The organism is Parviterribacter multiflagellatus, from assembly GCF_056863265.1.
The window spans coordinates 283,981-340,133 of the sequence record NZ_JBXPIZ010000001.1; the positions used below are offsets into that span (position 1 = coordinate 283,981).

Below are 56,153 nucleotides of genomic sequence, written 5' to 3' on the forward strand. Positions count from 1 at the left end.
CTACCTGGAGATCCTCGCGTCGCTGCAGGCCGCAGGGCGCTGCCGCGCGCTGCCGCAGGCTGCCACCCTGCACGACGAGGGCGAGGACTCCGGGCGCCTGCGCCGGCGGCCGGACGGCGGCTGGCAGCTCAACCCGGCGTGGGTGCGGTTCCGCCTGCTCGAGGCGTACTACGAGGGCATCACCGAGGGCAAGGTCCAGGCCGGGCTCGGGCTCGAGCCGGTCGAGCGGTGCAGCAGCCTGGCGCTGCTGGAGGAGGTCGCCCTCGTCGACCTCCGCGCGACGGCGCAGCAGGCAGCGGACCGGGCGGAGGCGATGCGCGACCGGCGCACGGTCGCCGGCGCCGTCCCCGACTCCGGCAGGAGCCGGGCCGACCTGCAGGAGCTCATCGACTCGGACGACCGCCGTGACATGGACAAGGGCCAGCGCCGGCAGGTCTCGCCGCACGAGGCGATCGACACGGGCGAGCGCCTGCGGATCCTCGATCGCGATAACAAGGGGCGCCTCTTCTTCCGCCACCGGATCATGCAGGCCTACCTGGCGGGCCGGCGGCTCGCTCGCTGTGACAAGGACCATCTCCCGACCCAGACGTGGGTCACGACGGTCTGCGAGGAGCTCCTGCATCGCCACAACCCAGAGCGGCTGACCGTGCATATGACGCTCCAGTACGCCGCCCTGCACGCCAGCGACCGCGTGCGCCGCCGGCGGGAGGACGCGGAGACCGACGGAGCGGGGGACGCGGACGTCCGCGCGGTCGCGGGGCTGGTCGCGCTGGTCGCGGTCCGCCAGCTCTGCTCCGCGGCGGCAGACCAGCTTCAGGCCGATCCGGACAGCGCGCGCGGGAACCACTCCGCGGACACGACCGATCCCAGGCAGGCCGGCGACCCCGAGCGGCGTCGCGACCCTGACGGCGCGTTGACGGATCTCACGGCCGCCCTGACGATCGTCCACGCGCTCTGGGAGTCCCGGGACGGCGACGCCGGTGCGACGACGAGCGAGCCTGGCGCCAACCAGATCCTCGAAGCGATCAAGTACGCGGACGGGGCGACGCGGTGGACCAAGCTCAACGCGATCGCCGCGATCGCCGAGCTGCGCGCGCCCAACCGCTGGGACCGGCTGTGGGACTACGCGCGCGACGGCGACTACCGGGTGCGGCGCGCGGCGGCGGAGGAGCTGCAGCGCGACGCCTTCTCGGCCTACCGGAGGCTGCAGAACCTCGTCGAGGGCGTGCTCACCCACGCGGCCGCGCGCAGCGCGCTGAACCTGCCGATCGCCACGCCCGGCAAGAGGCGCGCCGGCGCCGCCGAGGACCGCGCGCCGCTGCGGCCCGTCGACGACGTCGTGGACCTGGGGCCGATCGAGGAGTGGACCGACGAGCACGTCCGCGCGCTCAACGCGCTCGGGTGGGTCCTGCCGGCGATCGTGAGCGGGCTCCGCGAGGACCCGTCGGGCGAGCGCGGTGCGACGACCCCGCGCCACGCGGACGCGGTCCACGACGCGCGCCACGCGCTCGCGGCGCTGGTCACGCTGGCGTTCCAGGGCGGTCAGGGCGACCTCGAGGCATCCGTCGCGCAGGGCTTCAAGGACGACGCGATGCGCCACGCCCAGGACCCCGACCGGCGCGTCGGCGGGCCGGGGTGGGTCGCCAGCAACCGCCGCCTCGTCGCCGAGGTCTGCCTCGAGCACGCCGAGGGCTGGTACGCCCGCATGCTGCTGTACCAGGCGCTCGGGCTCTACGCCATCGCCGGTGCGAACCCGCGGGACACGCACGCGACGTTCACCCGAATGCTCGACGCCGCCCACGAGACGCACCCGTTCGTCGTCCGCGCGGCCCGGCTCGCCCGGCGGGCGGTCGAGCGCAAGCAGGTGGGCAGCTCTCGGTGGGACGGGCAGATCTGGAAGGACGAGGGCATCGCCGTCGCCAAGCGGAGCACGGTCCTGGACGACGTCACCGGGCAGCTCGTGGCCGACGTCACGCTGCTCCTGAACCTCAACGAGCGCAGCCCGGAGGACCGGCAGGTCCAGTTCGGCCACATGCACGACCTGCCGTGGTGCCTGACCCGGAGCCAGGACCGCGAGGAGATCCTCGGTGCGGGATGCCCAGCCTCGTGTGGCTGGGGGCTGTGCCCGTACTCGCGTCCGCCGGTCGACGAGCCCAACGCCCACCGGGGCATCAGCCGGGCGTTCTGCCGCCAGCAGCAGGAGCTGGCGCATCGCAGCCGCCGGGCGCCGTGGCAGCGCCACATCCGCCGGCGCCGGCTCGACCGGTTCTGGCGCGGCATGGAGCGCCGGGCGCGCATGTAGGCGAGGGCCGGCCCGCGCGTCAGTCCCGCTCGCGCCGCCGACGCCGCTCGAGCGCGCGCAGGACCGCGTCAGGTGCCCGGCGGCGCCGCAGCTCCTCCGCGGCGTCGTCGTCACCGAGGACGTCCGCGAGGAGGTCGGCGACCGCGTCGGCGGGGAGCGTGTCGTCCGTCGCGTCCGGCGCGGGCACGCCCGTCCGCGCGGCCTTGGCGCGGTAGAGGCGCGCGTCGGCGGTCGCGATGATCTCGTCCTTCGTCGTGCCGTCGGCCGGGAACGACGCGGCGCCGTAGGACGCGGCGGTGCGGGCGTCGACCGCGTCGACCGCCTCGGCCACGCGCGCGCCGAGCGCCTCCAGCGCGGCCGGGGACGTGTCGGGGGTGAGGATCGCGAACTCGTCGCCACCGACCCGGCAGACGCGGTCGCCGCTGCGGCACGCCGAGTGCAGCGCCGCCGCGACCGCGCGCAGCAGGCGATCCCCGGCCGCGTGGCCCGCCGTGTCGTTGACGCCCTTGAAGCCGTCGAGGTCGAGCACCACGACCCCCGGCCGCGCGGCCCCGCCCGCCGCCAGCGCCGTGTCCAGCTCGGCGTGGAACGCGCGGCGGTTGAGCAGCCCGGTCAGCGGGTCGCTGGTCGCCAGCTCCTGCTGCGCCTCGTACAGCCGCGCGTTGTTGACCGCGATCGCCGCCTGCGCGGCGTAGCCGGCCAGCACCGCGAGGTCGCGCGGGAGGAAGACGTGCCGCCCCGGCGCCCGCGCGACCAGGAGGCCCAGCGGCTCCCCGCGCACGAGCAGCGGCGCCGTGCACAGCGAGCCCGCGTCGCCCGCGCTGTCGATCAGCTGCGGCTCCACCAGCAGGTCCGGCCGCGACGCGACCCACCGCTCCAGCCGCCCCTGCGTCTCCGCGTCGATCGTGTGCGACGCGGACTGCAGCCGCAGCCCGTCGCCGCCGTCGAGCAGCAGCGCGAAGTCGCTGCCGCCGACCGCGGCCCGCGCGTTGGCCGTCACCTTCGCCAGCACCTCGTCCAGCCGCAGCTCCCCGACGACGTCCTGCAGCGAGTCGGTCAACCGCTCGGTCGCGTCGGTCAGATCGGCCAGCTCGGTCTCCAGGTAGCGCTGGCGGCGCATCGTCGAGGACCACGCCTGGCGGCCGACGAGCACGGCGCCCGCGCCGAGCACGACCGCCCCGACCGGCAGCGCGACCGGCGGCACCAAAAGCGCCGCGACCCCGGTCGCAGCGCCCGCCGACACCGTCCACCCGAGCGCGTCGCGCACGAGCGCGGGCCGCCGCTCCCAGCGCGCGACGAACCGGCACTCCGCGGCGCCGTCCGCGACGCACGCCGCGTGCTCGACCTCCGCCGGCGGCAACCCGAACAGCTCCGGCACCGACGACAGGAGTCCGCGGACGTAGTCGCACTCGAGCGTGCTCGCCCGCCCGTGCTCGTCGCGGAACCCGATCTCCACCTCGTCCGCCTCGGACGCGATCACCCACATCGCGTGCGAGCGGCAGAAGCGCCCGTTCGCCCGTGCGACGTTCTTGTAGACCGCCCGCGGCGAGCCCAGCGCCTTGAGCGCGAGCTTCAGCCCCGGGCCGACCTCGACCTCGAGGATCATCCGCCCGATGTCGACCATCGCGCCCGGGTCGCCGAGCACGTCGGTCGCGGCGCGGAAGAGGTCGATCTTCGTCTCGTACGAGAACCAGGCGTCCTCGTCGAGCAGCTCCTCGCGGCGGTCGCTCAGCCCCGCCCGCTCCAGCATCGTGTCGACCGCGCGCCGGCCCGCGTGCCGCTCCACGTGGAGCAGGACGAGGCGGGTCGTCATCCCACTGGCTTCGGCGGCGGAGGGCATCAGGTCGGTAACGGCGTTCGCGGCCCGGAGGTTGAGCCCTGCACGCGCGGACTTGCCGATCCGGCCACACTGGTACGCACCATGAAGCAGCTCGCCTACATCACGCAGGGCCACGCCGAGTACGACCCGCGCCTGCGTGAGCTCCTCGACAGCACGGGGATCGACCCGCACGAGTTCATCGGCCTCGACTACTTCAGCCTCGTGCCGTTCTTCGTGCTCGCGGGCGCCACGGTGTCCTCGGACGCGCACGCCCACGGCAACGACGTCCACGTCACGGGGGCGCGCGTGTCGGTCCCGGAGGAGCTGGAGGAGGCGTTCCTCCACACGCTCCCGCTCATCCTCGCCGAGGCCTACGGCCCCGAGGAGGACGAGGAGTCGTCGAACGGCGCGTAGCGCGGCGCGGCTAGGCCGCCCGCAGGAGCGCGCCCGCGTCGTGCTCGGCGATCTCCGGCTCCGCGCCGTCGCCGTCGAGCACGCACAGCGCCGCCACGTGGCCGGGCGCGGGGTGGAGGTCGAGCAGCGCCGCACGCTCCTCCAGCCCCGGCCGGCCCGCGAAGCCCAGCAGCCGCGCGGGCTCGCGCGGCCCGGTCACCGCGACCGCCGCCGGGTCGACCTTCAGGCCGTCGCGCGTCGCCTTCAGCACGGCCTGCTTGCGCGTCCAGTAGCGCGCGAGCCCGGCCGGGCGGGAGGCGTGGGGGAGCGCGGCGAGCGCCTGCGTCTCGGCCTCCGACAGCACCGGCGGCCCGGCCAGCTCGACGACGCCGGCGCTCCCGTCGAGCTCCTCGACGTCCACGCCGACCGGCGTCTCGCTCACGGCCACCGCGACGATCGCGCCGGTGCGGGCGACCGACAGCTCCGGGCCGCCCGCGACGCGCGGCGGCCCGTGCTGCTCGCCGCACGACGGGCAGGTCCGGTCGATCTCCACGTCGGCGGGCGCGACCCCGCCGAGGCGCGCGGCGAGGACGAGCCGCGTCACCGCGCAGCCCGCGACGAACCGCAGACGGTCGTCGTCGCGGCGGTAGGTCTCCAGGCGTGCTCGTTCGGGGGTGGAGAGCAGCGCCTGGTGCTCGGCGCGGACGTCGCCCGTCCACGCCCACCACACCTGGCAGGACACGCGGTGCAGCGTACGGTACGACGGCGTTTCTCGTACGCCTGACCGAGATAAGTGGGACACCGCCTGCCAGGCACCCGGGGCGGTGGTGAGGTAGCGTCGCGCCCCTTGATCGACGGCCGCCAGGTCCTCTCGCTTCTCTCCCAGCGCGGCCGCCGGCTCTCCGGCACGGCGCTCCTGCACGCCATCCGCGCCGCGCTCATCGTCGTGCTCTTCGTGGCGAACGTGATCGGCGCGCTCGTCGTGTTCGCGCTGCTCGCGCTCGTCCTCCCCGGCACCGACCTGGAGGACGCCAGCACGATCCGGCTGCTCAACGGCGTGCTCGCGGCGATCTACCTCCTGCTCGCGCTGATCGCCGGCCTGCTCGTCGGGCTGGCCTACGCGCGGCCGATCACCGCGTGGCTGCGGGCCGAGCGCGACCCGACCGACGAGGAGCAGCTGCGCGTCCTGCGCGGGCCGCTCGTCGTGCTGGGGATGGAGGCGGCGCTGTGGGCGGTCGCCGCGGCGCTGTTCGGCGGGCTCAACGTCATCTTCGACGGGGAGCTGGCCCTGCGCGTCGCGATCGCGGTGCTGCTCGGCGGCGTCACGACCGCCGCCGTGTCGTACCTGCTCGCCGAGTACGTGCTGCGCCCGGTCGCGGCGCGCGCGCTGGCGATCGGGCCGCCGGAGAAGTCGGCCGTCCCCGGCGTGAGCGTCAAGCTCGCGCTGTCGTGGTCGCTCGGCACCGCCGTCCCCGTCGTCGGGCTCGTGCTCATCGGGATCGAGGCGCTGGCCGACCAGGACGCGTCGGCCGACGAGCTGGCGCTGACGATGCTCGTGCTGGGCTCGGTCGCGCTGATCGTCGGGCTGCTCGCCAACGCGGTCGCGATCCGCGCGGTGTCCGGCCCGGTGCGGTCGGTGCGCGACGCGCTGAAGGAGGTCGAGCGCGGCGACCTGGACGTCGAGGTGCGCGTGGACGACGGCTCGGAGCTGGGTCGCATGCAGGCCGGCGTCAACCGGATGGTGCGCGGGCTCCGCGAGCGCGAGGAGCTGCGCGACCTGTTCGGCCGCCACGTCGGCGAGGACGTCGCGCGCGCGGCGCTCGACCGCGGCGTCGAGCTGGGCGGCGAGCAGCGCGACGTCGCGGTGCTGTTCGTGGACGTGATCGGCTCGACCGAGCTGGCATCGCGGCGGCCGCCGGAGGAGGTCGTCGAGCTGCTCAACGCGTTCTTCGGCGTCGTCGTCGCGGTGGTCGACGAGCACGGCGGCTGGATCAACAAGTTCGAGGGCGACGCGGCGCTGGCGATCTTCGGCGCGCCGGCCCCGCTGGAGGACCGCGACACGTGCGCGCTGGCGGCCGCCCGCGTGATGGGGGAGCGGCTGCGCGACGAGGTGCAGGGGCTCGAGGCCGGCGTCGGCGTCTCGGTCGGCGCGGCGGTCGCGGGCAACATCGGTGCCACCGCGCGGTTCGAGTACACGGTGATCGGCGATCCGGTCAACGAGGCGGCCCGGCTCACCGAGGTCGCGAAGGAGAAGCCGGCGCGCGTCGTGGCGGCCGCGCGGCTCCTCGACGGCGCGTCCGACGACGAGCGTGCGCGGTGGGTCGTGGACGGGAGCGTCGAGCTGCGCGGGCGGCCCGAGCCGACGGACATCGCGGTGCCCGCGCGCGGGTAGGCGCGGCTAGCGCCGAAGCTGCTTGATCTTCACACCCTCCGCGCTGCACGCGATCAGCTCGGCGAGGCGGCGGGCGCGGGTTTCCTCGCGCTTGGCGGAGACGACGAGGTGGATCGCGGTGCGCTGGTAGGACGGCGCCTGCGCGGTGAACCAGGCGTACGCGTCGGCGTGCGCCTCGAACTCCGCCTGCTGCTCCGCTGTGAGCGCCGCCGGCGCGTCGCGCTCGTGCGAGTAGACGCCGCTGCGGTCCTCCTTGCGCGCCGCGAACGCCGCCTCGCCGGCCGGGTGCATCCGGCCCTCCGCGCGCAGCGCCTCGACGCGCGCGACGTTGCGCTTGCTCCAGATCGAGCCCTTGCGCCGCGGCGTGATGCGGATCTGGCGCCGCTCGTCGTCGATCTTCCGCCCCTGCCCGTCGATCCACCCGAAGCACAGCACCTCGTCGACCAGCTGCTCCCACGTGAGCGTCGGCCTGCCGGTGTGCTTCTTGTACATGCCGACGATCAGCTCGTCGCGGGTCGCGTGGTGCTCGGCGAGCCACGCGCGCAGCTCCTCCGGGGTGGTGAAGAACGTGGGCTCCATCGGGCGGGCAGTGTGCCGCACGTCGCATAGCCGCGCCACCCGCCGGGGAGGTTCCGCGGCACGATGACGCCCGACGACCTGCACAGCGCGATCCAGCGCTTCGTGGACGAGACCGTGCTCCCCAGCGTCGCGGAGTGGGACCGCGCGGACGACCTGCCCGCGTGGGCGCTGGGGCGGCTCGTGGAGCTCGGCCTGTCCGGCGCGATGGTGCCCGCCGAGTACGGCGGCCGCGCGTACGGTGTGAGCGACCTGGTGCCGGCGTGGCGGACGCTGTCGCAGGGGTGGATCTCGCTGACCGGCGCGGTGAACCCGACGGGCCTGGCCACCGCACTGCTGGTGCGTCACGGCACCGAGCAGCAGCGGCAGCGCTGGCTGCCGGGGATCGCGGCGGGGCAGGTGCTCGCGTCGTTCTCGATCACCGAGCCGCAGGCGGGGAGCGACCTCGGGCGGCTCGAGACGTCCGGGCGGCGGCTCGACGGGGCGCCCGCTGGGGTCGTGCTCGACGGCGAGAAGCGGTGGGTCGCCGGCGGGGCGTCGTCGGACGTGGTGTTCCTGATGGCGGGCGTCGAGGGCTCGGACAGGCCGTCGTGCGTGGTGCTGCCGGCGGAGGGTCGCGGCTCGTCCTCGTGGGAGGTCGCCGAGCTCGACAAGGTCGGCTACCGCGGCGTCGAGAGCGCGGCGTACGTCTTCGACGGGTTCGTGTCCGAGGGCGCGGAGATCCTCGGCGGCGACGACTGCATCGGCAGCGGCGCGCGGCAGATGCTCGACGCGCTCGACGTCGGGCGGGTGAACGTGGCGTGCCGCGCGCTCGGCATCCTCGACCGCTGCCTGGCGTGCGCGATCGACGAGTCGACCGGGCGCGAGATCGGCGCCGGCGTGCTCGGCGACCACACCCACGCGCAGCTGCGGGTGGGGGAGCTGATCGTGCGCCGCGACGCGGCGGCCGCGCTGGTCGAGCGCGCGGCGGCCGCGGTGGACGCGCGGTCGTCGGACGCCAGGGAGTTGTCCACCGCGGCGAAGGTCTTCTGCTCGGACGCGGCCGTCGCGGCGGTCGACGCCGCGGCGCGCCTGGCCGCCAGCCGCTCCTACGCGGCCGGCGACGAGCTCGCCCGGCTGCGCCGCGACGCGCCCCAGACGCAGATCGGGGAAGGGGCGAACGACGCGCTGCTGATGGCGCTCGCCCGCCCGGCCCTGGCGCGGTAGGCGCGCTACGTGCAGGTCGCGGTCGGCTCCCCGGACATCCGGTGGCGCTTGGCGGCGACGGCGGCGCCGAACATCTGCACGCCGGCGATCGTGGCCTGGTCCTCCCGCAGCGCGAGCACGCGGTAGGTCTCCTCGTGGGTGGTCTCCGTACCGGTCATCGGGTCCATCATCGTCCCGCTGACGGTGACCGAGAACCGGGGGAACGCGGTGGCGGTCTTCTCCATGGCGCGGGAGCCTCGCGGGTGGCGGCGGCCACGCCCATCACCAGCCGGTCGGACGTTCGGCGGGTGCGGTTGGCCACGATGTCCTAGTCGGCGACCTCGATCAGGCGCGGCGAGTCGGTCAGCGGGAGCTGGATCGTGACCTGGTCGGTCCCGCGCGCGACGATCGCCGCCGGCGTGGTCTCGCCGGTGAGCGGGTCGTATGCGCTGACGCTCGCCGTGCGCGCGTCGACGCCGCCGAACGTGAGGCGGAAGTCGGCCGGGGCGAGCTCGGTCGCGACGTTGCGGGTCATGACGTAGGCCGGGATCACGAAGCGGTGGTCGCTCGCCTGGAAGGGGAACGCGGCCACGACGTCGCGGTCGAACAGCGGCGGCGTGCTCGCCGTGCCGCCGCCCGGGTGCTGGACGCGCGTGCCGCGGTCGGCGATCGCCTCGAGCGTCAGCGTCCGCTTGGTCGCCGGCGTCCCGGTGCCGGTGCGCTCCACCAGCCGGGAGAGCGCGCCCATCGTCAGGCCCGCGTCGGCGGGGTTGCCGGTCGTGAAGAACCGCGGGTCGATCAGCCCGAACTGGTCGCCGCGCGCCGCGTAGAAGTCGACGACGCTGACGCCCTTCGACACGAAGCTGACGAGCGTGCGGAGCGCGGACTTGGCCTGCATCCGGCGCGTCTGCTCGGCGCTCTGGCCGATGTAGCCGGGATCCATGTTCGTCTCGGTGACCCAGATCTCGGGGTTCGCGGCGCGGCCGTGCGGCGTGCCGTAGACGTCGGTCGTGAGCGGCGAGACGTCGCGGATCAGGTGCTCGGTCTGGATCGCGTTGAGGTAGTACTCGGGGAAGTAGCTCGTGTAGCTCGGGGTGAGGTCGGTCAGCGCGCCGAGCGCGTCGAGCGCCAGGCACGGGAGGCTCGCGCCGCCCGCGCCGCCGAACTCGTAGCGCGGGCCGGCGTACGGGTGCTTGGAGAGGGCGGTCAGGCCTTGCGGGCTGGTGCTGCCGGCGGGGAAGGGGGTCTGGCTCGCGAAGCCGTTCGTGATGCCGACGCCGGTGAGCTCGGCCTTGGCCCGCACGTGCTCCACCGTCCGGCGCAGGATCGCGTCGGTCACGTCGCCGGTGCCCGCGAGGTGCTGCGGGACGGGGTCGTAGTAGGCGGCGGGGGAGAGGAAGCTCGAGCCGAACGAGAGCTCGTTCCAGATCTCGATGTCGAACTCGTCGCCGATCGCCTGCCGGAGCGTCGTCGTCACCGCGTCGACGTACGCGAGCCAGCCGGTGAGCGTGCGCTCGAACGCGGCGGTGCTCGGCGCGCCGAACGGCTCGTAGCGGAGCGTGACGGCGTCGTGGGCGCCTGAGGCGAGGGCGCGGGGGAGCGGCTTGGAGAGCGTCGCGACGCCGGTGTCCGAGACGCTCGTCACCAGCACCTCGGGCGCCATGCCGCCGCCGACGAAGCCGGTGAGGCCGGGGTCGACGCTCTGGCCCGGCGCCAGCACCACCGTCCGCGCGCCGGCGGGCGCGGGGGCGGCGAGGGTGAGCGTGTGCTTGCGCAGCGGCCCGGGCGCGCCCTCGTTGGCGTTGAGGAGCACGAGCGGCCGGAGCCCGCGCTGGTGGAGCTCCTTGGCCGCCGTGGCGAGCCCGTTCGCGTCGCGGAGCCTGGTCGGGTCCGCGAAGTCCATCGCGTCCCAGCCGACCTCCGCCCGCGCGCGGGTGAACCCGGCCTGCGCGAGGAGGTCCGCCGTCGGCGTCCACTCGTGTGGCGCGACGTTGAGGTTGATGCCGAGCGCGCCGGAGAGGGCGGACGCGGGGCGCGTGTCGAGGTACGCGCGCCACGGCTGCAGCCAGTGGGAGCGCTGGCAGAACCCGAGCGCGGTCTGCTGCCGGGGGTCGATGGGGTCGGCGAGGGTGTGCCAGCCCGCCGCGGCGTCGTCGCCGGTCGTGGCCGTGTCGCCGCTCGCGCCCGCGTCACCGCCCGTGCCCGCGGCCGCGCTCGTGTCACCACCGCCGCTCGTGGTCGCGCCCGCGCTGCCGCCGCTCGCCGCCGTGCCGCCGCTGCTCGCCGCCGCCGGCCCGGCCGGCCTCGCCGCGCCCGTGCTCTTGCGCCCCGCCAGCGCACGCACGCCGAACGGCCGCGCCGCGTTGCCCGCCGCGTCGCGCACCCCGCGGCCCGCCAGCGCGACCGCGACCGGCGCGCCTCCCGCGGCCCGCAGCATCACGCGGCTCCCGCGCACCGTCACCGATGTGCGGAGCGTCGCGGAGGAACCGCGCAGCGACAGCCCCGAGATCGTGCCGCGCAGGGGCTCGGACCACGTCAGCGTGACCGTCCGCCCGCGCACGGCGGCCCGCACCAGCACGGGCGCGGCGCCGTCGCGCGGCCGCACCCGCAGCCCGCCGGCACGCACGACCGGACGGCGCGCGGTGTCGACCTTCCCCTCGCGCACGTCGACGACCTGCGACCCCACGCGGACGGCGTCGACGCGCCCGTCGCCGTCGCGGTCGAGCGTCACCCCGAGCGGCGCCGCGTCCGCCGGCGCGCTGAGGCCGGCGCAGAGCACCAGAAGGCAGTACATCGGGGGCCAACGGAACCACATCTTCCCGGTGATCGGCACTGACGGCGGATCACGAAGGGGATGCCCGGGAGCGCGCGGGACGAGCGGCGGAAGTTGCCGAAAGTTCCCGCGCCGTGGCGCGTTGGGACCTCCGAGATGAGATCCCTCCGGCAGCGCCACGACCCGCCCGACGGGGCGGACCCCGCGCCCGTCGATCGCGACGCACGGATGCGACGGACGGCCGAGCCCCTGGCGGCCGGCGAGCAGCACACCGCCCCGCGCTGGGCGCCCGCGCCGCCGATGCCCGCCCCCGGCGGCGGCTCCGGCAGCGGCGACCTCGGGGCGCTCGCGGGCATCCTCCGCCGCCGGCTGTGGATCGTCGTCCTCGCCGTCGTGGCCACCGCGGGTGCCGCGTTCGCCGTCGCGAGCCTGCAGGAGGACGAGTACGAGTCGACGTCCACGCTCCTGTTCCGCCCGCTGATGCTCGACGTGCAGCTCAGCGGCGTGCCGCTCCAGGTCCCCGGCGACGCCGACCGCGACGCGGAGACGAACCGCCGCGTCGTCTCGCTGCGCGCCATCCGCGAGCGCGCCGCCGCCCGGCTCGGCGGGCGGATCGACGCGAGCACGCTGGAGAAGCGCCTGACGATCGCCGCCGAGGGCGAGTCGAACCTCGTCACGATCACCGCGACCGGCACCACCGCGCGGCGCGCGAAGCGGATCGCGGACGTGATGGCGGCGGAGACCGTCGCGTTCCGGCGCGAGCTCGTGCAGCGCGAGCTGGCGAAGGCCGAGGGGGAGCTCGCGCGCGAGTTCCGCCGCTCGAGCTCGCCGGCCCGCCGGCGCCAGATCTCCCGCCAGCGCCAGCAGCTGCGGACGCTCCGCGCGGTCCAGACTGGCGACGTCCAGCGCGTCGAGACCGGCGAGCTGCCGACCGAGCCGTCCGCGCCCAAGCCGCTGCGCGGGGCGGTGCTCGGCGGGTTCGTGGGGCTCCTCATCGGGCTCGGGCTGGCGATCGCGGTGGAGCAGCTCGACCGCCGTCTCCGGCGCCCCGCCCAGCTCGTCGAGGCCGCCGGCCTGCCGCTCCTGGCGAGCGTCCCCCGCTCGGCCCGGCTGCGCAAGGGTGACGGCTGGAAGGCAGGTTTGCCGGAGGCCGAGGCGGAGGCGTTCCGGATGCTGCGCGCGAACCTGCGCCACTCGGGCGGCTTCGCCGGCGGGCTGCGGTCGGTGATGGTCACGAGCGCGGGCCCGGACGCGGGCAAGACGACCGTCGCGCTGCACCTCGCGGCGGCGGCCGCCGCGGCGGGGCAACGGGTGCTGCTGATCGAGGCGGACCTGCGCCGGCCGAAGCTCGCGAAGCTGCTGGGCTCCGCGGCGACCGGCAAGGACACGGGCCTCGTCGCCGCGCTGCAGGGGGCGGGGCTCGACGCGGCCGTGCAGGTCAAGGCGCACGGCGGCGCGACGTTCGACGCGCTGACGGCGGGGACGAGCGGGAGCGCGGGCGGCGGCGAGCTGCTCGACTCGCCCGCGATGGAGGAGCTGCTCGGCCGGGCCGCCGCCTCGTACGACCTGGTCATCGTCGACGGTCCGCCGCCCGCGCTGGTCGCGGACGCGATCGGGCTGCTCGTGCAGGTCGACGGGGTCGTGCTCGTCGGGCGGCTCGGCAAGGACGCGCGCGCCCAGGTGGTCGCGCTGCGGCGGGAGCTCGACCAGCTCGAGGCCCGCGCGGTCGGCGTCGTCGCGACGTTCGCCCGCAAGGGCGGCGGGGGATACGCGACCGCGGCCTGACGGCGCCGCCGCTCGCCGCCCCGCCCGTCGCTCGCGCCATGGCCGCCGGCCTCACCACCCGTCCCGCGCTCCCGCCCGTCGGGAGCGAGATCAGGACGACCGCCGCCACTGCCGCCCTCGCTCTGGGGGCGGCAGCGGTGATCGTCCTGCGGCCGGACCTCCTGCGCGTCCTCTGCGCAGTGATCGTCACGGGAGTGCTGCTCGCGCTGGTGCTGAGCCGGCCACGCGCCGGCATCGCGGCGACGCTCGCGTTCCTCGTGGTCCTCGCGCTCTTCCGGCGGCTGCTGATCGCGGACGCGGGTTGGGGCGGGCCGGATCCCCTCGTGCTGGTTGGACCAGTTGTCGCGACTGGTTTGACCACTCGGCTGTTCGTGCTGGAGCGGCGGCCGCTGCCGGCAGACCGGCTCTCCCAGCTGGTCCTCCTCGTCCTGGCGCTGACCGTGCTGCAGGTGGCGAACCCGTTCGGCGGCGGGCCGCTGGCCGGGCTCGCCGGCCTGCTGGGGATCGGCGTGCCGCTGCTGTGGTTCTTCGCGGGGCGGGAGCTGGCCGACGCGCGGCTGGTCGGCGGCGTGCTGGCGCTGGTCGTCGGGCTCGGCGCCGTCGTCGCGACGTACGGGCTGTGGCAGACCGAGATGGGCTTCCCGGCGTGGGACCAGGCGTGGCTGCTGGCGACGGGCTACGACGCGCTCAACGTCGGCGACGACGTGCGGGCGTTCGGGACGTTCTCGTCGTCGGCCGAGTACGCGCTCTTCCTCGGCAGCGCGCTGGCGGTCGCGGCCGGCCTCGCGCTGCGCCGGCACCCGCTCGCGCTCCTCACGGTCCCGATCCTCGCCGCCGCGCTCTTCCTCGCGTCCGCGCGCGGCGCGCTGGTGACGACGGTCGTCGGCGTCGTGGTGCTCGCCGCGCTCGCCACCGGCCGCGCCCGCACCGCGCTCGTGGTCACCGTCGCCGCGCTGGCGCTTGGCGTCGCCGCGCTCTCGGCGCTCGGCCCGGCGCTGACGTCGAGCGCGAACAACAGCGGCAGCGACCTCGTCAGCCACCAGGTCGGCGGCGTCACCGACCCGCTCGACCCCGCCGACTCGACGCTCCTCATCCACGTCGGGATGGTCGTCGAGGGCATCGAGCGCGGGATCGCGCAGCCGCTGGGCTCCGGCCCCGGCTCGGTGAACCAGTTCGGCGGCGCGTTCGGCGCGGAGGCCGCGGCGACCGAGGTCGACCTGTCGAACGCGTTCGTCGCGCTCGGCCTCGTCGGCGGGCTCGCCTACCTGGCGCTCGTCGTCGCACTGATGCGGAGTGCCATCACACTGGCACTCTCGGGCCACCGCCTGATGCTGCCGATCCTCGGCGTCCTGCTCGTCGGCCTCGGCCAGTGGCTCATCGGCGGGCACTACGCGCTCGCCCCGATCACCTGGCTCCTGCTCGGCTACGTCGCGCGCGAGGCGCACGCGGCCCGTCACCCCGGTTCCCTCCACGAGGAGCGTCCATGAGCGCACTGCGCGAGGCCGCGAAGGCCGTCCTGCCCCTGCCGGTCCGCGAGCGGGTGATCGCGCGCCGCGCCGACCGCCGCCGTGTGCGGGAGCACCTCGACCTCTACGGGCCCGCCCGGCCGATCGACCTCGCGCCCGTCGCGCGCCTGCGCAGCGCGCCGCTCGACGAGCTCGCCGACCCGCAGCGGCTGGAGGCGCTCCTCCCCGAGCTCGGGCTCAACGACGAGCACCTCGACCAGTTCCCCGCCGCCCTGTACCCGCACTGCGGCACCGGCCTGCGCCACTGGCAGTACCCGAGCCAGTTCGCGCCCTACCTGGCGGAGCTGGCCAAGCACGACGTCCGCACGTACCTGGAGATCGGCACGCGCCACGGCGGCACCTTCGTCCTGACCGTGGAGTACCTGCAACGGTTCTGCGCAGTCCGGCGCGCGGTCGGGATCGACATCCAGCCGGCGGCGGGGCTGGAGGCGTACGCGCGCGAGCACGCGCACGTGGAGGCGATCACGGTGTCGTCGCGCGAGCCACGGTTCGCGTCGCTCGTCCGCCGCGGTGCGCCCTGGGACCTCGTGCTGATCGACGGCGACCACGGCGAGGAGGCGGTCCGCGCGGACTACCGGCTCGTCCGCGACCACGCGAACATGCTCGTCTTCCACGACATCGTGAGCTCCGCGGTGCCGGGCGTCGGGATCGTGTGGCGCGAGGCGCAGGAGGAGCTCGCGGACGGTTGGACGTTCCACGAGTTCACCGCGCAGTACGACGAGGTCCAGCGCCGCCTCGGCGAGCCGTTCCTCGGCCTCGGCCTGGCGATCCGTCACGAAGCGGTCACACCCTGACCTGATTCGTCCTTAGGGTCCGCGCCATGGACTTCAAGCTCGAGTTGATCGCCGTCCCCGTCTCCGACGTCGACCGCGCCAAGGACTTCTACGTCCAGGCCGGCTTCAACGCCGACCACGACCACGTCGTCTCCGACGAGGTGCGCTTCGTGCAGTGCACGCCGCCCGGCTCGGCGTGCTCGATCGCGTTCGGCAAGGGCCTCTCGCCGATGGAGCCCGGCTCCCTACAGGGTCTCCAGGTCGTCGTCGCCGACATCGAGGCGGCGCGCGAGGAGCTCGTCGGGCGAGGGGTCGAGGTGAGCGAGATCCAGGACTTCCCGTGGGGCCGCTTCGTCCACTTCTCCGACCCCGACGGCAACGGCTGGTCGGTCCAGCAGCTCCCCGCCTGGTCGGCGTGAGGTCGCGCTAGGCGGCGGCGAGGATCGGCACGATCTCGGAGAGCTCCGAGACCACGTGGGTCGCGCCCGCGGCGCGGAGGGTGGACGCGTCGCGGGAGCGGGCCAGGCCGATGCGGACCGGCACGCCGTGGTCGGCCGCGAGCCGCATGTCGGTGGGGGAGTCGCCGACGGTGGCGGCGTGGCCGGTCCAGCGGTCGGCGGCGATCCGCTCGTCCATCGCGTCGAAGTGGTCCGGGCCCTTGCGGCAGCCGGCGTTCGAGCCGAGGACGAGCGAGAAGGCGTCCCAGCCCGACTCGGACAGGACGCGGTGGGCGCGCTCCTCGGGGGAGCCGGTGGAGAGGATCAGGTCGGCGCCCTGCTCGCGGAGCGCGCGCAGCGTCGCGCCGGCGTCCTCGTACGGGAGCGTCGGGAGCTCGTCGTTGAGCTCCTCGAGCCGCGCGAGGAACGCGACCGAGGCCTCCGCCGCGTCGTCGCGCGTGTAGCCGAGCGCCTCGAAGATGTTCAGCGCCGGCTGGCCCGGGCGCGTGTCGCAGACCGCGTTGACGACCTCCGGCGAGACGCCGCGGGCGGCCGCCACGTCGCAGAACGCCTGGCGCACCGCGTCCGAGTGGACCAGCGTGTCGTCGAGATCGAAGATGACGTAGCGGACGGCCATGGTCTTCCTGACCAAGGGGTCGGTCGTCCTCTGTGGGCCCTGAACACCGGTTGGACGCGCGGACGGGTGTTGGGGTGCCAACCCCGCGCGGCCTGGCGCCCGTGGCCTCGTCGCTCCGTTCCGAGCGGGGTCTCCGCGGCGCGGCTCAGGCGGGAGTCCAGCGCTGGAGCGGCCACTCCAGCGCCTCCGGCCAGGCGTGCAGCGCGGGCTCGTGCCGGCGGACGAGCTCCTGCGTCAGCGCCTCGACGGTGTCGAACGCCGCGGGCTCGACCGGCTCCTCCAGCCGCACCGTCGCGATCCGCCCGCGCGGGTGCATCGTCATCGGGACGATCGGCGCGCCGGTCTTCAGCGCGATCTTCGTGATGCCGCCGCTGACGAGCACGCGCCGGCCGAGGACCTCGACCTCGGTCGTGCCCGGCAGGTCGATCGCGACCGCGACGTTCTCGCCCCGTTCGAGCAGCGTGACGATCCGCCCGAACGACCCGGCGGCGCTGAAGCAGCGGCCGCCGTCGTACAGGCACGTGAGGTGCTGGCGGTCGCGGTGGCCGTGGTAGCCGGGCGTCGGCTCCTCGAAGTAGAAGGGGCCGATCGGCGCGTTGATGCGCGGGAGCCCCTGGCGCGCGAACGAGCCGGTGATCCCGACGTACGGGCCGTGGTGGAGGAAGTGGAGGAGCGCGCCCCGCTTCTCGTCGCGCAACTGCGCAAGGACTGCGCGGCCCTCGATCTCCAGGCGCCGCGTCTCCCACGGCCGCCAGAGCAGCTCAGAGCGCTTCGCCGTCTCGTACACGTGGCGCTTGGCGAGCGCCTCGACCTCGCCCGCGCGGTCGCTGCGGCCGACGACGAGCTCCATCGCCTCGATCGCCGCGGCGCGGCCGCCTGCGCTCCGCCGCCAGAAGACCTCGGACCGCGCCCGCGTCGCCGCCAGCGCGAGGTGCAGGGGAACTGCGCGATGCGCGCGCGTGTCGGCGTAGAGTCGCGCCGCACGCCCGATCGGGGGCAGCGGCGGCAGCTCGTCGAGCGCCGGCGGCTCCTGGTCCGGCTCGATGACCTCGGTGCGCTCCAACGTCGCCATGCTCAGCCTCCCCCTCGCGTCCTGAATGCCGGAGCCGATTCTGCGCACTTCCTCCGCAGCGCGCGGCAGTTCGGCCGGCGACGCGCGGGGCCGCGGACCGACCGTGTGCGCGGTCGTGGTCACGCACGACCGGCGGGAGCTGCTCGCGGGCTGCATCGAGCGCCTGCAGGCCCAGACCCGCCCGCCCGACCGCGTGATCGTGTTCGACAACGCCTCGTCCGACGGGACGACGGAGTGGTTGGACCAGTTGGGCGACCTGGTTCGACCGGTGCGCTCGGACGAGAACCTCGGCGGCGCGGGCGGGTTCGCCGCGGGGCTGGCGGCGGCGCACGCGGAGGGGTTCGACTGGATCTGGCTCATGGACGACGACACGTGGCCCGAGCCCGAGGCGCTCGCCGCGCTCCTCGCCGCCGCCGAGCGCGCGCCGCAGACGCCCGACCTCCTCGCGAGCGTCGTCCGCTGGAAGGACGGGACGCTGCACCCGATGAACGAGCCGTGGTTCGCGTGGCGGCGCCGGGCCGAGCTGGTCGACGGCGTTGCGCGCGGGCTGGTTCAGCTGCGCCACGCGACGTTCGTCTCGCTCCTCGTCCACCGGCGCGCCGTCGACGCGCACGGCGGCCCGCTCGCGCACTACTTCGTCTCGACCGAGGACTTCGAGTGGACGGGGCGCATCCTCCGCCGTGGGGTCGGCTACCTCGTGCCCGACAGCGTCGCCCTCCACAACACCGTGGAGGCGCACTCGCCCGGGATGGGCCCGCGCGACCGCTTCCACTGGTTCGTGCGCAACTCGTTGCTGATGCTGCGCGGTCCTGCGCTGTCCTGGGTCGAACGCGTGCAGTACGTGCGGATGGCGCTGCGGTTCGTCCGCGGCTTCCTCGCGCGGCACGGGTGGGAGCGCGAGGCGTGGCGCGTGGTCGCGCGCGGCGTGTGGGCCGGCCTGCGGGACCCGGTGCGATGAGCGGCGGCGTCGTCTCGGTGTGGAGCGCGGCGGAGCTGGCCGACGCGGTCGCGAGCGGCGCGGACGCCGCGTGGGTGATCGCGCCCGGCCTGGAGCCGGCGGACGGGGCCCTCGACGCGCTGCGGGCGGCGGTCGACGGGGGAGCGGGGCTCGCGGTGGGGCTGGTGGTCGCGAACGGGACGGCGACGACGGCCGGGCCGGCGGGGGAGAGCGGGCCGGCGGCGGGGACTGCGCCTGGCGGCCGGCCGGTCGAGGCGCTCCTCCCCGGCGCACCGGAGGGCGACCCCGAGCGCATCATCGCGCTCGCGCGCGACCACGTCCTCCCGCTGCGGTGGACGCCGCTCGTCCACGCGCTCGTCCGGCGGGACGTCGTCGAGCGGTTCGGCGTGCCTGACGGGGCGCGGTTCGGGCCGCTGGCGGACGTCGTGTGGAGCGCGCGGGTGCTGCGGGAGGTCGACGGCGTGCTCGTGCCGGCGGCGCGCGCGACGCTCACCGCGCCCCTCCCCGCCGCTCGCGTCACGCCGCGCTACGCCATCCGCGCCGTGCGCGCCGGCGCGCTCACGCCCGGCGAGGCGCTGCGCCGCAGCGTCGCGTCGACGAGGTCGAGCACCGCCGCGTCCTCGAACTTGCGCGCGTAGAGGTCCCCGCTCGCGGCCAGCGCCGGGAGGTCGGCGGCGCCCAGCACGCGCGGGTGCTTGACGTCGACGCCGGCCGCGAAGTCGACGTGGTGCAGGTCGTCGCCCGTCACCCGCTCCGCGTGCGGCCCGCTCATCACCACCGTCTGGAAGAACGTCTCGTCGGGGACGAACGAGCGGCGGAAGAACCGCTCCACCTCCGGGCGCGCGTCGACGAGCTCGACCACCCATCGCGCGACGTCCGCCGGCAGGCACCAGAACTGCCCGCCGCCGTGCGGGCGCAGCCCGGACGGGAGCTGCCGCCGCGGCCACCACGGCACCGCGCGGTTCGGCAGCGACCAGGCGCGCGAGGGCTGGAGGTACCAGCGCTCCAACCGGTCGAGCCCGCCGCCGTCCGCGAATCCCGGGCGCGGCATCGGCCACGACTCCAGGAACACCGCGCCGTCCGCCGCCGCCAGCCGCGCGGCCATCGCGTCGCGCGAGACGATCGGGTAGTCCTGGCCGGAGAGGAGGCAGACGTAGTCCGGAGGGTCGCCCTGCATCGGCGCGAGCGCCTCCCGGATCCCCGTCAGCGCCGCCTCGACCATCCCGAACCCGCCCCACCGGCACGCGCTGCGCGGGATGAGCCGCGCCCCCGAGCCGTGGAGCGCCGCCGCGAACGGCGCGACGTCCACCCGCGCGTCGACGTGCACGAGCACGCTGTCGTCCGGGTGCGCGAGCGCGTGGGCCAGCCGCCCGAGCTGCGCGGGCAGGCGGTGCGCGAGGACGACGTGCGCGACCCTCATCGGAACCGGCTCGGCGGCGGGGACACGCAGGTAGATTCGCGCACATGGCGACAGGGATGAGCCAGTGGCTGCGCGAAGTCGTCACACGTCGCGGGCCCGTCGTGCGCTGCGAGGCGTGCGGGGGCGCGCTCTTCCGCGGCGTTCCCGTCGTCTCCCGCGGCCAGGTGAAGCTGCTGGGCGCCGACGAGGCGCTCGTCCGTGTCGATTTCGCAACCACCTCGCGGCTGAGCTTCCGCCACGTGGATCTCGGCGACTGCCGGCGTGACGCTCCTCACCGTCCTGCTTAGCCATCTCCCGCCCGCGGGCGTGGAGGCGTCGCTCGACCACCTCCGCGCGATGCTGCCCGCATGCCGGCTGGGCGTCGTCCACGGCGGAAAGCGCGAGGACTTCGACGCGCTGGCGTTGGAGGAGAAGGTGTTCACCACGGATCCCGGCCTGCGCGGCCCGGCGGCGACCGGGCAGTCCTACAACGAGGTCTTCGCGCTCGTGTGGGAGGAGCTCGTGCGTCCCCACGGCGACGTCGACCGCGTGCTCTTCCTCGAGTTCGACCACGTGCCGCTGCGACGCGGGCTCGACGACCGGCTGGGCGCGGCGATGGACGCGACCGGCGCGGACCTGCTCGGCAAGACCTGCGCCGACCGGACGGGGACGAACTGGTGGCACCGCGTCCGCTTCCGCGACGACCCCGCGCTTGCGCAGTTCCTGCGCAGCGTCTCCGTGCGCGAGGATCGAACACGGATCTGGGGGATGCTCGGCACCGGCTTCGTGATCTCGCGCCGCGCGCTGGAGGCGTTCTGCGCCGTCGCCCACCACGAGGGGATCTACAACGAGCTGTACGTCCCGACGCTCCTGCATCACCTCGGCTTCCGCTGCGTCGACGTCGACGCGCACGACCCCGATCTGTACGCGCACGTCCGCTGGTCGGCGCCGTACACGACGGCCGAGGCGGTCGCCCTGCGCGACGCCGGCGCGCTGGTCGTGCACCCGCTGAAGGCGGCCGACGCGCTCGCGGTGCTGGTCGGCGCGGCGCCCGTGGGGGAGCCGGCGTGACCGCGATGCGGCGCGCGGCGGCGGCGCTGCGGCACCCGATCTCGCAGAACGCCGCGGCGCTCGCGTGGGTCCAGGCGGCGACGTTCCTCGTCCCGCTCGTCACGCTCCCGTACCTCGCGCGGCAGCTCGGGGAGACCGCCTTCGGCCTCGTCGTGTTCGCGCAGGCGTTCGGGTTCCTGCTCGGGCTGCTGGTCGACTTCGGCTTCGCGGCGTCCGCGACGCGTGCGGTGGCCGCGGCCCGCGACGACCCCGCGGCGCTGCGGCGCGTGGTCGGCGACGTCGTCGGCGCGAAGCTCGCGATGTGCGCGGTCGCCGCGGTCGTCGCCCTCGCGGCGCTCGCGCTCGTCCCCAAGCTCCGCGACCACCCCGACCTCCTCGCGCTGGCGCTGCTCGCGGCGGTCGCGCAGGGGCTCACGCCGGGCTGGTTCTTCATCGGGATCGAGCGCCCGCGGCTCGTCTCGTTCCTCCAGCTCGCGGTGCGCGCGGCGGCCGCGGCGCTGACGTTCGTCCTCGTCACCGGGCCGGGCGACGCGTGGATCGTGCTCGCGCTGTACGCCGGCGGCGCGGTGGTGGCGGCGATCGTCGTGAACGCGCTGCTGCTCCGCGCCGTCCGGCCGACCCGCCCCGACGTCGCGGGCGCGGTCCGCGCGCTGCGGGAGGCGAGCGTGCTCTTCCTCGGCAGCGGCGCGCTGGCGCTCTACACGAGCGCGAACGTCGTCGTGCTCGGCCTCGTCGCGCCGGCCGCGCAGGTCGCCCACTTCGGGGCGGCGGAGAAGGTGCTGCGCGCGGTGCAGGCGCTGGTCGGCGCGGGGACGACGGCGGTGTTCCCGCGGCTCGCGCACCTCCAGGCGACGGGGGAACGTGCGCGAGCTCGTGCGCTTCTCCGGATATCGCTATTCGTGCTCGGCGGCGGTGCGCTGGCGTGCGGCGCGGTGCTCGCGCTTGCCGCGCCGTGGCTCGTGGAGCTCGTCTTCGGCCCCGGCTACGACGAGGCGGTCCCGGTCCTGCGCATCCTGGCGCTCGGGGTGCTCCCGCTCGCGACGGTCGCGGGCGTGCTCGGCGGCGGCTGGATGGTGTCGCTGCGGATGGATGCGGCCGTCGTGCGCGTCGTGGTGTGCGCGGCGCTGGTGAACCTCGTCCTCGGCCTCACGCTCGCGCCGCTGCTCGGGCCGGAGGGGATGGCGTGGTCGCTCGTGGTCGCGGAGGTCGTCTCGCTGAGCGGGTGCATCCTCGCGATCCGCCGCGCCGCCCGCACCCCCGCCTCGCCCGCCTCACCCTCCGCGCGCACGTCCTCGTCGCCCGCCGCGCCGTCTGCGCCAGCGCCTCTCCCGCCCGACGGCGCGCCCGCGGCCCCCACCGCCCTCTCTCCGGTGGGGGAGCGGTGAGGCTGGTGGCGCTCTGCGCGGCGGCGGCGCTGGCGCTTGTGGGATGTGGAGGCGAGGGCTCCACCTCGCCGCCGAAGCGCGACGCGCTGACGTACGACGGCGACGCGCCGCTGCGGACGGCGGCCGAGCCGCCGGTGCGCGCCGGGGACCTCGCGGTCGAGCGCGTCTCGTTCGCGGCGTTCGACGGCGAGCGCATCCCGGGCCTGTTCGCGCGGCCGGCCGGCCGGCGCGTCCGCGGCGCGCCGTGCCTGCTCGCCGTTGGCGGCCTGCGCGGGCGCAAGGAGAACTTCGACCAGGTCGCGGAGGGCGCCGCGCAGCTCGGCATCCCGGTGCTGGCGATCGACGCGCGCAGCCACGGCGAGCGCGGGTCGCCGGAGCAGATCGACGCGATCGTGCGTTCCGCGCCTCGGCTTGCGCAGTTGCTGCGCGAAACGGTGCTCGACCTGCGCCGTTCGGTGGACTTCCTCACCACCCGCCCCGAGTGCGACCCGGAGCGGATCGGGTTCCTCGGCGGCTCGCTCGGCGCGCTGGCGGGGGCCGTGCTGGCGGGGCGCGACGACCGCGTGCGTGCGGCGGTCCTCCTCGTCGCGGGCGCCGGGTGGCGGGAGATCTTCCAGGCGCAGGACCTGTTCCTGCCCGGCGTCGAGGACGACGACGACGCGCTCGACGAGGCCGTCGCGGAGTTCGCGCCGTACGAGCCGGCGCGGTGGATCGCGCGGATCGCCCCGCGGCCGGTGATGATCGTCAACGGCAGGGCCGACCAGTACGTCCCGGTCGCCGACGCCGAGCGGCTGCAGCGCGCCGCGCGCGAGCCCAAGGAGACCTACTGGTACGAGGGCCGCCACGACTGGACCTCGTACCCCGACGTGCTGCCCGCGGTCGGGGCCTTCCTGCAGCGCAACCTGGTGGAGGCGGGCGCGTGACCTGCATCCTGTGCGGCACCGAGCCGCCCTTCCGGCCCTTCTACGCGCGCGACGGATGGACGATGGTCCGCTGCCCGTCGTGCCGGCTGGTCTTCCAGCACCCGCAGCCGTCGGACGAGGCGCTCGCCGCGACCTACTACCACGACGCCGAGTGGACACGCGAGATCGAGCACGAGCTGCGCGGGCTGGTGGAGCAGCGCGCCCGCGCGAACCACGGTCTGCTGCGCGCGGCGGGCGTCGTGCCGGCCTCCGCGAAGGCTGCGCAGTTCGCCGTCGCAACCGGAGGGGAGGCCTCCACATCCGCGCCGCGTGCGCTGGACGTCGGCGCGTCCTCGGGCGCGTGGCTGGAGGAGGCGGCGCGCGAGGGGTGGCAGGTGACGGGCGTCGAGCTGGGCGCGGCCACGGCGGAGGCCGCGCGCACCCGCGGCCTCGACGTCCGCACGGGGACGCTGGCGGACGTTGCGCCGCAGCTCGACGCCGGCGGGTTCGACCTCGTCACGTTCTGGGACGTCCTCGAGCACCTGCGCGACCCGCGCGAGGAGCTCGCGCTGGCCCGCTCGCTCCTCGCCCCGGGCGGTGTTCTCGCCGCCGCGATGCCGAATGTCGAGGGCTGGTACCCGAGGGCGACCTACCGCCTCCTCGCGCGGACGACCGGCCGGTGGGAGTACCCCGAGCTGCCCGTCCACCTCTACGACTTCGCGCCCGCGACGATCACGCGCCTGCTGGAGAACGCGGGCTTCGGCGACGTCCGCGTCCGCACCTACGCGACGCCCTTCTGGTACTACCGCTGGACCTCGATCTCGCCCGGCGTGCTCGGCCACGGGCGCAAGGGGCGGCTGCTGCGCGCGGCGTTCGAGGCGCTCGCGATCCCGATCTACCCCGCCGCCACGCGCGCCGACCGCGGCAACGCGCTCTTCGTCACCGCGCGCCGCTGAGCAGCCCCTCGACCAGCCCCGCGCCGCGCGCGACGCCGTCCTCCACGCGCATCCGCTCACCGACCGCGGCCGCCGCGGCGACCGTCTGCGGCGCCGCGAGGAAGCGGAGGGCGTCCCGCAGCTTCGGCACGTCTAGCGCGTGGCGGGGGATCGGCTTCGGCCCGGCGCCGATCGCGGCGACGCGGTGCCCCCAGAAGAGCTGGTCGAAGACGAACGGGACGATGAGCGTGGGGCGGCCGGCGGCGAGGCCGGTCGCGGTCGTGCCTGCGCCGCCGTGGTGGACGACGGCCTTGACGTGGGGGAACAGCAGGTCGTGCGGGAGGTCGGCGGCGAGGACGTCGTCGCCGGTCTCGTCGCGCCCGAGGCCGGCCCAGCCCGGGCCGAGGATCGCCCGCTCGCCCGCCGCGCGCACCGCGTCGACGACCGTGCGCGAGAGGCCCGCGGGATCCGCCACGCGCATCGAGCCGAACCCGACGTAGACGGGCGGAGGGCCGGCCGCGAGGAACGCGTCGACGTCGTGCGGGAGGCGCGCGCCGGGGGCCGGCGGAAGCGACCACGTGCCGACCACGTGCAGGTGCGCGGGCCAGTCGGGCGGGCGCGGCGAGATCGCCTCGCTGTACCCGTGGACGATCGGAAACGGAGGCCAACCCTCCGGTGCTGCGGAGGAGGTGCTGCGACGCTGCGCAGCGGCGGCTGCCGCGCGGCGCGCGGTCGGCCGGAGCGGCTCGGTGAAGGGCTGCCTGAGGAGGCGCTCGGCGATCGGGTACGTCGCGAGGTTGAGCGGCGCGCCGAGCCGCGCGCCGCCGAACAGCACCGGCTGCGCGTGGGCGCGCGTGCGGCGCAGCGGCCCGTAGGTGACGCACAGCGAAGGGAGGCCGAGCTCGTCGGCGACGTCGCGCGCGAACGGCGCGGTCATCGTGAAGAGGACCGCGTCGGCGCCCGCGCACGCGGCCCGCACGTCGTCGAGCGAGATCTCGCTCAGCAGGCCGGCCATCGCCGCGTGCAGCGCGCGGGCGTGGGCGCGTGGACGGCGCGGCGAGAGCCTGAGGCGGAGCAACTCGGGGTGGTCGAACAGCCCGTCGGGGTCGCCGGGGAGCGCGTGGTGCCGGAGCCCGTACAGCCCGACCTCGGGCGCGAACCGCGCGTGCGTCGCGACCGTGACCTCGTGGCCGCGCGCGGCCAGCCCGGTCCCGAGCGCGACGAACGGCTGGACGTCGCCCCGCGTGCCAGCCGTGACCACCGTGACCCGCATGCCGCCGGATCGTACGTCCGCCGCAAGCCCGGCGCGCCACCTGCGTTAGGGAGGGGGATGGCGACGGCGGCGCGCGAGAGGGATCGGGGTGAGGGGCGGCGCGATGACGTGGCCTCGGCCGGCGCGGCGGCGGGCGATGCGGTGGCGGCACCGGGCGGCGTGGCGGCGGCACGCGGCGCCAGGCCCCGGCGAGCGCTCACGCTCGTGGCCTCCGACGTCGCGCCGATCGGCGGGATGGAGCGGGTCGCGTTCGAGCTCGGGCGGCGCCTGCTCGACCGCGGGTGGGAGCTGACCGTGATCGCGCGGACCTGCGAGCTCGATGGGGCGCGCCACGTGCGGCTGCGCGGCCCCGCGCGGCCCGAAAGCGTGGCGTTTCCGCTCCTGTGGTTCAGCGCGACGCGTGCTCTGCGCAGACATCGCAACGGGATCGTGCAGGCGAACAACCCGACGGTCGGGGGTGCGGTCGACGTCGTCAACGTGCACTTCTGCGAGGCGGCGTACCGGGCGGAGGTCGGCGCCTCGCGCAGCCGCCGTGCGACCGCGCTGTACCGGCTCAACTCGTGGATCGTGTCCGCGATGGGGCTCGCGGCCGAGCGCGCGGCGTACCGGCCGGCGGGCGTGCGGGCGCTGGCGTGCGTGTCGGAGGGCGTCGCGCGCGACGTGCGCGGGCACCACCCGGGCGTCGCCGACCGCGTCCGCGTGATCCCCAACGGCGTCGACCGCGCGGCGTTCGCGCCCGACCCCGCCGTGCGCGCGGCGACGCGCTCCGAGCTCGGCATCGCGCTCGACGAGCACGTCGCGCTCTTCGTCGGCGGCGACTGGCAGCGCAAGGGGCTGCGGCACGCCGTCGAGGCGATCGAGCGCGCACCCGGGTGGCGGCTCGTCGTCGTGGGCCCTGGGGACCGGACGCCCTACGCCGGCGCGCCGCGCGTGACGTTCGTCGGCCGCCAGCGCGCGCCCCACCGCTTCTACGCGGCCGCCGACGTCCTGCTCCTCCCGTCGGGCTACGAGGCGTTCCCCCTCGTCACGCTCGAGGCCGCCGCGGCGGGGCTCGCACTCGTCGTGCCGCGCATCAACGGCACCGAGGAGCTGGTCGAGCACGGCACCAACGGCTGGTTCACCGCCGCGGATCCGCACGCGATCGCGCAGCGACTGCGCAGACTTCGCGCAGAGCCGCACACGCTTGCCGCGATGCGCGAGGCCGCGCGCGCGTCGAGCGAGCGCTACGACTGGGACCGCGTCGTCGACCGCTACGAGCGGCTCTACGACGAGCTCGTGCGCTGCTGACGGCGCCGGCGCGCCTCGCGCAGCCGCCCCGCCGCGCCCGCCGCGACGCGCTCGAGCTCCGCGAGCTTTCGCGGGTCGCCCTTGCCGAGGTACGAGCGCCGCTTCTGCAGCGCGACGCGGTTCGCGGCGTGCTTGGCCTCGGCCTCCAGCTCGGCCAGGTCGGCCTCGGCGGCCGCCGCGGCGCGTGCCGAACGGTCGGACTGCCGCTTGCGCTCCGCCGTCATCAGCCGCGCCTCGGCCAAGGCGGACGACCGCTCGGCGTCCGCCTGCCGCACGGCGCCCATGGAGCCGGCGGCGTGGTTCGCCGCCCGGTGCGCGTGCGTCCGCGACCGCCAGCTCTTCGCGACGCGGCGAAGCAGCCGCAGGTGATCGTCGCTCATCGCGCCGCCGGGGGCAGGCGCTGGATCGCCGCCGCGAGCGCGGTCGTCCACGCGGGCTCCGCGGTCTCGCCGGGGTCGGCAGCGGGGATCCCGCGGAACAGCGGGAGGCCGGGCGCGTCGGCGAGGGGAAGCGGCTGGAGCGCGCCGCCGCAGGCGGGACACGCGTCGAGGTCGGGGATCCGCCGCCGGTCGAAGCGCAGGCGGCAGGGGGTGCAGCGGAGGTGGTGGGTCACGACGACCCTTTCGGACGAAGATCCGGTCCCGCCCCACCCTATCCGGTCCCCGGGGCCGCGCCGGCGGGCGGGAGCGGAAGCCGCGGCGCGACCTGCTCGACCGGCAGCGTCCCGGCGCGCCGCAGCGCGCGGTCGGCGCGGACGGCGGCCCAGGAGATCGGCGCGCGCTCGCGGCGCAGGCGCCAGGCGTCGCGCACACCGGCGCGGATCCCGCGGAGCATGTTCGCGGGGCGCCCCACGCGCACGCCGTGCACGAGCCCGCGCAGGGCGTAGATCGCGGCCGCGGCCGGCGCGTAGGGGAGGGGCAGGAGCGTCGCCGCGAGGAGGACCTCGTTGCGCCGGCCGTAGACGTCCATGCGGGTGAAGTCGCGGCGCGGCTCCTCGCGGTGGAGGATCGGGTCCGCGCGGCCGAGGCGGATCAGCCGGCCCGCGTCGAGCAGCCGCAGCGCGAGGTCGTGCTCCTCGCCCTGGTGCACCACCGCCGCGCGGAACCCGCCGCACGCGAGGAACACGTCGCGCCGCACGGCGTAGGCCGTCCCGCGGAAGACCGGCGCGACCCACACCCCGTGGTCGTCCGGCGCGCGCTGCAGCACCGCGTCCGAGTAGGTCACGTCGACGTACGGGATCGCGACGACCGCCACCCGCGGCTCACCCGCGAAGTCCCGCAGCGTGTCCGCGACGACACGCGGGGACGAGAACGTCGCGTCGTCGTCGATCGACACCAGCACACGACCGCGGCTCAGCGCCGCGGCGTCGTTGCGCCGGGCCACGAGTCCGGCGGACACCGGGAAGCGCTCGACCCGCGCGTCCGGGAACTCCTCGCGCACCATGTCCGCGGTCCCGTCGCTCGACCCGTCGTCGACCACGAGGACCTCCACGTCGCCCTCCTGCGCCAGCGCCGACGCGACGGCCTCGCGGAGCCGGTCGCGGCGGTCCTTGGTGACGATGACGACGGTCGCGGCGAACACGCGACCGCGCACGATGCCGCAAGAAAAGCGGGGCTGCGCCGTTCGGAGCCTCCGACATGGCACGAACCCTGCGCGTCGCGTACGTCGATCACGTCGCCCGGCTGTCCGGCGCGGAGATCGGGCTCCTGCGCTTCCTGCAGGTCGCGCACGGGATCGAGGCGACCGTGCTGCTCGCGGAGGACGGGCCGCTGGCCGGGGCGCTGCGCGAGACCGGCGCGCGGGTCGAGGTGCTCCCGCTCGCGCCCCACGCCCGCGACCTGCGCCGCGGCGAGGTGCGGCCCGGCGCCGCCCAGGCGCGCGCGGCGGTCGACGTGGCGAAGTACGTGGCGCGGATCGCGGAGCGGCTGCGACGACTTCGTCCCGACATCGTGCACACGAACTCGCTGAAGGCCGGCGTGTACGGCACGCTCGCGGCGCGGCGCGCTCGGGTCCCGAGCGTCTGGCACCTGCACGATCGGCTCGCCTCCGACTACCTTCCGCGCCACGCCGTCGGCCCGATGCGGGCGCTGATCGGGACGACGCCGCGCGCGGTCGTCGCGCCGTCGGCGGCGACCCTGGCGACGGCGGGGGAGCGCGGTGCCCGGCGCGGCCGCGTGATCCCCTTCCCGATCCCCCCGGCGGCGCCCGCCGGCGACGGCGACGGGCTGCGCGGCGTCGGCGACGGCGGCAACCGCGACCGCGAGCGCGCCGGGGTCCGGCGCGTGGGGATCGTCGGGCGGATCACGCCGTGGAAGGGCCAGCACGTGTTCCTCGACGGGTTCGCGCGGGCGTTCGGCGACCGGCCGGAGGTCACCGCGACCGTCGTCGGCGCGCCGATGTTCGGGGCGCAGGAGGAGGCGTACGAGCGGGCGCTGCACGAGCAGGCCGAGCGGCTCGGGATCGCGGCGCGCACCGAGTTCCGGGGGTTCCGCGAGGACGTGCCGGGCGAGCTCGCGCGGCTCGACGTGCTCGTGCACGCGTCGACGCTCGACGAGCCGCTCGGGCAGGTCGTGCTCGAAGGGCTGGCAGCCGGGCTGCCGGTCGTGGCGACCGCGGGCGGCGGCGCGGCGGAGCACGTCGAGGACGGGGTGCACGCGCTCCTGTACCCGCGGGGCGACGCGGACGCGCTCGCCGCGCGGCTGCGCGCGCTGGCGGACGACCGGGCGCTGCGCGAGGGGCTCGCGCGGCGCGGGCGGGCGAAGGCGGACGAGTTCGCGCCCGAGGCGATCGTCGACCGGATGCTGGGCCTGTACCGCGAGGTGCTGGCGTGAGGGCCGTCGTCGTCAGCCACCCGAACGTCGTGCCGCACAACCAGCTCGTGTACCTGCGGCTCGCCGAGCGCGGGTGGGACCTCACGCTCGTCGTGCCCAACCGGTGGCGCGACGACTACCAGCCCCAGGGCTTCGTGCCGCGGCCGGTGGAGGGGCTGCGGGGCACGTTCGTCCGCGCGCGCGTCGCGCGGCCGGGCGCGATCCAGCGCCACTTCTACGTCACGAACCCCGTCGCGCGGCTGAAGCGGTGGCGGCCCGACGTCCTGTTCCTCGAGCAGGAGCCGTTCTCCGTCCCCGCGCTCCAATGGGGTCTCGCCGCCGAGCGGCTCGGCATCCCGTGGGGCGTCCAGGGCGACGAGAACCTGGACCGCCCGTTCCCGCTCCCCGCGAAGGCCATCCGCGCGTGGGCGATGCCGCGCGCGGACTTCTTCGCCGCCCGCTCCCCCAAGGCCGCCGAGATGCTGCGCCGCTGGGGCGCGCGGGCGCCGATCGGCGTCGTGCCGCACACGCTCCCCGAGTGGCGCGCCGAGGCACCTCGCGACCACCGCGCGAACGGCCGCCCGTTCACCGTCGGCTACGCCGGCCGGCTCGTCCCCGAGAAGGGCATCCACGACCTGCTGGAGGCCTCGCGCCGCTTGCGCGAGGACGACGACCTCGACCACCGGCTCCTCGTCGCCGGCGACGGCCCGCTGCGCGGCGAGGTCGAGCGGGCCGGCGCGGAGGTCCGCACCGGGCTGCGCGGGGAGGCGATGCGCGCCGCCTACCGCGACATGGACGTGCTCGTCCTGCCGAGCCGCACCACGCCGACGTGGGCCGAGCAGTTCGGGCGCGTGCTGCCCGAGGCGCTCCTGTGCGGGACGCCCGTCGTCGGCTCGGACAGCGGCGAGATCCCATGGGTCGTGGGCACGACGCGCGGCGGGCGCACGTTCCCCGAGGGCGACCCGCAGGCGCTCGCCGAGGTGCTCCGCCAGCTCCACGCCGACCCCGCGCAGCGCGCCGCCTACGCCCGCGCGGGGAGCGAGGGCGTCGTGCGCCACTACACGCCGGCGGTCGCCGCGAAGGGCCTCGACGACCTCCTGCGCGCAGCACTCCGGAAGTAGGCGCAAGAAACGAACTCGTACGGCGTTCGCGCTTTCGACGGGGGCCGCACGGGGCGCGCCGCCAGGGCCAGGGGGAAGTGTGTTCGATCCGGTGCCGGACGACGCGGTCGCGCTCGTCCACGACTACCTGCTCGTACTGCGCGGAGCGGAGCGGACGTTCGACGCGATGGCGCGCTGCTGGCCGACCGCGCCGGTCCACACGCTCCTCTACGACGCCGACGCGACGCAGCACCGCTTCGCGCGCCGGGCCGTGTCGACGTCGAGCCTCCAGCGGCTCAACGTCCGCCAGGACGGGTTCCGCCGCCTGCTGCCGCTCTACCCGCACGCGATCCAGCGGCTCGACCTCGGCCCCGCGAAGGTCGTCGTCTCCAGCTCCAGCGCCTTCGCCCACGGCGTCCGGCCACCCGCTGACGCCATCCACGTGTGCTACTGCCACTCGCCGTTCCGCTACGTCTGGCACGAGCGCGGGCGGGCCGAGGCGGAGTTCCCGCGCGCGCTTCGCCCGACCGGCCGGCGCGTGCTGGAGCGCATCCGCCAATGGGACCTCGAGGCGTCGGCGAGCGTCACCGCGTACGTCGCCAACTCGCGCATCACGCAGGAGCGGATCGCCGAGTTCTACGGGCGCGAGTCGACGGTGATCCACCCGCCGGTCGCGGTCGAGCGGTTCTCCATCGGCGTTCCCGAGGACTACTTCCTGCTCGTGGGGGAGCTGGTCGCGCACAAGAACGCCGACATCGCGCTGGAGGCGGCGCGGCGGGTGGGCGCGCGCGTGAAGGTCGTGGGGACCGGGCCGGAGCTCGACCGGCTGCGCGCGCGGCACGGCGGCCACGCGGAGTTCCTCGGCCGCGTCGGCGACCGCGCGCTGGAGCGGCTCTACGCCGGCTGCCGGGCGTTCCTCATGCCGGCGGTGGAGGAGTTCGGCATCGCGGCCGTCGAGGCGCTCGCGTCCGGGCGCCCGGTCGTCGCGGCGGCCGCCGGCGGGGCGCTGGAGTTCGTCACGCCGAGCACCGGCGTGCTCGTCCCGGTGCGGGACGTGGACGCGCTCGCGGAGGTGCTGGCGTACACGGACTTCGACACGTTCGCGCCCGCGGCGCTGCGGCGGCAGGCCGAGCGGTTCTCCACCGCCGCGTTCCAGCTGCGGTTCACCAGCGAAGTCGCGCGTCTTGCGGCACGAAGCGCGCCGGAGACGCAACCGGTGGTGGCCGCGCGCGAGGAGACCGGTCGCTTCCGCCGCGGCGGGACTCCCGTGCCGGCGCCCGCCGACTAAGCCGCCGCGACGCCCAGCGCCTCGCCCAGCTGACGGCGGGACGAGATGTCGAGCTTGCGGTACGCGCTCGACAGGTGCGTCTCGACCGTCTTCTGGGTGAGGAACAGCGCCTGCGCGATGTCGCGGTTGGTCGCGCCGCCGGCCGCCAGCTCCACGACCCGCCGCTCCGACGCCGTGAGCGCCTCGACCCCGCCGAGGCGCTCGCGGCGCGGCCGCGCGCCCGCGGCCAGCAGCTCCTCGCGGCCCCGCGCGGCGAGCGGCACCGCGCCGCACCGCGCCGCTCCGTCGACGCCCTCGCGCAGCATCTCCCGCGCGGCGACCCGCTTGCCGGCCCGGCGCAGCGCGGCGCCGAGCTCGACCCGGGCGCGCGCCAGCGTCAGCTCCGCATCCGCGCCCTCCAGCACGGCGACGGCCTGGTGGAGCAGCTCGAGCTCGGTCGCCTCGCCCGGCTCGGACGCGCGGGCGAGCGTCGTGAGCGCCCGGCCCAGCGCCTGCGGGATGCCGCACGCGCGCGCGGCCTCCAGCTCGTCGGTCGCGAGCGCGCGGGCGGCGGCGCGGTCGCCCAGCGCGAGGTGCGCCTCGGCGGCGGTCGAGCGCCACGGCAGCGCCTCGGGGGAGAGCGGCGTGTCGCCGAACACCTCGCCCGCGGCGAGCGCGTCGCGCAGCGCGGCCGCCGGTCGCTCCTCTGCCAGCGCCAGCTCCGCCCGCGCATGGTGCAGCAGCGCGAACTGGTAGAGCCGCGGCCACGGCTCGGGCGGCGCCCACTGGTCGAGCAGGGCGCGGGCGTCGGCGACCTCGCCGCGGGCGCACAGCGTGACGACGGCCGGCGCAAGCAGCCACGCGCGCGCCTGCGCAACCTCGTCGGGCGGGGTCAGCTCGAACACGGTCCGCGTGTCGCTCTCGGCGCCGAGCAGGTCGCCGCGGGCGAGCCGCAGCATCGAGCGCAGGTTGCAGACGGACATGATCGTGCGGCGCGAGCCGGCGCGGCGCCCGCGCTCCAGCCGCTCGCCGAGCAGCTCCTCCAGCTCCGCCCACACGCTCGCCCGGATCAGCCCGTGGATCGCGGCCATCGCGACGCCGCCGTGGTGCTGGTCGACGCGCGGGTCGCGGATCGCGGCGAGGCACAGCTCGACCCCGAGTGGGACCGCGCGGCCGGACAGGACCAGCGCGTGGCCGAGCACCGAGCGCTCCATCGGGTGGAGCGGGCGACCGGTGTCGGTGCGGTCGAGCAGCGCCGACACGCGGGCGATCGTCGCCTCGCTGTGCGGCAGCTCCATCAGCCCGCACGAGACGAGCTCGCACTCCAGCGCGACGCGCGCCTCCTCCGGAAGCCCGTCCCACTCCAGCGCGCGCGACGCCATCGCGACCGCCTCGCGGAACTCGCCGCCGAAGCTGAGGCCGTGGACGAGCTCGAGCGCGACCTGTGCACGCTCGGGGACGTCCTCGATCGCGTCGAGCGCCGCCTCGTACAGCGTGAACGCGTCGCGGCTGCGGCGTTGCAGCTCGGTGCGGGCGAGGCTGAGCGTCGCGTCGATCCGGTCCTCCTCAGCCAGCGGCTCCTGCAGCGCGCGGCGCAGGTGCTCGGCGGCGGTGTCGTTCGCGCCCCGGCCCTGGGCCTCCTTGGCTGCGCGGAGGAGCAGCCGCCACGCGCTGTACCCGCCGGGCATCTGGGTGCCGGGAGGGACGTGGTGCAGGTGCGCGGCGACCCGCTCGACGTCGCCGCCGGCGGCCGCCAGAGCCGAGGCGGCGCGGACGTGGAGCGCGGCGCGGCCGTCGAGGTCGAGCCGCTCCAGGACCGCCGCGCGGACGATCGGGTGGACGAAGTCGAGGTCGTCGGCGCTCTCCAGGACGCCCGCCCGCGCGAGCGCGCCCGCGCCCGCGAGGGCCGCGTCGGCGTCGATGCCCGCGACCGCCGCGACCTGGGCCATGGGGGAGGAGGCGTCGAGCACCGCCAGCGCGCGGGCCACGGCGGCGGCGTCCGGGCCGGCCGCCTCGACGCGGCGGGCGACGGCGGGCGCGACGCGGTCGGGGCCGAGCTGCTCGAGCTGCGCGGCGACCTTCCCGCGCGGCTTGAGGCCCTCGTCGCGGGCGGCGCGCAGCAGCTCGCGGACGAAGAACGGGTTGCCGCCGGTGATGCGCAGCGCGGCATCGACGAACGCGGGCTCGGGAGTCGCGCGCAGCTCGTCGGCGGCCAGCACGGCGATGGCGCCGGCGGTCAGCGGCCGGGGTCGCAGGACGGTGGTGAGCGCGCCGTCGGCCAGCTCGTCGAGGAGCGAGCGGGCGCCTGGCGGAGCCTCGGGCCGGGCGGCGACGGCGAGGACGAGCGGCAGCTCCTCGGCGCGGCGGGCGAGGTAGGCGAGCCAGCGCAGGGAGGCCTCGTCGGCCCAGTGCGCGTCGTCGAGCACGAGCGTCAGCGGGCCCTCGTCGGCGAGGTTGACGACGAGCCAGTGCAGGCCGTGGAGCGCGCGCAGCTCGGCGTCGCCCTCATCCGCCGCGGAGCCCTCGCCGGCCGGCGTGCCGCCGAGCGGGACGATCGCGTGCTGCGCGGCGCCGAGGGTGAGCGTCGCGCGCCGCTCCGGGGTCGCCAGCGCGACCTCGGCCTCCAGCAGCTGGCGCGCGCACCCGTACGCGAACCCCTGCTCGAGCTGGCCGCCGCGGGCGACGAGGAGCTTGAAGTCCCGCTCGCGTGCGCGGTCGCGCAGCTCGCTCAGCAGGCTCGTCTTGCCCGCGCCCGCCTCCCCTTCGAGGAGCAGGACGGAGCCGCGCCCGGTGAGGGCGTCGGCGAGGATCCGGTCGAGGCGCTCCAGCTCGCCCTCGCGTTCCAGCAGCGGCACGGTCCTGACCCTAATCGTGACGCCCGCGTCGCGGCAAGGGGGCGTTCCAACGCGACGCCAACGGGACGGCAACGCGCGCGCGAGAGCCTGCCGGCCATGCTTCTCACCGCGAGCCCCGACGTCACCGCCGACATCCGTCCACTGCGCGCCCACTGCGCCGGTGACGTGGTCGTCCCTGGCGAGCGGGTCTGGCCCGCCGCCGTCGCGGCGTGGGGCCTGACCGAGGACGACGCGCCCGCCGCGATCGTCTTCCCCGCCGGCGACTACGACGTCGTCGCGGTGATGGGCTTCACGCGCTACCTCGGCCTCGACGTGGTGCTGGAGGGCGACGACCTCCCGGCCGACCCCACCACCGCCGTCCTCGTCCACACCCCGGGCGCCCGGGCGCCTTGGGCTCGCTGGTGATCGCGCGCCTCCGCGCGCTGCTCGGGCGCGCGTTCCCGCCGCGCACGGACACGCGCATCCGCTAGGCGTCGCGCTGACGTGCGAGCCGATCCAGCACCGGCTGCAGGTGCTCGGGCCGGACCCGAGGCACGCGCGCGTCCCGGGCAGCGACCACCGCGTCGTGCGCGGCGTTGAGCACGACGCGGAGGTCGTGGCCGCTCGTGAAGTACAGGCCGTTGAGCTGGGCGAGCGCGGCTTCCTCGACCACGTCCGCGACCCTCACGCCGAGCGCGTGCCGCTCCAGCCGGCGCTGGAGGATCGCGGTCAGGCCGTCAGCCGGCTGGTCGACCGGAAGCGCGGGGACCTCGATCGCCTCGAAGCCGAACCGGTCCGCGACGGCGGCGACGTCGCTGACGCGCTCGTAGTGCGGATGCATCGCAACGATGAGATCCAGCTGCGGCATCTCGGCGAGCGGGCGGATCGCGTTCGCGTAGAGGCTGGCGACGGTCTCCTCCTGCACGCGGCCGTCGGTGGCGTCGACGAAGTGCTCGGTGTCGTCGATGACGACCAACGGCCGGTAGTCCCTGGAGACGATGTTCAGGACGTCCTCGAAGTCCTGCCGCGCCTTCGGCGCGCTGTCGCCGAACTGGGCGGCGGTGAACGCCTCCTTCAACGCGGCGTGGTAGCTGACCGGCGCGCCGATCCCCGCGCGATGCTCGACCTGCGGACCGGTCTCGACGCTTCCGATGGCCGACGCTTCGGTGAGCTTCACGCGGTCGACGCTGGCGAAGCGGTGCTCCTGGCTCGCGATCTGCTGGACGAGCGTACGCAGGAACGTCCCCGCGTCGGCGAGGTCCGACGGGCGGTCGCCGACGTTCACGACGAGCGCCTCGTACGGGCGCTCGAGCTGCAGGCGAGCGTGGTCCCCGAGGACCTTGAAGATCATCCCCGTCTTGCCTGCGCCCGTGTTGCCGACGATGTGGACACGTTGCGGCTCGACTGCGCGCAGCGCCGACGCGAGCCGCGCCTCCGGCCGCGCCTCTCCGCGCGCCCCTGACAGCTGATGGGACTCGACGTAGACCCGCGCCAGCTCGTCGTGCTGGTACACGGACGCGAACACGCGCTTCTGGGCGATCTCGTCGAGCATCGTCACTCCTGCGGCTGGCCGAAGTCGGGGTTCGGCTCATAGAGCTTCGCGGGGCGTCCTCGCCCCGTCGCCGGTGCGTTGAACGAGCGGACGATCCCCTCGGCCTCCAAGGCGCCGAGCGTTCGGCCCAGGTAGGCGCGCGTCCATCCCGTCCGAGCGAGGAGCTCGGCATCCGCAGCGCTCGCCGGACGTCCGAGCGCCTCGAGCTCCGCCAGCGCCATCGACGCCGGTCGCGACAGCCGGCTCGCCGCGAACTCGCGCGCGCCGACCGCGAAGGTGCGTCGCAGCCCGGACGGGGCGGGCGATGGATCCTGCCGTGTGAGAACCTCCTCGGCCGCCCGGATGACCTGCCGCGGCGTGCCCGGAGGTGGTGCCCCGTTGCGCAGCACCCGCTTCAGCTCGTCATGCTCCAGGCCCCTCGCGAGCAGCCTGCGGACCTCTTCGACGTCGAGGTCGGGCATCTCGACGGTCGCGCTCCAGAACGCGTCCGCCGGCGGCGTCCGCACGGCACTGGCGCGTTCGAGGGTCGAGGCGAGGATCCACTGGTGCTCCAGCATCCACAGCTGGTCGCGGAGGCGGCCGAAGACGTCGTAGCCGACGTCGGGGTCGAGAAGTCCGTCGACGAGGATGACGACCGGCGGCGTCGGCGGGATCTGGCGCAGCGCCTGCAGCAGGCGGATGGCGCCGGTCGGCTCACGGACGGCCGTCTCGTCCTCGGGCGGCGGTGTGCGGTGCCCCGCTCGCTCGTGCGCCTGCGCGACGGCGGCGGCGACGAGCTGGAGGAGCTCCTCGGCGGTGGATGCGAGCGAGGGGTTGACCCAGGCGACGGACCGGCCACGATCCGCGAGCTCGCCGTCGAGGCGGCGCAGGGACGTCGTCTTCCCGGCTCCCGACTTCCCGAGGAGCAGCACGTTGCGGCCAGCGTCGATCGCGTTCAGCAGGGCGCGCTCGACGCGGGGACGCTCGAGGTAGAGCTCCGCGTCCAGGCCGCGAACGACGAGCGGGCGACTTCTGAACCGCATGTGTCAGAAAGTATCAGAAACTTTTCTGCTCTGTGGATCGAAAATGCAGTCCGCGTGGTTGTGGTACCGTCGGCTCATGGTTTTGGACGAGCCACAACTCAGTCCTGTCACCCACGCGATCCAGGATTACGCCAAGGCGATCTTCTCGCTGCAGCAGCGCGGGGGCGGGCCGGTGTCGACGAACGCGCTGGCGGAGCGGCTGAGCGTGACGCCGGGGTCGGTGTCCGCGATGGTGAAGCGGCTGCACGAGCGCGGGCTCGTCGATCACGTGCCCTACAAGGGCGTCGAGCTGACGGCCGACGGGCGGCGGGTGGCGCTCGAGGTGCTGCGGCACCACCGGCTGCTGGAGACGTTCCTCGCGCGGGAGCTGGGGATGTCGTGGGAGCGCGTGCACGAGGAGGCCGAGGTGCTCGAGCACGTCCTCTCCGAGGAGCTGGAGGCGCTGATCGCGGCGAAGCTCGGGCACCCGCGGGTCGACCCGCACGGCGACCCGATCCCGTCCGTCGACCTCGTCCTGGACGAGCCGGTCACGGACGCGCTCGCGACGCAGGAGCCCGGCGCGACCGGTGTCTTCGTGCGCGTGTCCGACGCCGACCCGGACATGCTCGGCTACCTCGGCGACCGCGGCATCGCCCCCGGCGACCGCTTCGAGGTCGTCGAGCGCCAGCCGTTCGGCGGGCCGCTGTTCGTGCGCTTCGGCGACCGCGACGACCTGCACGCGCTGGGCGGCGCGCTCACCAAGGCGATGCGGGTGGAGCTCGACGCGTGACGCGGCGCGCGGTGAAGACCCTGGCCGTGGTGCTGGCCGTCGTCGCCGCAGGCATCGCGGCCACCGGCTGCAGCGTCACCGAGGAGGCCCGCGGCGGCGACGTGTCGACCCGCCAGGTCCGCGTCACCGCGACGACGAACTTCATCGCCGACACGGCCCGCAACATCGGCGGCGACCGCGTGGAGGTCACCGGCCTGATGGGCCCCGGCGTCGACCCGCACCTCTACCGCGCGTCCGCCGTCGACGTCCGCACCCTCCGCAACGCCGACGTCATCTTCTACGGCGGCCTGCACCTCGAAGGCAAGATGGGGGAGCTACTGGAGCGCCTCGGCGAGCATCAGCCCACCGTCGCGGTCACCCACGAGATGCCGGAGTCCCGGCTCCTGAAGACGGGGCCCAACGAGCACGACCCGCACGTCTGGTTCGACGTGACGCTGTGGAAGCACGCGGCCGACGCGATCCGCGACGAGCTCGTGCAGATCGACCCGCGCCACGCCGACACGTACCGCGAGAACGCGGCGGCCTACCAGCGCAAGCTCGACGCGCTCGACGCCTACGCCCGCGAGCAGGTCGCGCGCATCCCGAAGGGGAAGCGGCTGCTCGTCACGAGCCACGACGCGTTCACCTACTTCGGCCGCACCTACGGCCTCGAGGTCGCCGCCATCCAGGGCATCTCGACCGCCGCCGAGGCTACGACGCACGACATCCAGCGCGTCGCGAAGCTCCTCGCCGACCGCGGCGTCGGCACCGTCTTCGTCGAGTCGAGCGTTCCCCGGCAGACGCTCGAGGCGGTCGCCGCCGCCGCGAAGGCGCGCGGGCAGACCGTCCGTGTCGGGACCGAGCTGTTCTCCGACGCCGCCGGCGACGCCGGCACGGAGGAAGGCACGTACCTGGGGATGGTGCGGGCCAACGTCGACCGGATCACGGAGGGACTCACGCGATGAGCGCACCAGCGCTGGAAGTGCACGGGCTGACGGCGTCGTACGGCGCGCGGCCGGTCCTGTGGGACGTCGACGCGACGTTCCCCGCCGGGAAGCTCTCGGCGGTCGTCGGGCCCAACGGCGCCGGCAAGTCGACGCTGCTCAAGGTCGCGCTCGGGCTCCAGCCGTCGGACGCGGGGCGCTCGCTCGTCCTGGGCCAGCCCGCGCGCGCCGCCCTCGATCGGCTCGCCTACGTCCCGCAGCGCGACGAGGTCGACTGGGACTTCCCGATCACCGTCCGCGAGGTCGTCGAGATGGGCCGCTACCGCGCCGCGGGCTGGCTCCGCCGGGTGCCGAAGCGCGACCAGCAGATCGTCGACGAGGCCCTCGACCGCGTGGGCATGGCCGACTTCGCCGCCCGCCAGATCGGGCGCCTGAGCGGCGGCCAGCGCCAGCGCGTCTTCATCGCCCGCGCGCTCGCGCAGCAGACGCCGGTGCTCGTCATGGACGAGCCGTTCGCCGGCGTCGACGCGCGCACCGAGGCGAGCATCCTCGAGCTGCTCCACACGCTGCGCGACGACAGCGGCACGAGCGTCATCGTCGTCCACCACGACGTCGCGACCGTGCGTGCCCAGTTCGACCACGCGCTGCTGCTCAACGTCCGCACGATCGCCAACGGGCCGGTCGAGGAGGCGCTCGCGCCCGACCAGCTGCGGCGCGCATACGGCGGCGTGGCGGCGGACGCGGACCTCGCGGGGGAGGGCGAGCCGTGGGCGGCCTGATCGACCTCCTGCCGCTCGACTACACCGACGCGGTCGTCGTCCTCGGCAGCGCGATCATCGGCCTGACCGCCGGCGTGCTCGGCTGCTTCGCCGTGCTGCGGCAGCGCAGCCTCGTCGGTGATGCGCTCTCGCACGCCGCGCTCCCCGGCGTCGCGATCGCGTTCCTCATCACGGGCGCGAAGGACGCGGGCACGCTGCTGGTCGGCGCGGGCCTCGCGGGCCTCGTGGGCGCGCTGCTGATGGTGGGGATCGAGCGCACGAGCCGCATCCGGCCCGACGCCGCGATCGGCGTGGTGCTGAGCTGCTTCTTCTCGCTCGGCATCGTGCTGCTGACCTACATCGCCAACGGCGACGACGCCAACCAGGCCGGCCTCGACACGTACCTCTTCGGGCAGGCGGCCTCGCTGCTGGAGCGCGACCTGACCGTCATGGCGCTGCTCGGCGGCGCCGCGCTGGCGGTCGTCGCGCTCGGGTTCCGCGCGCTGAAGACCACGCTCTTCGACCCGTCCTACGCGCGCGCCGCCGGGCTCCCCGTCCGCGCGCTCGAGATCCTCATGACCGCGCTGCTCGTCGTCGCGGTCGTCGTCGGCATCCGCGCGGTCGGCGCGATCCTGATGGTGGCGCTGATCGTCGTCCCCGGCGTCGCCGCGCGGCAGTTCGCCGACCGCCTGAGCCTCATGCTCCCGCTCGCCGGCCTGATCGGCGCGGGCGTGGGCGTCGCGGGCGGGCTGCTGTCGTCGAGCGCCGAGGTCCCGACCGGCCCGGTGGTGGTGCTCGTCGGCGTCGCGGTCGTGATCGCGAGCGTCCTGCTCGCCCCCGGCCGCGGCGTCCTGTGGCGCGCGCGGAAGCTGGGCGAGGCGCGGCGCAAGCGCACGCGCGAGGCCGTCCTGCTCGACCTCGCCCGCTCGCCCGAGGCCCCGACGGTGACGGCGCTGGCCCAGGAGACCGGTCGCGCGTCGCGCGAGCTGGAGCGGGCCATCCGCGAGCTCGCGCGCCGCGGCGAGGTGGCGACGGACGGCGACCACGTGCGGCTCACCGACGCGGGGCACCAGGCCGCCGCGTGCGCGCTCGACCTGCGCGACCTGTGGTCCGCCTGGCTGGAGCACGGCCACGAGCTGGCGCTCCCCGACGCGCGCGAACCCGACCCCACCGACCTTCCGGCGACGCTCGGCCCCGAGCGCACCGCGCGGCTGCGGGCGCTCGCCAACGGCGGCGCGGCGACGCAGGAGGCCGCCGCATGAGCGACGACCTGATCATCATCCTCACCGGCGGGCTGCTCGCGACCGCCGCCGGGCTGCTCGGCCCGTTCCTCGTCCTGCGCCGCGTGGCGCTGCTGAGCGACGCCGTCAGCCACGCGGTGCTGCCCGGGATCGTCGCGGTCTGGCTCGTCGCGCAGACCCGCGCGCCGCTGCCCGTCATCGTCGGCGCGGCCGTCTTCGCGGTGCTCTGCGTGCTGGCCATCGACGCGCTCCGCGCGACCGGGCTCGTGAAGGCGGACGCCGCGATCGGCCTCGTCTTCCCGGCGCTGTTCAGCCTCGGCGTCCTCGGCGTGACGCAGTTCGCCGACGACATCCACCTCGACCTCGACTCGACGATCTACGGCGAGATCGCCTTCACGCCCTTCACCACCGAGTCGGTCCTGGGCGTGGACATCCCGCGCGCGCTGCTCGTCCTCGGCGCCGTGACGCTCGTCAACCTCGCCCTGATCACCGCGTTCTGGAAGGAGCTCAAGGCGACGAGCTTCGACCCGTCGTTCTCGCGGACGATCGGGATCGACCCGCAGCGGGTCAGCCGCCTGCTCCTCGTCGCGGTCGCGATCACCGCGGTGTGCGCGTTCGAGTCGGTCGGGGCGATCCTCGTCGTGACGTTCATCATCGTCCCCGCGAGCACCGCGTACCTGCTCACCGACCGGCTGTCCGCGATGGTCGCGATCACCGTCGCCATCGGGTGGATCTGCGCGATCGCCGGGCACCAGGTGGCGTTCGCGGTCGACGCGTCGATCGCCGGCTCCATGGGCCTCGCGGCCGCCATCTGCTTCGTCCTGGCGCTCATCGCGTCGCCGAAGTACGGGTTGGCCGCGCGGGCGCTCCAGCGACGCCGGGCACGTCGGGCGGCCGGACTACCGTCTGAGGGGTGGAGCTCGCCCCGCCAGCAGCCAACGTCGAGCTGAAGCGCGACGCGGCGGGGGAGCCCGTCGTGGCCTTCGCCTTCCCGTACGACCGCCACCTCGTCGACGCCATGCGCGCGATCCCGGGGCGCAAGTTCGACTGGGAGCGCAAGGAGTGGACGGTCCCGCAGCACGAGGTGACCGCGATCTACGTCGCCGACGTCATCCGCCGCTGGCCGTCGCTGGAGGTGGCGGAGGACGTCGCGGCGTGGCTGGCCGAGCAGCCGACGGGCTGGATCGGCCGCGTCGGCGTGCGGAAGGTCGGGGCGGGCGACGGCGAGTTCCTCGTCAGCACGATCGCGGGGGAGCTGCCGGCGGCCGTGGCCGAGCACGCGCGCGTGGTCGACGAGGCCGCCGACGCCGCGATCGCCGCGGGCGTCCCGCTCCCGCCCGGCGCGCCGCCGCGCGTCTACGTCCTGCCCTTCAGCCAGGAGGCCGCCGACGCGCTGCTGGAGGAGCCCGGCGGCCGGCTCGACAAGCCCGCGCTGGGCTGCGCGACGCGGCTGCAGGTCGGCATCCGCCCGCCGCGCGCCGAGCTGGTCGTGGCGCACAGCGTCGACGAGCCGCGGTTCGGCTGCGAGACGCTGTGGGACCCCGACGCCGCCGAGGCGTTCCTGCGCCTGCCGGGCGCGGAGGCGCGCTCGCGCACCGTCCCGATCGACCCGTGGGCGGTCGAGGCGATCGACGCGTGGATCGCCGCGCACGACATCGCGGTCAGCGGCGGCGCCAAGCCCGCGCTCCAGCGGCTGCGCGACGAGCTGGCCGACGCGCAGGGCGCGATCGACCGCTCCCAGGCGCGCGAGGCCGAGCCGCTCGACGACGTCGCGGCGCGGCTGGGCGGGGAGCTGTCGCCGTTCCAGTGGGCCGGCGTCCGCTACGCGCTCGACCGGCGCCGCACGTTCATCGCCGACGAGCAGGGGCTCGGCAAGACCGTCCAGGCGCTGGCGGCACTGGAGGCCGACGACGCGTGGCCCGCCGTCGTCGTCTGCCCGGCGTCGCTGAAGCTGACGTGGGAGCGCGAGGCCGAGCGCTGGCTCCCGCACCGCACGCGCGCGGTGGTCAGCGGCCGCGCCGGCGCGGCGCCGCACGTCGACCTGACGATCGTCAACTACGAGATCGTCGCGGCCCACCGCGAGGCGCTGTCGCGCCGCCGGCCGCAGGCGCTCGTGGTCGACGAGTCGCACTACTGCAAGAACCCGCGCGCCAAGCGCACGCACGCGGTGCGGCGCCTCGCGCAGACGCTGCCCTCCGACGCGCTCCGCCTCGCCCTCACCGGCACGCCGGTCATGAACCGGCCCGAGGAGGTCACCGCGCAGCTGCGCATCCTCGGGCGGCTCGAGGAGTTCGGCTCCGGCGCCCGGCTCAAGCGGCGGTTCACCGGCCTGGGCGACGAGGAGCGGCTGCACTGGCACCTGCGGCGCTCGTGCTTCGTGCGGCGGCTCAAGGCGGACGTGCTCCCGCAGCTGCCCGCCAAGCGCCAGGTCGTCGTGCCGGTGGCGCTCGACAACCAGGACGAGTACCGGCTGGCCGAGCGCGACGTGATCGCGTGGCTGCGCGAGCAGCCGATGGACCTCAGCGAGCTGAACGCGAAGGTCGCCGCGACGCTGCGGGCCAAGCGGCTCGCGCAGATCGGGACGCTCAAGCGGCTCGCCGCGCGCGGCAAGCTCGCGGCCGCGGTGACGTGGATCCACGACTTCCTCGAGTCCGGGGAGCCGCTGATCGTGTTCGCGCACCACGAGGAGATCCAGCTCGAGCTGCTGCGCCGCTTCCCGGACGCCGGCCACATCCTCGGCCGCGACGACCACGAGGAGCGCCAGCGGACGGTCGAGCTGTTCCAGTCGGGCACCGGCCCGCAGCTGCTGGTCTGCTCGACGCTCGCGGCCGGGCACGGCCTCACGCTCACCCACGCGTCGAACGTCGCGTTCCTCGAGCTGGAGTGGACGCCCGCCGCGCACGACCAGGCCGAGGACCGCTGCCACCGGATCGGCCAGCGCGACGCCGTCACCGCCTGGTACCTGCTGGCGGCGAAGACGATCGACGAGACGATCGCGGAGCTGCTGCAGGCCAAGCGCGCCGTGGTCGGCGCGGTGACCGACGGGCGCCGCGAGGACGCCGACAGCCTCATCGAGGAGGTCGTCAGGGCGCTCCGCGCTGGCGAGCCCCGCCGGCACCTGCGGCCGGTGGCCTGAGCGGCTCGGGCACCGGGACCGGCGTCGCCGCCAGCCACGCGTCGATCGCGTCCGGCGGCAGCGGGCGGCTGAGCCGGTAGCCCTGGATCGTGTCGCAGCCCAGCTCGGCGAGGACCGTCCACGCCTCGTCATCCTCGATGCCCTCGGCGACGACGCTGAGCCCGAAGCTCCGCGCCAGCCGCACCGTGGACTCGACGATCGCCAGGTCGGCGGTGTCGTCGCGCAGGCCGCAGACGAACGAGCGGTCGATCTTCAGCTCCTGGATCGGCAGCCGCTTGAGCTTGGCCAGCGACGAGTGGCCCGTGCCGAAGTCGTCGAGCGAGAGCCGGACGCCGAGCGCGCGGAGCCGGTCGAGGTCCTCGATCGCCTGGTCGGTCTCGCTCATCACGACGTCCTCGGTGATCTCCAGCGTGAGCGCGGTCGGCGGCACGCCCGCCGCGCGCAGGGCGCCGGCGACGTGGGAGGGGAAGTCGCGGTCGAGCAGGTCGGGCGCGGCGACGTTGACCGACACGCCGAGGTGCAGCCCCGCCGCGCGCCAGGCCGCAGCGCGCTCCAGGGCGAGGGCGAGGACGCGCTCGGTCAACGCGCGCATGAGCCCCGCACCCGCGGCGACCTCGAGGAACGCGCCGGGCGGGACGAGCCCGCGCTCAGGGTGCTCCCACCGCACGAGCGCCTCGACGCCTGCGACCTCGCCCGTGGCCGGCTCGGCCTGCGGCTGGAAGTGCGCGACGATCTGCCCGGCGGAGAGTGCCTGGCGCAGGTCGCCCAGCAGCGTGAGCCGGTTGCGCGCGGCGGCGTCGAACGCCGGGTCGTAGACCGCCGCCGGCCGCTCCCGCCGCCGCGCGTGCTCCATCGCCGCCGCGGCGTGGCGGATGAGCGCCTGCGCGTCGCGGTCGTGCTCGGGCGCACCCGCGACGCCCGCGTGCGCGCCGAGGTGGAGGGCCACGTCGGCCACGTGCATCGGCTCGGACAGCCGGTCGAGCACGGTGCGGGTCGCGGCGATCGCGGTCGCCGAGTCCATGGTCGGGAGCGCGAGCGCGAACTCGTCGGCCCCGAGCCGCGCCGTCACGATCTCGCTCGACGCCGGGGCGAGCGCGCGCAGGCGGTCCGCGACCTGGCGCAGCACCTCGTCGCCGGCCGCCGTGCCCAGCGCGCCGGTGATCGCGCCGAACCCGTCGAGGTCGAGCACGACCACCGCGATCGGCTCGGCGTCGCGGCGGGGAGCAGCGAGCCGCTCGGCGACGGTCACCTCCAGCCCGCGCCGGGTCTGGAGGCCGGTCAGGTCGTCGGTCAGCGCGATCCGGTTGGAGATCGCCAGCGCCTGCATCTCGCGGAACGTCAGGACCATGCGCGCCGCGGACGCGAGCACGCAGACCGCCGCCAGGGTCATCGCGGCCGGGCGGTCCCGGACGTCGAACGCCAGCAGCACCGAGATCGACAGCGTCGTGAACACCAGCGGGACGAGCACCGACGACCACTCCGGTGCCCGGACGGGCGACGGGCGGACGCCGTGGACCGGCTGCCAGACGGCGACGCCGATGAGCGCCATCGCCCCGAACCACAGCGCGGTCGAGACCGACCCGTCGGGTGCGGTCGTGACGCCGTCGGCGAGGTCGTCGAGGTAGACGACGTCCCCCGCCAGCAGCAGCGTGTACGCGAGCGCGCCGACGAGGTACGCCCGCCCCGGTCGCCACGCCGCCACCGACGCCCCGACCGTGACGGTGAGCAGCAGCGCGAGGTCGCCGAGCGGGTAGAAGTACGCCAGCAGCATGTCCGGGCCGCCCTCGTCGCGCGGGAACGCGGGGAGGAACAGGACGATCGCCACGGCGGCGGCGCCGCACCCGGCGATCACGCCGTCCAGCCACGCGCGCGACGGCAGGTCGTGCGTCCAGCGGCGCATCAGCAGCGCCCCAGCGACGTAGGTGGCGGGGAAGAACGCGATCCAGAGCACGTCGACGAGGCCCTCGGGCACGCCGCTCGCGAGGGCGACGTACGCGACGGCGTAGCAGGAGGAGGCCAGCGCGAGGAACGCCCACGGGGCGCGGTCGATCGGCTCGGCCACTGCGCGCGCGATCACGACGGCGGCCGCGAACGCGAACCCCACGCTCGCCACGACGCGCTCGGCGGCCGTGTCCGCGCCCGCGCCGCCGGGGTTCGCCGCGAGCACCGCGAGGACCGCCAGGGCGACGAGGCCCAGGGCGGTGAGCAGGGCGGGGGCGAAGCGGGCGGTCGGACGGTCGAGCGCGGGGCGTCCGTCCGAGGCGATGACGGCACCGCGCATCCTCTGAGGGCTTCCCCGCTTCGCGGGCGCGCACGCGACGTCCTGGCGCGCACGCCGTCGGTGAGAGCTTCGGACGGATGTCCATGCCCCTACATCCGGTGCATCGGCGCGCCGATCTCCGGGCGGATGGTCTGCCGCCGCGTGCTCCTGTCCCTGCTCGCCTGCACCGCCCTGCTCGCCCCCGCGACGCTCGTCGCGCCGGACGCGCACGCCGCCTCCGCCGCATCGCGGATGGTGTCGATCGCGCGTGCCGAGCTGGCCAAGGGCGTGCGTGAGGTCCCGGACGGCTCGAACCGCGGCACCCGCATCCGGATGTACGGCGCGTCGACGTCGCCGCGGTTCTACCCGGCGCCCTGGTGCGCGTACTTCGTCTCGTGGGTCGCGCGGAAGGCCGGGCGGCCGCTCGGGCCGAGCGGCGCGGGCTTCGGCTACGTGCCGTACCTGCGCTCGTGGGCGGCGAAGACCGGCCGGTGGAAGAAGACGCCGCGCTCGGGCGACCTGATCGTCTTCCCGCAGCACGTCGGGCTGGTCGAGCGGGTCTACCGCAACGGCACGCTGACGACGATCGAGGGCAACTCCTCCAACCGCGTGACGCGGCGGTGGCGGCGGTGGCGGGACGCGCAGGGCTACGCGCGCGTCGCGACCGGCGGCACCGTGAGCGCCGGCAAGCCGTCCGGCACGAACTCGGACGGCAAGCCCACGCGGACCGGCGCGCAGAAGCCGATCGCGCGCATCAGCGTCTACCCGGGCACCGCGATCGAGGTGGGGGAGCCGGCCGGCTTCTCGGCCAACGACTCGTCCGGCGACCTGACGGAGTACCGCTGGGACCTCGACGGCGACGGCTCGTACGACGACGGCCGCAGCGACAACGCCGAGCGCACGTACGGCAAGCCGGGCAAGGTCCGCGTCGGGCTGCGCGTCCGCGACCGCAAGGGCCGCACGTCGTACGCGCACCAGACGCTGACGATCACCTCCGGCCCGGCCGCGCCGACGCAGGACGTCGTGACGCCGGGCCCGCGGGGCCGCGCGCCGGTCGCGAAGGCCTCCGGGCCCGGGCGCGTGGCGGTCAACGCCGCGGCGACGTTCGACGCCGGCCGCTCCTCGTCGCCCGACGGCGCCGCGCTCGCCTACGCGTGGGACCTCGACGGCGACGGCGCGGCCGACGCGGCGGGCCGCTCGGTGACGACCCGCTTCCCGACCCCGGGCGCGCGCGAGGTGCGGCTGACCGTGACCGACGCGTGGGGCCAGAGCGCGGCGGCGAGCGTGCGGGTCGACGTGACCAACGACGCGCCGTCGGCGGCGATCGGCGCGCCGCCGCAGGTCGTGCTCGACGAGCCCGCGGTGTTCGACGCGGGCACGTCGGCCGACCCCGACTCGCGCATCGCCGCCTACGAGTGGGACTTCGACGACGACGGCGTCTGGGACGCCGGCGGCGCGCAGGCCGCGTGGACGTTCGGGGCCGCGGGCTCACGCAAGGTCCGCCTGCGCGTGACCGACGACTTCGGCGCGTCCAAGGTCGCGACCGCCTGGGTGCGCGTGCTCCAGCGCCCGCGCGCCGCGCTGTCGCTCGTGTGGGGCACGCCGCAGGCCGGCGTCTCGGTCGCGTTCTCCGCCTCCGGCACGACCGACCCCGACGGCCGCATCGACCGCCTGGAATGGGACTTCGACGGCGACGGCAGGATCGACCAGACGACGTACTCGGCCGGCGTCAAGCCCTGGTGGACGTTCCCGACCGCCGGCGCCCGCACCGCGCGCCTGACCGTGACCGACAACGACGGCCTCCAGTCGGTCGCCACGCTGCCGGTCGCGGTTCGAACCGGAGGCTGACCACCGGCGGACGATACGGGCGCGCCTACCCTGACGCGGCCATGTCGCACGTCTCCGCCTCCGACCTCGCGTACGCCCACCCCGGCGGCGACCTCCTGTTCGAGGGTGTCAGCTTCACGCTGTCGCCCGGGAGCAAGACGGGCTTGATCGGGGCGAACGGGGTCGGCAAGTCGACGCTGCTGAAGGTGATCGCCGGGCTCCTCGACGCCGAGGAGGGCGCGACCTCGCACGGCGGGCGGCTCGCGTACATGCCGCAGGACGTCGGCGTCACCGGGACCGACGCGACCGTGCGGGAGCTGCTCGTCTCGCTCGCACCCGAGAACCTGCGCGGGCCGGGCGAGCGGATGATCGCCGCCGAGCGCGCGCTGGCGGAGGGCGACGACGCCGCCGGGATGGCGCTGGGCGAGGCGATCGGCGACTGGTCCGAGCACGGCGGCTACGAGCTGGAGGCGCAGTGGGACCGCGCGGCGCGCGCGATCACCGGCCGCTCGTTCCCCGACATCGCCGAGCAGCGCGCCGAGAGCCTGAGCGGCGGCGAGCGCAAGCGGCTCGTCCTCGACGTGCTCTTCAACAGCGACGCGGACGTCCTGCTCCTCGACGAGCCCGACAACTTCCTCGACGTCCCCGCCAAGCGCGCGCTGGAGCAGCAGATCGCGACGTCGAAGAAGACGGTGCTCGTGATCTCCCACGACCGCGAGCTGCTGTCCGCCGCGGTGCGGCAGATCCTCACGCTGGAGGGCCACGGAGCGTGGATGCACGGCGGCTCGTACGCCACGTACCCCGAAGCGCGCGCCGAGCGCCAGCGCCGGATGGGCGACGCGGTCAAGCGCTGGCACGAGGAGGAGAAGCGCCTGCGCGAGCTCGTGCGGACGTTCAAGGAGCGCGCCCGCTACGCGCCCGACTGGGCCAAGCGCGCGGACGCGATGGAGACCCGCTGGCGCCGCCACAAGGACGAGGGCCCGCCGCCACCTCCGGTCGCCGACCGCCAGATCAAGGTGCGGATGAAGGGCGGTGACGCGGCGCGTCGCGTGCTCAACCTCCAGAACGTCGGCATCGACGGGCTCGTGCGGCCGTTCGAGGACGAGATCCACTTCGGCGAGCGCATCGGCCTGATCGGCCCCAACGGCGGCGGCAAGACGCACATCATGCGCGCGCTGGCGGGCGAGTCCGAGCCGTCGACCGGCGCCGTCGGCGTGGGCCCGCGCGTCTCGATCGGCCACTTCACGCAGCTCAACGCGCGCCCCGACCTGCAGGGCCGCGTGCTCATCGACATCGTCCACCAGCGCACCGGCAACGACCAGCGCGCGCTGCAGTCGCTCGCCGCCTACGGTCTGGTCGACGCCGCGCGCCGCTCGTTCGACACGCTCAGCGGCGGCCAGAAGGCGCGGCTGGAGATCCTCTGCCTGGAGCTGGAGGGCCACAACCTCCTGCTCCTCGACGAGCCCACCGACAACCTCGACATCGACTCGTCCGAGGCGCTCGAGCAGGCGCTGGAGGAGTTCGAGGGCACGGTCGTCGCGGTCTCCCACGACCGCGCGTTCCTGCGCCGCATGGACCGCTTCCTCCACCTCGACCGCGACGGCACGGTCCGCTTCCTGCCCGACTACCGGGCGGCCTCCGAGGCGCTGGCCGGCTAGCCCGCGCGCAGGCCGGCGAGCAGCAACCGCACCATCCGGCGCGGGTCGTAGCGAGGGTCGTCGCCGGCCCCGAAGGCGAGGTTGCCGATCGCCCGCAGCAGCGCGTACGGGTGCACGTCCGTGTCCGGCTCGGCCGCCGCGAGCAGCTCCGCGCAGACCGGGACGAGGCGGTCGAGGAAGTAGTCGTGCAGGCCCTCGGTGCCCGCGCGCTCGCCGCGCAGCGCGCCCGCGAGCCCGTGCTTGGTCGCGAGGAAGTCGACGAACAGCTCGGCCCACGCGGCCAGCGCCTCGTGCGGCGTGTGGGCCTCCCGCAGGAGCCTGGGGCCCGCCTCGGCGCACGCCTCGACCTGGTGGCGGTAGACCGCGACGACGAGGTCCGCCCGCGTGGGGAAGTGGCGGTAGATCGTGCCCATCCCGACGCCGGCCCGGGCGGCGATCTCGCGCACCGGCGCGTCGACGCCCGACGTCACGAACACCGCGGCCGCGGCGTCGAGCAGCGCCTGCTGGTTGCGGCGGGCGTCGGCGCGCTTGGAAGGCATCCCGGACATCATGGCGCACAAAACGGAGCGGTGTTCCGTATCGTATGCGGAGCACTGCTCCGCTTCATCGAACGCAAGGACCTCGACATGCAGTACCGCACCCTCGGCCGGACCGGCATCCAGGTCAGCACGCTCGCGCTCGGCGCGATGAACTTCGGCAGCATCGGCCGCACGACGCAGGACGAGGCGACGGCGATCGTCGACGCCGCGCTGGAGGCCGGGATCAACGTGATCGACACGGCCGACATGTACGGCCAGGGCGAGTCCGAGGTCATGGTCGGCAAGGCCATCGCGGGCCGCCGCGACGACCTCGTGCTCGCCACCAAGGCCAACAGCCCGATGGGCGACGAGCGCAACCACCGCGGCAGCTCGCGGCGCTGGCTCGTCAAGGCGTTCGACGACAGCCTGCTCCGGCTCGGCGTCGACCACGTCGACCTCTACCAGATCCACCGCTGGGACCCGGAGACCGCCGACGACGAGACGCTCTCCGCGCTGACCGACCTGCAGCGCGCCGGCAAGATCCGCGCGTTCGGCTCCTCGACGTTCCCGGCCTACCGGATCGTCCAGGCCCAGTGGGCGGCGCGCGAGCACGGGCTGCGGCCGTACGTCACCGAGCAGCCGCCGTACTCGATCCTCCAGCGCGGCATCGAGGCGCACGTGCTCCCGGCGACGCAGGAGTACCGGATGGGCGTGCTGGCCTGGAGCCCGCTGGCCTCGGGGTGGCTGTCAGGCGCGGTCCGGGCGGGGGAGGAGATCCGTACCCACCGCGCCGGCTTCCTGCAGGAGCGGTTCGACCTGTCGATCCCCGAGAACCAGGCCAAGCTCGACGCGGTCGAGCGCCTCGTGCAGGTCGCCGACGAGGCGGGCCTGACGCTGATCCAGCTCGCCCTCGGCTTCGTGACCGCGCACCCGGGCGTGACGAGCGCGCTCGTCGGCCCGCGGACGCTCGACCACCTGCACACGCAGCTCGCCGCCGCCGACACCGTGCTGAGCGCCGACGTGCTCGACGCCATCGACGCGATCGTCCCGCCCGGGACCGACCTCTCGGCGGGGACGAACCACGACACGCCGCCGGCGCTCCTCGACCCGGCGCTGCGCCGCCGCCGCTGAAGCGCCCATCGACGCATTCGACCCGGTATGCGGGTCGAATGCGTCGACCGGCGTGCGTCAGGCGGTCTCGACCGCCACGTCGGCCGAGGCCTCGACGACAGCGCGGCGGCCGATGAGGAGCGCCGCGGCGATCGCGCCGAGGAACGCGAGGCCCGCGCCCGCGAGGAGCGCCTCGTTCATCCCGTCGACGTACTCGACGGCCGAGCCCTCGCCGAGCGCCGCGCCCGCGGGCACCAGCGCGCCCAGCGCGGCGACGCCGACCGCGATGCCGGCCTGGCGGAACGTGTCGTTGACACCCGCGGCCAGCCCGGACTGCTCGGCCGGCGCGCTCGACAGCGCGACGTTCGAGACCGCCGGGTTGAACATGCCGGTGCCGATCATGCCGACCATGAAGCCGGGCAGGAGGACCCACCACGACGAGTCGACCTCGGCCACCACGGCCATGCCGACCAGGCCGATCGAGACGAGCAGCAGGCCGACCGAGATCAGGACCCGCGGCGAGACGCCGCGCTCGAGGAAGGACGCGGTCGCGCCGGCCACGACGAGGTTGAGGATCGTGCCCGGGATGTAGGCCAGGCCCGCCTCCACGGCCGAGAGGCCGAGGATCTGCTGGAGGTAGAGCGTCACGTACAGGAAGACCGCGAACAGCGACGCGGAGATCGCGAACGCGCTGATCTGCGCGCCGGAGAAGTCCGGGTTGCGGAACAGCCCGAGCGGCAGCATCGGCTCCTTGACGCGCGCCTGGATCGCCAGGAACGCGACGAGCAGCGCGGCGGCGCCGGCGAACAGCGAGACGATCAGCGTCGAGCCCCAGCCCTCCTCGTTGCCGCGCAGCAGCGCGAGCACGAGCAGGAAGAGGCCGGGCGCGAGCGTCGCCTGGCCGGGCCAGTCGATCTTGCGCGGGGCGGGGTCGCGCGACTCCTCGACGCCGACCTTGGTCAGCCAGATGCACGCGATGCCGAGCGGGATGTTCACGAGGAACACCCAGCGCCAGTCCAGGCCGCTCGTCAGCGCACCGCCGACCAGCGGGCCGACGGCGAACGAGGCGCCGATCGTCGCGCCGTAGACGGCCAGCGCGCCCGCGCGCTCCTTGGCGCCGGGGAACGCGTGCGCGAGCAGCGCCAGCGAGACGGCGAACATGATGGCCGCGCCGACGCCCTGCACGGCGCGCGCGGAGTTGAGCACCTCGATCGACGGGGCGATCCCGCAGACGACGGAGGTGGCGGTGAAGATCCCCAGGCCGACGTAGAAGAGCCGCCGCCGCCCGAGGCGGTCGGCGAGGAAGCCGGCGGAGAGCACGACGCTCGCCAGCGCGAGCGTGTAGGCGTCGACGACCCATTGGAGGCCGCCGAGTCCGGTGTCGAGATCCTCGGCGATGTCCGCCAGCGCGGTGTTCACCACCGCGATGTCGAGCATCAGCATCGCCGTCGCGGCGGACACGACGGCGAGGGTGAGGCGTTGTGTCCTGGTCATGGGGTCACCCTCTTCGGTCCCGCCGCCCCGGGGCATCGGGGGATCCCCGATTCGTGACCCCCGGACCCCCGTGCGGGGCGGTAACCGCGCGCCCACAAGTTCCGCGGCCCCCGGACGATCACGCAGGTGATGAGCGCCGACGGGGTCACCGGGAAGGTCGCCTGCGCGACGAGCAGCCTGCTGCTCGCGCGCGTCCGTGCCACGCTCGGCGAGTCGGCCGTCCAGGACGTCGTGCGCCGCTCCGGCGTGCCGCACACCAGCGCGCACCTGGAGGACGACGCCAACTGGATCTCGTACCGCGACGTCACCGCGCTCTTCGAGGCGGCCGCGCAGGTCGCCGGGGACGAGGACATCGCCCGCCGCGTGGGGGAGGAGACCGTCCGCCGCTTCGCCGGCACCGCGGTCTCGTCGCTGCTGCGCGGGCTCGGCTCCCCCGAGGCGGTGTTCGAGCAGATCGCGATCGCCATGGCGAAGTTCTCGACGGTCTCGACGCTGGAGCCGCTCGAGGTCGCGCCCGGCCGCGCCGTCGTGCGCGCGCGGATGCTCGACGGCCACGCGCGCGACCGCCACATGTGCCAGCTCGTCGTCGGCACGCTGTCCCAGCCCACCTGCCTCTTCGGCCTGCCGCCCGCGCTCGTCGAGCACCCGCAGTGCGAGCTGCGCGGCGAGGGCCCGTGCACGTACGTCGCCACATGGGACGCCGCGCGCGCAGCCGAGTCCGCCGACCCCGAGGTGCTCGTCACCTCGCTCGAGCAGCAGCTCACCAGCATGGGCGAGCGGCTGGAGTCGATGTACGCGACCGCCCGCGACCTCATCGCGCTCGACGACGTCGACACCGCGCTGCAGCGCATCACCGAGCGCGCCGCGACCACCGTCCAGGCCCCGCGCCACCTGCTCGCCGTCCGCACGGGTGAGCCGGAGGAGCTGCACGTCCACCACCGCGGCTACACGGCCGCCGACGACCTGGAGGCGCTCGCCCGCGAGCGCCTGGAGGACAGCCGCGCCACCGCCGGCGGCCGCCTCGTCGCCCGGGTCGCCAGCGCCACGCGCGACTACGGCAAGCTCATGGCCTTCTCGCCAGGCGGCGCGTTCTTCCCGCACGAGCAGGACCTGCTGGAGATCTACGCCGGCTACGCCGCCGCGGTGCTCGACACGCACGCCGCGCTCGACGCCGCCCGCCGCCGCGAGGAGCAGGCGCACGTGCTGCTCGAGCTCGCGCAGCAGCTCGCCGCGGCCCAGACCGTCGACGTCGTCGCCGAGCGGCTCGCGCGCGCCGTGCCGAGCATCGTCGACTGCGACCGCGTCGTCGTCTACCTGTGGGACGACGCCGAGCAGGCCGTCTTCTACCGGACGAGCACCGACGCGCCGCCCGAGGTCGAGGAGCAGCTGCGCCAGGTCCGCGTGACCGCCGACCAGAGCCCCGCGATGGGCCGGGTGATCGCGAACCCCGAGGGCAAACCGCTCTTCTTCACCGACCAGACCGAGGACGCGTACCTCGGGCCGCTGCTGCGCCGCACCGGCGCGAAGGGCTGCGTCGTGACGCCGATCGTCGCGCGCGGCGTCTTCTACGGCCTGCTCAGCTGCGTCGTCTCCGACCGCCCCGAGCGGCTGCGCTCGACGCCCGCGCTGCTCGAGCGCCTGGCCGGCGTCACCGCCCAGGCGGCGACCGCGCTCGACAGCGCCGTGCGGCTGGAGCAGATGACCCATCTCGCCCGCCACGACAACCTCACCGGGCTGCTCGGCCACCGCGCGTTCCACGAGGCGCTGGACGCGCTGCTCGCCTCCGAGCGCGAGGGCGACTGGCCGTTCACCGTCGCGGCGATCGACATCGACGACTTCAAGGCGATCAACGACGCCCACGGCCACCCGGTCGGCGATGACGCGCTCCAGCGGGTCGCGGACGCCCTGCGCCGGGGCGTGCGGGAGAAGGACACGGTCTTCCGCGTCGGCGGGGAGGAGTTCATGGTCCTCCTGCCGGGTCTGCGCTCCGCCGACGCCGTCGAGGTCGCCGAGCGCCTGCTCTCCGCCGTGGCCGACGCGCCGTTCGCCCATCCGCTGCGCGTCAGCGTCGGGCTGGCCTGCTGGCCGGACGACGCGGGCGACCGCGCCGAGCTGATCGTCCGCGCCGACGCGGCGCTCTACGACGCCAAGCGCTCCGGCAAGGACCGCGTGGCCGTCGCCGCCTGAGGCCGAACCTCCCAGGCTCCGCGGGGACGCCTGCGAGAATGTGGCCGGATGGAGAACGTGATGACCCAGGAGGGTCTCGAGGCGCTGCGTGAGGAGCTCACGCGCCTCGAGACGACCGGTCGCCAGCAGATCGCGGAGCAGATCAAGACCGCTCGCGAGTTCGGCGACCTCAAGGAGAACGCCGAGTACCACGCGGCCAAGGAGGCCCAGGGCTTCCTGGAGACGAAGATCCTCCAGCTGCGCGACCGCATCCAGAACGCCACGATCGTCGAGGCGCAGGCGGGCGGCGACGTCGTCGGCTTCGGCTCGAAGGTCGAGCTGGAGGACGAGGCCTCGGGCCGCAAGCTGTCGTACACCCTCGTCTCAGCGAGCGAGCAGGACCCGGGCGCGGGCAAGCTGTCGTTCGAGTCGCCGGTCGGTGCCGCCCTGGCGGGCAAGCGCAAGGGCGAGACGGCGACGATCGCGACCCCCAAGGGCGAGCGCCGGCTGCGCGTCGTCAGCATCAGCTGAGGCGTGTGCGGCCTGGCGGGTGAGCGGCGCTTCGGCGGCCGTGCTGACGTCGCGGCCGTCGACCGGATGGCCTGCGCGCTCGATCGGCGTGGGCCCGACGGCGCGGGGCTGTGGGCCCAGGACGGGATCGCGCTCGGCCACCGGCGCCTGAGCATCATCGACCTGTCGCCCGCGGGCGGGCAGCCGATGCACGACGCGACGCTCGGCCTCACCGTCGCGTTCAACGGCTGCATCTACAACTACCCGGACCTCCTGGAGGAGCTGCGGGCCGACGGCTACACGTTCGCCGGCCACTCC

General features: G+C 75.3%; 50 protein-coding genes (2 of these 50 only partly in view). 32 read left to right on the forward strand and 18 right to left on the reverse strand.

Annotated elements, in window-relative coordinates; genetic code table 11:
- Nucleotides 1-2,302: the 3' portion of an NACHT domain-containing protein gene (locus AC1UE5_RS01285; protein WP_482920247.1), read on the forward strand. The gene continues 1,289 nt to the left of window position 1, outside the view; only the last 2,302 of its 3,591 coding nucleotides appear in the window; the start codon falls outside the window, past its left edge; its stop codon occupies nt 2,300-2,302.
- Nucleotides 2,303-2,321: 19 nt separating this feature from the next.
- Here the strand turns inward: AC1UE5_RS01285 and AC1UE5_RS01290 are convergent, their stop codons facing one another.
- A complete protein-coding gene (locus tag AC1UE5_RS01290; protein ID WP_482920248.1) occupies nt 2,322-4,115 on the reverse strand; it encodes a diguanylate cyclase domain-containing protein in 1,794 nt (597 codons plus the stop codon).
- 108 nt (nt 4,116-4,223) lie between these two features.
- Between AC1UE5_RS01290 and AC1UE5_RS01295 the strand changes: the two genes are divergently transcribed.
- On the forward strand, nt 4,224-4,535 hold the full coding sequence (locus AC1UE5_RS01295; protein ID WP_482920249.1) for a hypothetical protein: 312 nt from the start codon (nt 4,224-4,226) through the stop codon (nt 4,533-4,535).
- Nucleotides 4,536-4,545: 10 nt separating this feature from the next.
- Here AC1UE5_RS01295 and AC1UE5_RS01300 read toward each other — a convergent pair whose 3' ends face one another.
- A complete protein-coding gene (locus AC1UE5_RS01300) occupies nt 4,546-5,256 on the reverse strand; it encodes a 4'-phosphopantetheinyl transferase family protein (RefSeq protein WP_482920250.1) in 711 nt (236 codons plus the stop codon).
- Between the two features lie 105 nt (nt 5,257-5,361).
- Between AC1UE5_RS01300 and AC1UE5_RS01305 the strand changes: the two genes are divergently transcribed.
- Entirely contained in the window at nt 5,362-6,906 is a 1,545-nt protein-coding gene (locus AC1UE5_RS01305; protein WP_482920251.1) for an adenylate/guanylate cyclase domain-containing protein, read from the forward strand.
- Nucleotides 6,907-6,912: 6 nt separating this feature from the next.
- On the opposite strand, the gene AC1UE5_RS01310 is transcribed toward AC1UE5_RS01305, so the two are convergent.
- A complete protein-coding gene (locus AC1UE5_RS01310) occupies nt 6,913-7,485 on the reverse strand; it encodes a YdeI/OmpD-associated family protein (RefSeq protein WP_482920252.1) in 573 nt (190 codons plus the stop codon).
- Nucleotides 7,486-7,548: 63 nt separating this feature from the next.
- Between AC1UE5_RS01310 and AC1UE5_RS01315 the strand changes: the two genes are divergently transcribed.
- Entirely contained in the window at nt 7,549-8,688 is a 1,140-nt protein-coding gene (locus AC1UE5_RS01315; RefSeq protein ID WP_482920253.1) for an acyl-CoA dehydrogenase family protein, read from the forward strand.
- A 5-nt stretch (nt 8,689-8,693) separates the two neighbouring features.
- Here the strand turns inward: AC1UE5_RS01315 and AC1UE5_RS01320 are convergent, their stop codons facing one another.
- On the reverse strand, nt 8,694-8,912 hold the full coding sequence (locus tag AC1UE5_RS01320) for a hypothetical protein (protein WP_482920254.1): 219 nt from the start codon (nt 8,910-8,912) through the stop codon (nt 8,694-8,696).
- 83 nt (nt 8,913-8,995) lie between these two features.
- The gene (locus AC1UE5_RS01325) at nt 8,996-11,446 is read right to left on the reverse strand and encodes a hypothetical protein (protein ID WP_482920255.1); all 2,451 of its coding nucleotides are present in this window, start codon (nt 11,444-11,446) and stop codon (nt 8,996-8,998) included.
- Between the two features lie 150 nt (nt 11,447-11,596).
- On the opposite strand from AC1UE5_RS01325, the gene AC1UE5_RS01330 reads away from it, so the two are divergent.
- From AC1UE5_RS01330 to AC1UE5_RS01345, 4 genes are read left to right on the forward strand one after another with little or no spacing between them, the layout of a single operon-like run.
- A complete protein-coding gene (locus AC1UE5_RS01330) occupies nt 11,597-13,225 on the forward strand; it encodes a tyrosine-protein kinase domain-containing protein (protein ID WP_482920256.1) in 1,629 nt (542 codons plus the stop codon).
- Nucleotides 13,226-13,263: 38 nt separating this feature from the next.
- Nucleotides 13,264-14,712, forward strand: coding sequence for a hypothetical protein (locus AC1UE5_RS01335; protein WP_482920257.1), 1,449 nt, complete (start codon nt 13,264-13,266; stop codon nt 14,710-14,712).
- Nucleotides 14,709-15,545, forward strand: coding sequence for a class I SAM-dependent methyltransferase (locus AC1UE5_RS01340; protein ID WP_482920258.1), 837 nt, complete (start codon nt 14,709-14,711; stop codon nt 15,543-15,545). Before AC1UE5_RS01335 ends, AC1UE5_RS01340 begins: the two co-directional genes overlap by 4 nt.
- Before the next feature lie 26 nt (nt 15,546-15,571).
- Nucleotides 15,572-15,943 (forward strand): VOC family protein, encoded by a 372-nt coding sequence (locus tag AC1UE5_RS01345; RefSeq protein WP_482920259.1) that lies wholly within the window; start codon nt 15,572-15,574, stop codon nt 15,941-15,943.
- A 7-nt stretch (nt 15,944-15,950) separates the two neighbouring features.
- Here AC1UE5_RS01345 and AC1UE5_RS01350 read toward each other — a convergent pair whose 3' ends face one another.
- Entirely contained in the window at nt 15,951-16,613 is a 663-nt protein-coding gene (locus tag AC1UE5_RS01350) for an HAD family hydrolase (RefSeq protein WP_482920260.1), read from the reverse strand.
- Nucleotides 16,614-16,743: 130 nt separating this feature from the next.
- The gene (locus tag AC1UE5_RS01355; RefSeq protein ID WP_482920261.1) at nt 16,744-17,670 is read right to left on the reverse strand and encodes a hypothetical protein; all 927 of its coding nucleotides are present in this window, start codon (nt 17,668-17,670) and stop codon (nt 16,744-16,746) included.
- Nucleotides 17,671-17,695: 25 nt separating this feature from the next.
- On the opposite strand from AC1UE5_RS01355, the gene AC1UE5_RS01360 reads away from it, so the two are divergent.
- Both AC1UE5_RS01360 and AC1UE5_RS01365 read left to right on the forward strand, forming a co-directional pair.
- A complete protein-coding gene (locus AC1UE5_RS01360; protein ID WP_482920262.1) occupies nt 17,696-18,628 on the forward strand; it encodes a glycosyltransferase in 933 nt (310 codons plus the stop codon).
- The gene (locus AC1UE5_RS01365) at nt 18,625-19,266 is read left to right on the forward strand and encodes a hypothetical protein (RefSeq protein ID WP_482920263.1); all 642 of its coding nucleotides are present in this window, start codon (nt 18,625-18,627) and stop codon (nt 19,264-19,266) included. Before AC1UE5_RS01360 ends, AC1UE5_RS01365 begins: the two co-directional genes overlap by 4 nt.
- Here the strand turns inward: AC1UE5_RS01365 and AC1UE5_RS01370 are convergent.
- Entirely contained in the window at nt 19,155-20,048 is an 894-nt protein-coding gene (locus AC1UE5_RS01370) for a beta-1,6-N-acetylglucosaminyltransferase (protein WP_482920264.1), read from the reverse strand. The genes AC1UE5_RS01365 and AC1UE5_RS01370 overlap by 112 nt on opposite strands.
- Nucleotides 20,049-20,104: 56 nt before the next feature.
- On the opposite strand from AC1UE5_RS01370, the gene AC1UE5_RS01375 reads away from it, so the two are divergent.
- From AC1UE5_RS01375 to AC1UE5_RS01395, 5 genes are read left to right on the forward strand one after another with little or no spacing between them, the layout of a single operon-like run.
- Nucleotides 20,105-20,335 (forward strand): hypothetical protein, encoded by a 231-nt coding sequence (locus tag AC1UE5_RS01375; RefSeq protein WP_482920265.1) that lies wholly within the window; start codon nt 20,105-20,107, stop codon nt 20,333-20,335.
- The gene (locus tag AC1UE5_RS01380; RefSeq protein ID WP_482920266.1) at nt 20,310-21,098 is read left to right on the forward strand and encodes a hypothetical protein; all 789 of its coding nucleotides are present in this window, start codon (nt 20,310-20,312) and stop codon (nt 21,096-21,098) included. The genes AC1UE5_RS01375 and AC1UE5_RS01380 overlap by 26 nt, the downstream gene beginning before the upstream one ends.
- 5 nt (nt 21,099-21,103) lie before the next feature.
- The gene (locus tag AC1UE5_RS01385) at nt 21,104-22,483 is read left to right on the forward strand and encodes a lipopolysaccharide biosynthesis protein (protein ID WP_482920682.1); all 1,380 of its coding nucleotides are present in this window, start codon (nt 21,104-21,106) and stop codon (nt 22,481-22,483) included.
- Nucleotides 22,484-22,488: 5 nt separating this feature from the next.
- Nucleotides 22,489-23,406 carry an alpha/beta hydrolase gene (locus AC1UE5_RS01390; RefSeq protein WP_482920267.1) on the forward strand — a complete coding sequence of 306 codons (918 nt, stop codon included), beginning with the start codon at nt 22,489-22,491 and terminating at the stop codon, nt 23,404-23,406.
- Complete coding sequence (locus AC1UE5_RS01395) at nt 23,403-24,341, forward strand: class I SAM-dependent methyltransferase (RefSeq protein ID WP_482920268.1); 939 nt, start codon at nt 23,403-23,405, stop codon at nt 24,339-24,341. Before AC1UE5_RS01390 ends, AC1UE5_RS01395 begins: the two co-directional genes overlap by 4 nt.
- Here the strand turns inward: AC1UE5_RS01395 and AC1UE5_RS01400 are convergent.
- The gene (locus tag AC1UE5_RS01400) at nt 24,325-25,593 is read right to left on the reverse strand and encodes a glycosyltransferase (RefSeq protein ID WP_482920269.1); all 1,269 of its coding nucleotides are present in this window, start codon (nt 25,591-25,593) and stop codon (nt 24,325-24,327) included. The two genes, AC1UE5_RS01395 and AC1UE5_RS01400, sit on opposite strands and share 17 nt — an antisense overlap.
- A 204-nt stretch (nt 25,594-25,797) precedes the next feature.
- Here AC1UE5_RS01400 and AC1UE5_RS01405 point away from each other — a divergent pair, with 204 nt between their 5' ends.
- On the forward strand, nt 25,798-26,880 hold the full coding sequence (locus AC1UE5_RS01405; RefSeq protein WP_482920270.1) for a glycosyltransferase family 4 protein: 1,083 nt from the start codon (nt 25,798-25,800) through the stop codon (nt 26,878-26,880).
- Here the strand turns inward: AC1UE5_RS01405 and AC1UE5_RS01410 are convergent.
- From AC1UE5_RS01410 to AC1UE5_RS01420, 3 genes are read right to left on the reverse strand one after another with little or no spacing between them, the layout of a single operon-like run.
- Nucleotides 26,856-27,260, reverse strand: coding sequence for a hypothetical protein (locus tag AC1UE5_RS01410; protein WP_482920271.1), 405 nt, complete (start codon nt 27,258-27,260; stop codon nt 26,856-26,858). The two genes, AC1UE5_RS01405 and AC1UE5_RS01410, sit on opposite strands and share 25 nt — an antisense overlap.
- On the reverse strand, nt 27,257-27,493 hold the full coding sequence (locus AC1UE5_RS01415) for an FmdB family zinc ribbon protein (protein WP_482920272.1): 237 nt from the start codon (nt 27,491-27,493) through the stop codon (nt 27,257-27,259). The genes AC1UE5_RS01410 and AC1UE5_RS01415 overlap by 4 nt, the downstream gene beginning before the upstream one ends.
- Nucleotides 27,494-27,531: 38 nt before the next feature.
- Nucleotides 27,532-28,461, reverse strand: coding sequence for a glycosyltransferase family 2 protein (locus AC1UE5_RS01420; RefSeq protein WP_482920273.1), 930 nt, complete (start codon nt 28,459-28,461; stop codon nt 27,532-27,534).
- 56 nt (nt 28,462-28,517) lie between these two features.
- Between AC1UE5_RS01420 and AC1UE5_RS01425 the strand changes: the two genes are divergently transcribed.
- From AC1UE5_RS01425 to AC1UE5_RS01435, 3 genes are all read left to right on the forward strand, one after another.
- Nucleotides 28,518-29,711: a glycosyltransferase family 4 protein gene (locus AC1UE5_RS01425; protein ID WP_482920274.1), complete on the forward strand. Its 1,194-nt coding sequence runs from the start codon at nt 28,518-28,520 to the stop codon at nt 29,709-29,711.
- Nucleotides 29,708-30,811: a glycosyltransferase family 4 protein gene (locus AC1UE5_RS01430; RefSeq protein WP_482920275.1), complete on the forward strand. Its 1,104-nt coding sequence runs from the start codon at nt 29,708-29,710 to the stop codon at nt 30,809-30,811. The genes AC1UE5_RS01425 and AC1UE5_RS01430 overlap by 4 nt, the downstream gene beginning before the upstream one ends.
- 91 nt (nt 30,812-30,902) lie before the next feature.
- On the forward strand, nt 30,903-32,078 hold the full coding sequence (locus AC1UE5_RS01435; RefSeq protein WP_482920276.1) for a glycosyltransferase: 1,176 nt from the start codon (nt 30,903-30,905) through the stop codon (nt 32,076-32,078).
- Here the strand turns inward: AC1UE5_RS01435 and AC1UE5_RS01440 are convergent.
- Complete coding sequence (locus AC1UE5_RS01440; protein WP_482920277.1) at nt 32,075-34,912, reverse strand: helix-turn-helix transcriptional regulator; 2,838 nt, start codon at nt 34,910-34,912, stop codon at nt 32,075-32,077. The two genes, AC1UE5_RS01435 and AC1UE5_RS01440, sit on opposite strands and share 4 nt — an antisense overlap.
- 96 nt (nt 34,913-35,008) lie before the next feature.
- Between AC1UE5_RS01440 and AC1UE5_RS01445 the strand changes: the two genes are divergently transcribed.
- Complete coding sequence (locus AC1UE5_RS01445) at nt 35,009-35,317, forward strand: hypothetical protein (RefSeq protein ID WP_482920278.1); 309 nt, start codon at nt 35,009-35,011, stop codon at nt 35,315-35,317.
- Between the two features lie 61 nt (nt 35,318-35,378).
- Here the strand turns inward: AC1UE5_RS01445 and AC1UE5_RS01450 are convergent, their stop codons facing one another.
- Together AC1UE5_RS01450 and AC1UE5_RS01455 are read right to left on the reverse strand one after the other, a co-directional pair.
- Complete coding sequence (locus AC1UE5_RS01450) at nt 35,379-36,443, reverse strand: hypothetical protein (RefSeq protein WP_482920279.1); 1,065 nt, start codon at nt 36,441-36,443, stop codon at nt 35,379-35,381.
- Between the two features lie 2 nt (nt 36,444-36,445).
- Entirely contained in the window at nt 36,446-37,465 is a 1,020-nt protein-coding gene (locus tag AC1UE5_RS01455) for an ATP-binding protein (protein ID WP_482920280.1), read from the reverse strand.
- A gap of 76 nt (nt 37,466-37,541) precedes the next feature.
- Here AC1UE5_RS01455 and AC1UE5_RS01460 point away from each other — a divergent pair, with 76 nt between their 5' ends.
- Genes AC1UE5_RS01460 through AC1UE5_RS01485 form a run of 6 tightly spaced genes read left to right on the forward strand, consistent with a single transcriptional unit; the run spans nt 37,542 to nt 44,292 of the window.
- Nucleotides 37,542-38,234, forward strand: coding sequence for a metal-dependent transcriptional regulator (locus tag AC1UE5_RS01460; RefSeq protein ID WP_482920281.1), 693 nt, complete (start codon nt 37,542-37,544; stop codon nt 38,232-38,234).
- Complete coding sequence (locus AC1UE5_RS01465) at nt 38,231-39,178, forward strand: metal ABC transporter solute-binding protein, Zn/Mn family (protein WP_482920282.1); 948 nt, start codon at nt 38,231-38,233, stop codon at nt 39,176-39,178. The genes AC1UE5_RS01460 and AC1UE5_RS01465 overlap by 4 nt, the downstream gene beginning before the upstream one ends.
- Complete coding sequence (locus tag AC1UE5_RS01470; RefSeq protein WP_482920283.1) at nt 39,175-39,936, forward strand: metal ABC transporter ATP-binding protein; 762 nt, start codon at nt 39,175-39,177, stop codon at nt 39,934-39,936. Before AC1UE5_RS01465 ends, AC1UE5_RS01470 begins: the two co-directional genes overlap by 4 nt.
- Nucleotides 39,924-41,177 (forward strand): metal ABC transporter permease, encoded by a 1,254-nt coding sequence (locus AC1UE5_RS01475; protein ID WP_482920284.1) that lies wholly within the window; start codon nt 39,924-39,926, stop codon nt 41,175-41,177. Before AC1UE5_RS01470 ends, AC1UE5_RS01475 begins: the two co-directional genes overlap by 13 nt.
- The gene (locus tag AC1UE5_RS01480; RefSeq protein ID WP_482920285.1) at nt 41,174-42,106 is read left to right on the forward strand and encodes a metal ABC transporter permease; all 933 of its coding nucleotides are present in this window, start codon (nt 41,174-41,176) and stop codon (nt 42,104-42,106) included. Before AC1UE5_RS01475 ends, AC1UE5_RS01480 begins: the two co-directional genes overlap by 4 nt.
- Nucleotides 42,070-44,292, forward strand: a complete 2,223-nt coding sequence (locus AC1UE5_RS01485) for a DEAD/DEAH box helicase (RefSeq protein WP_482920286.1) — start codon at nt 42,070-42,072, stop codon at nt 44,290-44,292. The genes AC1UE5_RS01480 and AC1UE5_RS01485 overlap by 37 nt, the downstream gene beginning before the upstream one ends.
- Here the strand turns inward: AC1UE5_RS01485 and AC1UE5_RS01490 are convergent.
- A complete protein-coding gene (locus AC1UE5_RS01490; protein ID WP_482920287.1) occupies nt 44,240-46,573 on the reverse strand; it encodes a putative bifunctional diguanylate cyclase/phosphodiesterase in 2,334 nt (777 codons plus the stop codon). The two genes, AC1UE5_RS01485 and AC1UE5_RS01490, sit on opposite strands and share 53 nt — an antisense overlap.
- A 141-nt stretch (nt 46,574-46,714) precedes the next feature.
- Here AC1UE5_RS01490 and AC1UE5_RS01495 point away from each other — a divergent pair, with 141 nt between their 5' ends.
- Nucleotides 46,715-48,400: a PKD domain-containing protein gene (locus AC1UE5_RS01495; protein ID WP_482920288.1), complete on the forward strand. Its 1,686-nt coding sequence runs from the start codon at nt 46,715-46,717 to the stop codon at nt 48,398-48,400.
- Between the two features lie 41 nt (nt 48,401-48,441).
- Entirely contained in the window at nt 48,442-50,037 is a 1,596-nt protein-coding gene (locus AC1UE5_RS01500; RefSeq protein ID WP_482920289.1) for an ABC-F family ATP-binding cassette domain-containing protein, read from the forward strand.
- Here the strand turns inward: AC1UE5_RS01500 and AC1UE5_RS01505 are convergent.
- Entirely contained in the window at nt 50,034-50,585 is a 552-nt protein-coding gene (locus AC1UE5_RS01505) for a TetR/AcrR family transcriptional regulator (protein ID WP_482920290.1), read from the reverse strand. The genes AC1UE5_RS01500 and AC1UE5_RS01505 overlap by 4 nt on opposite strands.
- A gap of 78 nt (nt 50,586-50,663) precedes the next feature.
- On the opposite strand from AC1UE5_RS01505, the gene AC1UE5_RS01510 reads away from it, so the two are divergent.
- Nucleotides 50,664-51,686 (forward strand): aldo/keto reductase, encoded by a 1,023-nt coding sequence (locus tag AC1UE5_RS01510; RefSeq protein WP_482920291.1) that lies wholly within the window; start codon nt 50,664-50,666, stop codon nt 51,684-51,686.
- A gap of 57 nt (nt 51,687-51,743) precedes the next feature.
- Here AC1UE5_RS01510 and AC1UE5_RS01515 read toward each other — a convergent pair whose 3' ends face one another.
- Nucleotides 51,744-53,159 (reverse strand): MFS transporter, encoded by a 1,416-nt coding sequence (locus AC1UE5_RS01515; RefSeq protein WP_482920292.1) that lies wholly within the window; start codon nt 53,157-53,159, stop codon nt 51,744-51,746.
- 129 nt (nt 53,160-53,288) lie between these two features.
- On the opposite strand from AC1UE5_RS01515, the gene AC1UE5_RS01520 reads away from it, so the two are divergent.
- The 3 genes in view from AC1UE5_RS01520 to AC1UE5_RS01530 are tightly spaced (at most 48 nt apart) and all read left to right on the forward strand, a layout consistent with a single transcriptional unit that may run on beyond the window.
- Nucleotides 53,289-55,346: a GGDEF domain-containing protein gene (locus AC1UE5_RS01520; RefSeq protein ID WP_482920293.1), complete on the forward strand. Its 2,058-nt coding sequence runs from the start codon at nt 53,289-53,291 to the stop codon at nt 55,344-55,346.
- 48 nt (nt 55,347-55,394) lie between these two features.
- On the forward strand, nt 55,395-55,856 hold the full coding sequence (gene greA, locus AC1UE5_RS01525; RefSeq protein WP_482920294.1) for a transcription elongation factor GreA: 462 nt from the start codon (nt 55,395-55,397) through the stop codon (nt 55,854-55,856).
- Between the two features lie 3 nt (nt 55,857-55,859).
- Nucleotides 55,860-56,153, forward strand: partial view of an N-acetylglutaminylglutamine amidotransferase gene (locus tag AC1UE5_RS01530; RefSeq protein ID WP_482920295.1) — the start only. The gene runs 1,488 nt beyond the window's last position; the window shows 294 of its 1,782 coding nt (coding positions 1-294); the start codon lies at nt 55,860-55,862; its stop codon lies off the right edge, out of view.

Coding starts and splice junctions, on each gene's coding strand:
- AC1UE5_RS01290 (WP_482920248.1), bottom strand. CDS start 4,115: ATGACGACCCGCCTCGTCCTGCTCCACGTGGAGCGGCACGCGGGCCGG.
- AC1UE5_RS01295 (WP_482920249.1), top strand. CDS start 4,224: ATGAAGCAGCTCGCCTACATCACGCAGGGCCACGCCGAGTACGACCCG.
- AC1UE5_RS01310 (WP_482920252.1), bottom strand. CDS start 7,485: ATGGAGCCCACGTTCTTCACCACCCCGGAGGAGCTGCGCGCGTGGCTC.
- AC1UE5_RS01315 (WP_482920253.1), top strand. CDS start 7,549: ATGACGCCCGACGACCTGCACAGCGCGATCCAGCGCTTCGTGGACGAG.
- AC1UE5_RS01320 (WP_482920254.1), bottom strand. CDS start 8,912: ATGGAGAAGACCGCCACCGCGTTCCCCCGGTTCTCGGTCACCGTCAGC.
- AC1UE5_RS01330 (WP_482920256.1), top strand. CDS start 11,597: ATGAGATCCCTCCGGCAGCGCCACGACCCGCCCGACGGGGCGGACCCC.
- AC1UE5_RS01335 (WP_482920257.1), top strand. CDS start 13,264: ATGGCCGCCGGCCTCACCACCCGTCCCGCGCTCCCGCCCGTCGGGAGC.
- AC1UE5_RS01340 (WP_482920258.1), top strand. CDS start 14,709: ATGAGCGCACTGCGCGAGGCCGCGAAGGCCGTCCTGCCCCTGCCGGTC.
- AC1UE5_RS01345 (WP_482920259.1), top strand. CDS start 15,572: ATGGACTTCAAGCTCGAGTTGATCGCCGTCCCCGTCTCCGACGTCGAC.
- AC1UE5_RS01355 (WP_482920261.1), bottom strand. CDS start 17,670: ATGGCGACGTTGGAGCGCACCGAGGTCATCGAGCCGGACCAGGAGCCG.
- AC1UE5_RS01360 (WP_482920262.1), top strand. CDS start 17,696: ATGCCGGAGCCGATTCTGCGCACTTCCTCCGCAGCGCGCGGCAGTTCG.
- AC1UE5_RS01365 (WP_482920263.1), top strand. CDS start 18,625: ATGAGCGGCGGCGTCGTCTCGGTGTGGAGCGCGGCGGAGCTGGCCGAC.
- AC1UE5_RS01370 (WP_482920264.1), bottom strand. CDS start 20,048: ATGAGGGTCGCGCACGTCGTCCTCGCGCACCGCCTGCCCGCGCAGCTC.
- AC1UE5_RS01375 (WP_482920265.1), top strand. CDS start 20,105: ATGAGCCAGTGGCTGCGCGAAGTCGTCACACGTCGCGGGCCCGTCGTG.
- AC1UE5_RS01385 (WP_482920682.1), top strand. CDS start 21,104: ATGCGGCGCGCGGCGGCGGCGCTGCGGCACCCGATCTCGCAGAACGCC.
- AC1UE5_RS01400 (WP_482920269.1), bottom strand. CDS start 25,593: ATGCGGGTCACGGTGGTCACGGCTGGCACGCGGGGCGACGTCCAGCCG.
- AC1UE5_RS01410 (WP_482920271.1), bottom strand. CDS start 27,260: ATGAGCGACGATCACCTGCGGCTGCTTCGCCGCGTCGCGAAGAGCTGG.
- AC1UE5_RS01425 (WP_482920274.1), top strand. CDS start 28,518: ATGGCACGAACCCTGCGCGTCGCGTACGTCGATCACGTCGCCCGGCTG.
- AC1UE5_RS01445 (WP_482920278.1), top strand. CDS start 35,009: ATGCTTCTCACCGCGAGCCCCGACGTCACCGCCGACATCCGTCCACTG.
- AC1UE5_RS01450 (WP_482920279.1), bottom strand. CDS start 36,443: ATGCTCGACGAGATCGCCCAGAAGCGCGTGTTCGCGTCCGTGTACCAG.
- AC1UE5_RS01455 (WP_482920280.1), bottom strand. CDS start 37,465: ATGCGGTTCAGAAGTCGCCCGCTCGTCGTTCGCGGCCTGGACGCGGAG.
- AC1UE5_RS01460 (WP_482920281.1), top strand. CDS start 37,542: ATGGTTTTGGACGAGCCACAACTCAGTCCTGTCACCCACGCGATCCAG.
- AC1UE5_RS01470 (WP_482920283.1), top strand. CDS start 39,175: ATGAGCGCACCAGCGCTGGAAGTGCACGGGCTGACGGCGTCGTACGGC.
- AC1UE5_RS01480 (WP_482920285.1), top strand. CDS start 41,174: ATGAGCGACGACCTGATCATCATCCTCACCGGCGGGCTGCTCGCGACC.
- AC1UE5_RS01490 (WP_482920287.1), bottom strand. CDS start 46,573: ATGCGCGGTGCCGTCATCGCCTCGGACGGACGCCCCGCGCTCGACCGT.
- AC1UE5_RS01500 (WP_482920289.1), top strand. CDS start 48,442: ATGTCGCACGTCTCCGCCTCCGACCTCGCGTACGCCCACCCCGGCGGC.
- AC1UE5_RS01505 (WP_482920290.1), bottom strand. CDS start 50,585: ATGTCCGGGATGCCTTCCAAGCGCGCCGACGCCCGCCGCAACCAGCAG.
- AC1UE5_RS01510 (WP_482920291.1), top strand. CDS start 50,664: ATGCAGTACCGCACCCTCGGCCGGACCGGCATCCAGGTCAGCACGCTC.
- AC1UE5_RS01515 (WP_482920292.1), bottom strand. CDS start 53,159: ATGACCAGGACACAACGCCTCACCCTCGCCGTCGTGTCCGCCGCGACG.
- AC1UE5_RS01520 (WP_482920293.1), top strand. CDS start 53,289: ATGAGCGCCGACGGGGTCACCGGGAAGGTCGCCTGCGCGACGAGCAGC.
- greA (WP_482920294.1), top strand. CDS start 55,395: ATGGAGAACGTGATGACCCAGGAGGGTCTCGAGGCGCTGCGTGAGGAG.